The following is a 57,671-nucleotide window of genomic DNA, read 5'->3' on the forward strand; positions in this document are numbered from 1 at the left end:
TGTACTTAATTGCCGCAGGGACATTAAAAGTTCTTGCGCCGGTTTAGCATTGCTGTAATAAAAAATAAAGCCAAGGAGGAGAAGCATGAGTCGGATCGTAATGAAGTCATCCTATCTGGGCACGCTCGCAAGGCAGCTCGAACAGGTCTCGCAGCAGCTGCAACAGGTAGATTCTTCACTTCAGAGTGCTCTTTCGGGTGCAGTATGGCAGTCATCTAACCGTGAGGTCATTGTTGGGATGTACCAGTCCCATCAGCGGAATTTTCAGTCCGCAGCCGAGAGCATGCATCAGCTTTCACAATTTGTAAGAACAACCAGAGAACAATTCGAACAGAAGGACCAATCTGGGGGGACCTTCGGCCTCACCGGTTTTAACCCGATGGCTCCGCTCGATGGTTTGGGTAATATTATGGGAACGGTGACGGGTGCTGCTGCGGTGGCCAGTTTAGGTTATCGGGTGCATAACGGTTATAAGGTCACGCAGAATCTGGATCGAAGAAGCCCGCGTATGTTGGTACGAGACAGCTATAGTTCAGTACAAAATAATTCGATCGTTAACGGACGTCCGCGGAAGCATAAAATTTACTATTTAGAATCGATGGAGAAAGCGATCAAGAACGGAACAGCCTCTCCTAAAATCAAAGAGATCTATGCGATGGCTGATCCTTTATATGGAGCAAAAACAGCACTTAAAGACAAGCTTGGCTGGGCAAGTGTTGGTATAGATGTGTTTACGGACACGAAAGAAAATTTAGATAATCATGCTTCCTCTGACAAGATTGCCGGAGATGTTATCGGTAACGTCGTCGTTGGAGGAGCTACCACCGTAGGGGCGACACTCCTGACAGCTGCTATCATGCCTGCGGCAGCACCAGTGATTGCGGTAGGCGCTGTTGGATTTGGCGTCTCGGTGGGGCTGACCTATTTGGCGGAAGGAATTAAAATGGATATGGATCTTGATAAGGATGGGCAGGACGATTCTTTGAAAGATGTCGTTAAGCACGGTGCCAAAGAGGCTTGGTCGACAGTTTCGGGGTGGTTTAAATAGATGGAGAAGCGTAAGAGACACCAAACCGAAGACAAGACTTGGAAAGGAACCCATTACGATCGGAGGGCGTTTCAGAACTACCTCTCTATGTATCCGGTGAGTGGTATCAGGCTGAATGCAGGGATACTGGTTCTGTTTTTCCTTAATCTTTTTTTGATCATCCCGGTGATGAGCGTGCCGTATAAACCGATATATGCCTATATTCTATTTCCGCCGCTTGCTGTCATGAATGTATGGGCCCTGGCCCTAATTGCTGCCCCCCGAAAGCTTCAACTGAATTATGTTTTATTTAGAGGTGTGTTCGGTATCGTCTGTTCGCTCGGCTTCATGGTCGTAACCCAGAAATTTGCTTATGAAGGACTTGGATTTGAGACCCCTTGGTACGCTCTCGGATCATTTGCAGCTTATGGATTTGCTCTATATCAGTACATCCGCTCTCATATCCGGAAACTGGAGGTACCGCGTAAAAAGAGGGAAGAAGCATCTCGTATATCCATGGTGACATTGACCCTATTAACGGGTCTCGGATATTTGCTCGCTAATCTTTCCTTAATGTTTGTAAGTGAAGATACTGTAGCCATTGTACTTATGTGCGTATACTCGATGTTAGCCTTTGTCATGTTTCATTTTATCCTGGAGCTGCATCGTTATTATTGGCTTAAACAAACTCGCGGTAGCGCGTCTTCACCGGAAAAAGAAAAACATCCGCCTCAACACATTTAAAGGAGGTTTCCTACATTGAATGAATCTATAACACTTCTCCCCAATGGAACGATCGTTCGGTTGAAAGAAGGAAGCAAGAAGCTCGTTATTTATGGACGTAAGCAAATAATGATGACAGAGCCTCCCCGCTCGTTTGACTATATCGGCTGCTTGTATCCGGAAGGATATATTAATCCTGATTATACGTATGCTTTCAATCATGAGGATATTGAAGAGATCGTATTTAAGGGCTTTATCGATGAAGAGGAAGAACAGTTCTCGGCCCGGCTGAAGGAGTCATCCTAATGAAGTATAACTAATAATAAATCCATGGATCTCCGTATCGAACGGGAAATCCATGGATTTATTTGTTGATAGATCTTTTCTTCAGCGGGATTGATCTGCTTCGCGAAAGCGTGAGGCCGTCTGCTGAAGTTGCGTGCTTGTTTCCTGAAGTCCGTTCAGATAGGACTTTACAGAGGAAAGGCTCTCTTGAATGCGCTGGTAGAATTCCTTTTGCCGGTCGCCTTCCCACTGTCCTTCCGATTCATGAATCATGGTGTTCAACTGCTGAATAATAGTCTGTCCATTCTGGGAAGCTTGAGCAAACTCTTTGGAGAGCTGCTGCAGCTCCTCGGGGTGGAGATTAATTCGCTGATCCATTGTCACTACTCCTTTCCTTCAGGTTCAAATATCCATGTGCCTTGATTATATATGAGTTATAGCAGAATATAAATTTTTTAATTTTTAAAAGAAACGCTCTCTTGCAGATTCGCAAGAGAGCGGGGAAGGCTCGTGACAATAATGGATCTAAAAGAATTAGCCTCGAAGCAGTGATTCTGCTCCATCTACATATACTTCCGTACCGGATACGTGTGAAGCTTCATCAGAAGCAAGGAACAATACTAGATTTGCGACTTGTTCCGGCTTACCAGCTTCGCCAGCGAGTGGATGTCCACCTTCTGGATATTCAACAGGGATTTGAACTTCTTCCAAGTCTTCAGAGCGAGTCGTCTTACCATCAATTTCTGTGTCAATTGCGCCTGGGTGAACGGAATTCACACGGATTTTGTATCTCGCCAGCTCCAGTGCAGCCATTTTCATAAATGCAGCTTGCCCTGCTTTTGTTGAAGCATATGCGGAGAAACCAATGTTCGAGAAGACCCGGTTCCCGTTAATGGAACTGTTAATGATAATGCTGCCTCCGTTATCTTTCATATAAGGGATCGCATACTTAACGGTTGCAAATGTTCCGCGCATATTGATACACATGGTTTGATCCCAATCTTCGATTTCCATGGTTTCAATAGGAGAGAGTTTACCGTTTACACCTGCATTTGCAAAAATAATGTCGATGCGTCCTGCAAGTACAGCGACTTCTTTCAATGCGTTTTCCACCATCTCCGGCTTAGCGATATCGCATTCAACTACATCAGCCTGACCGCCGTTTTTCTCAATGATTTGTTTTGTCTCTTCCGCTTTTTCTACCGTACGGTCTAGTAAAAAAACACGAGCCCCTTCCTTAGCGAATCGAATGGCTGTTGCCTGACCGATACCGGAACCTCCTCCAGTTACTACTGCGAGCTTGTTTTCTAGACGTAGTGTCATTCTCTTTTCCTCCTTTAATGTAAAGAATCTATGTGAGTGCTGATCTAATGTGATTTCTTATGTACGGTAAATACCCCGAGGAGAGGAGTTTTGAATCAAAATCAAACAAATACAAAATCCCTGCATTCTCTTTACAAGAAAGAGCGTGCAGGGATTAGGGCTGTAATTCTTCTTCTGTAGATGAATTTACAAACAGGCATGTCTTATTTGAATTTCTTCCATTCCATTGAACTATTCTCGAGCAGGTGTTCAAAATCGTTATCCAATCGTTTTTGTTCTGCTTTTTTCTTTTCTTCTGCAATCCGTTTAGCCTCTTCTTGACGAGCAGCTTCGGCAGCTTTGAGCTCGGATGTTTGGGCTTTGAGCTTTCCGAGAACTTCTTCACTAAGTAAATCTTTTAGTGTGGCTGCACTTCCTTCATGAGCAGAAGACCGCTGTGCAGACTGTGAAGGTCTTGATCCATTCTTTTTCTTCACCATGACGATCCCTCCATTTCGTTGTGTAAAAAGTATAACAGGAATTTTAAAGTGTTGAAACTGATTCTTGGTTGAAATATACACCTTTTCTTCATGATTGAATAGTCTAAAACAGAGAACAAATGAATAGTTATAAGAAATAATGATAGCGCTTTCTTTAAAATAGTGTAAAATATAGAAACAAGAAAAGAAGACAGAGTATACAGCTTATTTTGAATACCGATACTACGACTAATTAAACAGTGAAGGGGTCGTTGCTATTGGAAGTGAATAATACACAGCTGCTAAAAGGGTTAATGTGGGGCATCATTCTCAGTATACCGCTCTGGATTTCGATTATGGGTTGGGTTCGTATCTTGCTTTAAAAATATATTTGTTTTTTGTGGAACACATACATGGCATGCAAAAAGACCGAAAAGCAGCATATCAATCCTGCCTTTCGGTCTTTTTATTATTGGATCTTTACAGGTTCCGGATAATCTACACCGAGCGTATCAACTGTTACTTTGGTCATAACAGGAGGTGTTACGGGCCGAGCTTTTTCTCCCGTTTTAAGACTTGCGATTTCATCAACCACATCCATACCTTCCGTCACTTTACCAAAACCAGCATAGATATTATCTAGATGCTCGGAATCGGCTTGTACAATAAAGAACTGTGAGCCTGCGGAATCTAAATCATTTGAACGAGCCATAGAAATGACGCCTCGAGTATGCAGTAAGTGATTCTTAACTCCGTTACTGGTGAATTCACCTTTGATACTATAGCCGGGGCCACCTGATCCTGTACCTTCCGGATCTCCGCCTTGAATCATAAAATTCGGAATCACACGATGAAAGATCGTACCGTCATAAAATCCGCTGTTAGCCAGCGAGATAAAATTGTTCACTGTATTAGGAGCAACTTCCGGATACAACTCTAAGACGATCTTTTTGCCGTTATCCAGTTCAATGGTTGCGACGGGATGAGAAGCATCTTCGTTTGGAATGCCTACGCCTCCGAATTCAAGCTCATCATTTTGCGCTTCATCTTGTCCACAACCAGCAAGGACAAGCAGAAGAGCGGAAACAATAAATAGAAGTTTAAAACCTTTAGATCTGACGAACATACAAGCTCCTCCTTGATTCATGTCGAATATGATTATCATACCCCAAAATAGGACAAACAGGAAAGAACCCTATCCAAATGGAAAGGGTCTTTTTCTCTCATTTTACTGTTTTAGGAACAAAACAGTACCAAAATGTGGGTATTAGTTTATACTATTTAAATGAATCTGTTTGATCAGGATTAGGATTGCCTACTCCATTAATCAGATCGGTTCCATGCATGGCATCGGGATCAGGGGATACCGGATCAATGGGGCTGTCTTTTGCAATCTCATCTGCATCGGGTACAGCAGCAAGATCAGGCTCGGAAGAGCGAAGAAGTTCCTCGTTAGAAATATTAGATTCTTCTTCCGCCGTATCATCTTCCAAAGAAACAGGACTGAGATCCTGCATTACCCCTTCTTGAGCTGTCTCTGCATCTGCTGGGTCCGTATCTTCGTCAAGACTAATCGTCTGTTCGGTATACGTATTCACATAATCCAGATCATCTTCTGGTATCATATCGATGTTTTCTGATTCTTGATTTAATGTTTTATATCGATCATAAGCAAAATCCGCTTCACTTGTTCTTGGTTTATTATCCATCACGAACTCTCCTTTTGGTTTGTTGTTATATACTGTCCTTTTAGAACATAGGGAATACATATTTTACGAGGAAATACAGTAGTCCAAAGAAAATAATGATGTAAGCCGCATACTTAATGAATGTGGATGCTACTAAACTAGAATCGGATTTTTTCTGAACTTCTCTTCGTTCAACCTCTACATTCCGATGTGAATCATTCATTTTCGTCTCCTCCTTATATTCTCATAACCTATGACGACAGTTCGTTCTTGCCCATTCTTAAACCTCTTTGAGGTAGCTTGAATCAGGGGAAGAACAGAGGAATGAAGTAAAGAGGAATATGTTTTAGAGAAAGGGAGAAGTCAATAATGGAGTGGTATACTTTTGGAAATATGTTAGAAACGATTCGAATTGGACAAAAAGCATCAACACCTGGTTTTTCAAGGACAGTCATCCGTACACCAAGCGGTTTATATTGGACTGGTGGCATATGGAATGGCAAAGTCGTAGAGATCAGGGATTATTTATTTTCAGACATTTGGACGATATATGAAGATGAAGAGAGTCTGGTATGGGAAGAGTACAGAGAACCTATGGAGCGTAAAATCATAGAAATGATTACAAACCAATATGAGGAAGAACGAGCACAAAGACTCGAAGAAAGAAGAGCAAAACCTACTCAGACCCTATGGAAAAATAAAGATGTATTCTAATCCTTTTAAGAAAAGGAATTCATCATACTAATTGAATTATTGAGGTGTGAATAATGAAGATTGTTCCTAGAGTATCGGCTGTTATCATCTTGTGTTTGCTATCGGTACTCTTCTTATTACCACCACCCGTCAGTCATGCAGCAGAGGAAGGCCAGCCCCGCAAATTGACATCATGGGAGATGGTTTGGCCCCAGAAATGGACAGATAATACGATGGATAAACTGGCTTCTGGAAGGTATGAGTGGACAACCATTCAGGCAGATTCCTCCATAGAACAACAGCTGACGACCTCGCCGCATACCGCTTGGATCAGAATAAAGCTGCCAGAGGATGTAGAAGACAATATGGCCATTTTTTTTGAACGTATCTATGGTCAGCAGATTAGAGTCTATAAAGAAGGACATATTTTGTATGAGCAAGGGACTCAGCATCAATTTAATAGAAACCCGTTATTGATACCCTTAAGTGATCAGGATGCCGGGGGAACGATTTATATCTGGACCCATAGTGATTATTTTAAAGTGGGTGTCGATCCGTCGATCTGGATCGGCTCTTCTGCCAACCTGAATAAGAAATATGTGGGGGATGGAATAGACGAATTGGTCCTCGGGAGTATGCTGCTCGTTTTGACATTAGTAATCACTGCATTCTCGGCGTTTATGTATAAATTAAAGTATAAGTTATGGGTTGGAATATCCGTTCTGATTGGGTGTTTAGGATTTACGTCTCGATGAATTCCAGTACAATCTATACGTTTTATCCGGATATGACGGAAGTGTTTTACTATTTCTTTTTGATCTGTTTTGCAATAGAACTGCCCGTGCTTGCCTACTGTTTTGAACAAATATTTACTTCCGATGAGGCCAATCGAATCATTCGTAAGCTGAAAAAGATTCTTATTGCTTATACCTTATTTTATATATTATGTACGCTGGTAAGTCTGCTATCTCCGGAGACTTACCCCTTTATGAAGTTTATAACAGGTCCTGTGTTTGGAGTAATTTATGTACTTGAACTCTTAGTCTTGTTATATGTGACGATCAAAGAGGCGATAAAAGGTGAACAGGGGGCAACTTTACTTTCCGTTGGATTCGGTATATTTGCACTCACAACGATAACAGAATGGATTTTATACTACTCCGTACCTTGGTATGAGTTAGAAATATCGAAATGGACCATTTTTATTTTCGTTTGCTCGATTTTGACGGTGAAAGGCCAGAGGTTGCTTGGGAAATATGAAGAAGTCGTGCGTTATACAGAGGAACTAGAGGCTTTTAGCAATGAACTACAGCGTTCTGAGAAAATCAAAATTATTAGTGAACTCGCTGCCTCGGTTGCTCATGAAGTACGAAACCCGCTACAGGTCACACGTGGGTTTTTGCAGCTGATGAGTAAGCAAGATGATGACAAGAATAAAAAATATGTAGGCATCGCACTAGAAGAACTGGACAGGGCATCGGACATTATCAATGATTTCTTAACTTTTGCGAAGCCTGAATTTGATCATATTGCACTTATTAATCTATCTGCAGAATTTAATCATATTGAAGGTGTACTCGTTCCAATGGCGAACCTCGAAGGAGGTGTAATCATTATGGATGTCCCAAGTAATTTATGGATCCGCGGTAACTCTTCCAAGTTCAAACAAGCCTTTATTAATATTATGAAGAATAGCATTGAGGCACTGCAAGGCTGCGGAGAAGTGAAGGTGAAAGCCTACAATAAAGGAACGGAAGTTGTGATTCATGTTCAAGATAATGGAGTAGGGATGAATCAAGAGGAACTTGTGAGACTCGGTGAGCCTTATTTTTCTAATAAAACAAAAGGAACAGGACTAGGAATGATGGTGACCTTCCGAATTATTGAAGCGATGGAGGGTACGATCGAATATAGCAGTGAAAAAGGAGTAGGAACGGAAGCGGTCATTCGCTTTCCTTCCGGAGTGTAGCAAGCCATCATCTACTTATTTTTCTTGCAATGGATAAAAAAGGGGTGTATTCGTCCACAATAACAAGGTGTAAGTAATGATAAGCACCAGGAAGGTGGACAATACAGATGAAGAAATATCTCGTTAGCATTGCATCTGCAGCATTGCTTGGATCCTTAATCATGGGGCAAGGCAGTTATGCAATGGCGCAGCCTGACGTTGTACGTACGGAGACTGAGAAGCAAAATACGGCGGACTGCGGACATACAGGTCATTACCTGTATTTTATGGAAGAGACGGCTAAGATATTAAAGATAGATACCAAAACGCTTGCGGTAGAGATGCAGCAAGGGAAAACAATTGCTGAGATTGCGAAAGCGAAAAACATAACAAGTCAGCAGCTTGAAGAGCAATTAAAACCAGCCGTGGAGAAGCGCGTCGATGAAGCAGTAAAAGCAGGCTGCTTGTCTAAAGATCAAGCGGTTTCGATGAAAGAATCAATAAGCGAAAGATTAAATAAAGTGATTCATACACCGATTAGTGAGCTGAAACAGAAACATGCTGACCACGGCAAAGGACAAAGTAAGATCAACCGAGAATCGATAGCTAAGTTTCTTGGAATCACAACAAGTCAGCTTGATCAGGAGCTAAAACAAGGGAAGTCCTTAGCGGAGATTGCTAAGACCAAAGGAATCAGTGAGAAACAGCTTATTGATCATTTGAAAGATGAATTGACACCAGATCTAACCAAGTTCATTCATCGTAAAATGAAAATGAATCCAAGACCTGGTCATGAAGCCTTGTCTCCTGAAAAAAGTTAAACAAGATTCTAATCTGTTTTATTGATATACACATAGAACGGCCTGTTCACCACTCCTTAGCCGGGGGAAGAACAGGCCGTTTTATTTTGGGGAGGCCCTAGAATTACATTCCTGGCTTGACAGTATCCGCTTCTGCAATTAGTATTTTTCCTTATACTGGACGGAACTGGATGTTGCTTGGAATATTGATGATAAAGACTTGCTGATTTTCTTCACGAGTCCGCCGTTTTTGTTCATCAATGATATTCACTCCGCTTCTGATCATTATATGGTGCTCATCTATCTAATAAGTTTAGTCGTATGGTTTGGGATGGGTTATCTGATTGATATTGTGATAAGTAAATTTGTAGATTTCATAGAATCTATGAAATAGAATGATGCACCGAAGTCTTTTCAGGAGTGGATGGTCTACACTAAAATGGGGAGTAGGAGGCGATATGGGATGTTTTACCGCAGAGTAGGGAGCAGCGGACTGAAGGTTAGTGAAATCAGTCTTGGAAGTTGGCTTACCTATGGAGGATACGTGGAACGGGAAAATGCCATTCTTGCGATCGAGGAAGCGTACGACCAAGGAGTCAATTTTTTTGACACAGCAAATGTATATGAACAAGGGGCTGCGGAGGAACTCATCGGACAAAGTTTGGCTCCTTATCCAAGGCATTCGTATGTTCTTGCTACTAAAATGTATTTCCCGATGGGAGAAGGACCCAATGACCAAGGATTATCTCGTAAGCATATTATGGAACAGGCGCATGCGAGTTTAAAACGTTTGGGGCTTAGCTATATTGATATCCTGTACTGCCATCGGTATGACCCAGAGACACCGCTGGAGGAGACTTTGCGTGCGCTGGATGATCTGGTTACGCAAGGTAAAATTTTATACATCGGTGTTAGCGAATGGACAGCAGCTCAAATGGCAGAAGCCCACGCAATCGCAAGCAAACATCTGCTGGACCGAATCATCGTTAATCAGCCCATGTATAATATGTTTGAACGATCCATTGAAGAAGAGATTATTCCATTTGGTGAGGAAAAGGGAATTGGACAAGTCGTTTTTTCACCCTTAGCTCAAGGTTTATTGACTGGGAAATATAACTCTGCTACAGAATTGCCTGAGAACAGCCGCGCGGCAAAGCTGGATTTTGTTCGTGAGGGGTTAACAGAAGATAAGATTACGAAAGTGAAGCAACTGAGCAGAATCGCTGAGGAGCTCGGGTTATCGATGTCCCAGCTGGCCATTGCCTGGATTTTAAGACAAAAGAATGTAGCTAGTGCGCTTGTCGGAGCAAGTCGCCCGCAGCAAGTTGCGGAGAATGTGAAAGCTTCCGGCATAAAGCTTTCAGCGGATGTACTGCAGCAGATTGAATATATACTTAGAACAGAGGATCATTAATCCGCAAGGAAAAGCCTCACTATAGTTATGCACAGGTGCATAACTATAGTGAGGCGTTCTCTATTTGTTTATTCTGTTAATGAATTGGTGGCGGGTGTCTTCATTCTAGGTTCTATTTTATCCTGCTTCGTGGTGGCTACTCTTCTCCGTCCAAGTCCCACCAAATAACGGGAGAATGGCAGGCGAGATAGTCCATAACTAATGATAAGAGAGAACACGGCCGTTAGTGCAAAAGTAAGCAAGGTGAATCCAAGATGGTAACCTGCCAGTTGAAGCGGTCTTGTAAAGAACGAAATCCAATAAATCACTAGTGCATGTACCAAATATCCGCCAAAGGAATAGCGACCAATCCATGTAAAGAGTTTATAGAATTTGCTCTTCGCAGATAGAAGATGCAAGATGCCGTAAATCAAAAACATTTGCGATAAGATGAGTACAAATGTCGTCGGTTTTAAATAAGTGGAGATATTTAAATTCATGATGTCTCCCGAACCTCGCAGCACATCATACGCAAGATACACAAAGAGAAGGATGGATAACAGGGCATTCCAAGGCAGTATTTTTACCATGACGCTTCGGAACCGATCAAGCATGAATGCGCAAACGGCGCCAAGAATGAAATAGAAGAGGTACATGACGAAAATACTAGTACGGTGGTTAAGCAAAGTCTGCCCTATTCCCGGTGCTAATGCCCACAGTCCCATACGATAATAAGAGAGATATAGTAGATAGGCATAGGCAATTCCGCTAATTAGCAAGATCGTTAAGACCATTCTGTTTTGTTTTTTGTACTCCATTCCTGCAAGTCTGCTTTTGACCTTAATTGCAATCCTGCGAAACAATGGAAACAGCAGATAGAACTGAAATACCATAATGATAAACCATAAGTGATATCCAGCTTGCGGTGTAAACAACTCTCTAACAAGACTCTTCCATGTTTCTGCATCCAGCCAATTGGTATACATCGTCAAACGAACCGATAGCCAGTATACCAAAGTCCATAGAATAAACGGCACATAAATATCCCCAAACCGTTTACGAATGAAAGACGGGTAGTGGAGTTTATGCTCGTTATTATAGAACAGAAGCACGGCGGATAGAAAAACGAAAGTCGGCGTTCCAAATCTTGTAAGATGGTATATAAACATAAGCATAATGGAATCCGCGGGGAGGATATCTGCCCGGTAAATATATTCTGCCAGGCTATGCTGCATAACAATTGCTAGAAAGGCGAGCCCCCTAAATGGGGTCAGTTCCTCAATTCTTGGTTTCTTCAGGGTAATAAACCTCCAATCTGGGCATAGCTAGTTGCCCATCTCCTTATTGTAACGAACAAATATTAAATTCATATGAAAAAGATCTACCTAGAGAGTTAATATTTGATATCGAGAATGCTCAGAAAAAAATAATAGTTACAAAAAAGTTAAAATCAACTTTAAACTTCTTATACTCTATGAATAAACGGTTTCAAAAGCACTAGTAATTGTTTCCACGATTAAAAACAGGTATAGATTATATAGGTATAAAGAACTATATGTAATAGTAATTTTGTTTTATCTTATTTTATTGATTTTTAAGGGGTTATTCGATTTTTACTGTAGAAACACCAGTTAATTTATGGATTATTTTTAAAATACATACTTTATTTTAATAGGTGTTAAGAACTATATTAACTAAAATGAATTTGTTACTAAAGTCTGATGATGAAGCTTGGATCCTCGCCTAAAATGGGACAAGTCAATGGTCACTGAAGCCATTAGAGTGACAAAAACTTATGACTTCCAGGAGGATTACGACATGAAGGTTACAAAAAAGATACTTACTGCATCCATTACGGCAGCCCTGTTACTTGGAACAGTGAACATGCCTGCTTTTGTAAATCAAGCTTACGCGGCAACTACAACAACATTAGAAGTGATTTACGGTGTTAATTTAAGAAAAGGCCCGAGTACTTCTTCTTCTGTTATTCGGATGCTTCAAAAGGGTGAAAAAGTTACACTAGTTAGTAAATACAGCTCAAGCTTTTGGAAAGTAAAAGATTCTAAAGGGAATACAGGTTATATTTCATCCTCATCTAAATATACAAAAACCGTTAGTGGATCATCTCAAAGTGGAAGCAGCAGTTCATCCAGCAGTGCAACCGTGGAGAAAGTCATTTCTGCCGGCATGAAATATCTAGGCACTCCATATAAGTATGGCGCAGACCGAAACAGCACGAAATATTTTGATTGTTCTTCTTTTGTACGACGTGCTTTCATGGATGGTGCGGATGTGACGCTCCCAACGGATTCTCGCAAACAAGCTACTTATGTAAAAAATAAAGGGAATACGAAGAGCAGCATCTCTAGTCTAAAACGCGGAGATCTGATGTTCTTTATGTCCTATAAAGGTTCAAGCGCGTCTTCTTACTCTGGGGTTAACAAAAGTAAAGAGACCGTGACTCATGTAGGTATTTACCTTGGAGATAATAAAGTGTTGCATACGTATTCCACTGACTCCGGCGGTGTTCGTGTCGATACGATTACAGGGAAGCACTGGCAATATCGTTTCCTATTCGGAGGAAGCGCACTATAACAATAAACCAAAAAGACAACTCTTCAAACAAAAAAAGAGTTGTCTTTTTATCTACTATTCTAGGTTCATTCATGATAGAGTCGCAAAATAATGTTTTGGTTGTAATTTCCGAATCCCTCACCATATAAGGTAAGCCCACCCACATGCTTGGCCTCTTCCGCGGTAGCAAGACGAAAAGTCCATTGATTTCGGTTCACAGGGATATCTGTGATGGTTACATCCGACAATCGCTGTCCATCAATGAAAGTACCCATAGGGGTGACTCTAATGATTTTTAATAGTCCATATTGGTTCACATCATCGAGCCACCAATCCGGTGTAAAAACACCCCGCCCATGACCTGAATCCCCAGGGCTTGTCCATATTCCCAGCTTCACACCATTTAGCGTAAAGCTGATATCAGACGGCCAGTTTGGATTCACACCTGGCGCTTCTGAGCCAATCTCGAATGAAAGTTCAATTTCGGTAAGTGAATGACCTTGCAAAACGTAATTTGGAATCTTGTATTCTACAAATCCTTTACCAAACCAGAGAATATGTGCATTCACTCGTTCGGGGTCAAGAAAGTAACGAGGGTCATCATATTGACCAATTACTTTTTCCGTAGTAGACAGCCCGCAAGTAGGGTGAACTTCACATTCTGTATAATGACCAATCGGGATGGATACTTCTTGATATTGACGAGAATTCTGCGCCTTTTGCGGCATCGTGATTTCAATCCAATCTACAGAAAGGGAATTGATTTTATGTGTGCCGCTATTTTTTCGAATCATCTTGGATTCCGTTATGCCGGCTTCCTCCAGTTTACGGACATGCATCGTAACGATGGCGCTACTTAGGTTTAATCTTGCTGCAAGCTCTTTGATATTGAGCGGCTGCTCAGCAAGTAATTTGATAATGGAAAGACGTACATTGCTAGCCAGAGCTTCATAGAGAGGAAGCCACTTTTCATCTGTATTTGCTCTTATCATTTGAATTCTCCCCTGAACGTTCGATAGTTAATATCAACTATTATAGAATTAGCTTCAATATAAATCCAATATTTTTCTAGAAAACAGGAAAAAGAAGGTTGATTTTATACTATAATTGGATTTAAATATAAAGTAAGCGATAACAATTTATAGTTGAATTAATTTTTATATTAATCTAAAGAGGTGAAAAGCGTTGGGAAACAAGGCAAAGATGGTTGTAGATAAAGATTTTACAATTGGTGAAGTAGACAAACGTATTTATGGATCATTTATTGAACATTTAGGTCGTGCTGTATACGGCGGGATTTATGAACCTGGGCATGAAACGGCGGACGAGTCTGGGTTCCGTGGAGATGTTCTTGGGTTAATTCAAGATCTTCAAGTACCGATTGTACGTTATCCAGGTGGAAATTTTGTATCCGGTTACAATTGGGAAGATAGTGTAGGACCCAAAGAGGAACGGAAACATAGACTGGAACTTGCTTGGAGAACAACAGAAACGAATGCTTTTGGATTTAATGAATTTGTGGATTGGGCGAAGAAAGCCAATACCGAGGTCATGATGGCTGTGAACTTAGGAACACGCGGGATTGATGCAGCACGCAATATTGTAGAGTACAGCAATCATAAATCAGGCTCATACTATAGTGACCTGCGTATTAAACACGGATACAAAGAGCCGCATAATGTAAAGACATGGTGTCTTGGCAATGAGATGGATGGACCGTGGCAGATTGGTCACAAAACTGCAGAGGAGTATGGCAGAATCGCCTTGGAATCTGCGAAAGTAATGAAACTGGTTGATCCTTCCATAGAGCTTGTTGCCTGCGGCAGTTCGAGCATTCATATGCCAACATTCCCTGAATGGGAAGCAACGGTACTTGACCATACGTATGATCATGTAGAGTATCTTTCTTTGCACCAATATTACGGAAATCGGGAGCAAGATTCAGCTCAGTTCCTCGCGCGTTCACTAGAAATGGATCAATTTATTGAAACGGTAACAGCAACTTGCGATTATATCAAAGCTAAAAAACGCAGTAAGAAAAAGATGTTCCTTTCTTTTGATGAATGGAATGTATGGTTCCACTCCAATGAAAATGACAGTAAGATCGAACCTTGGGGGGTTGCACCTCCTCAATTAGAAGATGTATATAACCATGAGGATGCGCTGCTTGTAGGCTGTATGCTGATTAGTTTGCTGAAACATGCAGATCGTGTAAAAATGGCATGTCTAGCGCAGCTCGTCAATGTCATTGCTCCGATCATGACAGAGAATGGCGGCGCTGCATGGAAACAAACCATCTATTATCCATATCTCCATACCTCCGTTTATGGCCGTGGTCAAGCGCTCGTTCCGCTGATTCAATCGCCTAAATATGATACGAAAGAAATTACGGATGTTCCTTACCTTGAGGCAATTGCGATACACAACGATGAGGCGGGAGAAGTCACGATCTTCGCTGTCAATCGTCATCTGGAGGAGTCGCTTCCTGTAGAGATAGATTTACGCAGTTTTGGTGACTGCCGTCTGATCGAACACACAGTACTCGAGTCAGACGATCTGAAAGCAGTAAATACCGCAGCCGAACCAAACCGAGTAGCTCCGCATACGAACGGGAATGCAGTCGTAGACGGAACGACCGTTACTTCACAGCTTGCTAAAGCCAGCTGGAACGTAATCAGACTCAAAGTGAGTGTATAAGAAGGACCATGAAGTTTATTCTTTATATTAAAAACCTCTGCTCCGAGGACTCTCTCGGGCAGAGGTTTTTCTAATCCACAGAATATATATAATCGTACCTCTAAGATTTATTTACATAGTGATGAATAGCATCCCTTAGAAATTGGGCAGCGCCAGTGCCTGCCTTATCCTCATAATAAGAAGTTAATCGCTCATCTGCTACATACATATCGGCAAGGTTTTGATATGCCTCTTCTGAAAATGTACTCCATGAGTACATCAGCCACTGTTGATGTTTCTGTACTACATGTTCTGCTTCTTCAGATGCGGGGCTGTTTGTCTCCATTGCTTTTTTCAATAAATCAATGATTTCGACTTCAAGAGTCTGCATCTGGTGATAATCTTGTTCACTCATTCCTCTGAATCTGGCGTTGCTCTCGTCGATCTCGCGGTCTCCATATTTTTCTCTGATTTCCGCACCAAATTTAGTTTCATTCTCCCGAATTCGCTCGGCTTTTAGACCTTCAAATTTCTCTTTGTCCTGCATCTTTCTTCCTCCTTCTTTACTTTCAATGGTGAGCTTCACCGTATGGAGCAATTGTTCAAGATGATCTCGTTTTTGAGTGAGTTTAGTATAATGTGTTTTCAAAGCAATCACTGGGTCAAAATCAGGATGTTCTAGAATCTTGTGAATTTCGTCCAGACTCACTTCCAGCTCGCGATAGAATAAGATTTGCTGAAGCCGGTCCACCTCTTTCTCTTCATAGATTCGATAGCCGGAAGAATTAATTCGGGCTGGCTGGAGCAGTCCAATCTGATCGTAGTATCTGAGTGTGCGGCCGCTGACCCCAGATAGCTCCGCCAATTGATGAACGGTATATTCCATGATGAATCCTCCTTCCAAATCTCATCCTAAACGTATACGTAACGTATAGGTCAATAACTAATTTTTAATAAAATTCAGTTCTAACAGCTATGTAAAATAAGCTCCGTAGTACTTCCGACCGGAAGCAGCTGCGAAGCTTATCTTTAATTCCGTATTTTGCTCAAGTATACAAATTAATTCTGTTTTTCATTCTTTTGTGCAGATGGTTGTTTTTCGAATACTTCAGCTGCTTCTTCTGCAGAAAACTCAGTATCGAAAGCTCCTGGTACAGGCAGTTTATTCAGCTTCGTATTGCTAACCTCTGCTTTGGTTGGTTCATTGCTTGATGATTTACGCATGGGAACACCTCCTTTATACGAACATCAACAGTATTTTTCCAAACATGGCTATTTTCTATACCACATTTGAACTGTGATCTAAGGATCGGAGGGGGAGATCAATTTATCGCTGGAAAGAAGGCGCTGCAAACTTGTCAATCATATCTCTCAGCTGTTTGCGAAGTGTGTGTTCCGTCGAATGCTCAATTTCAATAACAGGCTCTGACGTAGGATCAGGCTGAATATTATGAACGCTGTAGAAATGCTCTTCTACATTTAGCAGTAACAGCATCTGCTCTGGAGTTGGCATTTCTTCATCACCATAATGAAGAATGCTTAGATTATCTAGATTTTTCCCTGATAGTATGAAGGCAGAACTCCAGGCCCGGATCATTTGTTGTTCAGGTTCGGTTAGTGCCCATTCACTTAAAAGAGAGGGAACGTTCGTATCCGGCGAAATAGCGGTTAGTGTATTCCATCTAGACTCAGATAAACGGAGCTTAGCGGAATCAGCAGGGAGTAACCGCTCCTGACTGAGATAGAATCGATACAACTCTTCTTCCCATTCGGAAGGTTCCGTCCATGTAAACAGATGAATTCGCTGATTAACGGTGAGATGGTACAAGTATTGACCGCTCTGTTCTTCTTCTCCGGCATGAATTGTGAGCACTTTTTCTTGATCATTGCTAAGCGAATAGCCCCGGAGCATCCTGCGGCTTCTTGCAAAATGAATCAGCATTTCCAGCAAATCAGGCACGAATTCAATTTCCATTTCTTCCAAACTGACAATAAGTCCTTTAGAAAGAAGACTATGTGAGGCAGCCTGAAGGATCAGTTCCCATTCACGCTCTGATAATTCTCCGTACATCGGTTTCAGCAAGCCGGCAGCTACGTCCTCTGCTCCCATTGATGCGAGTGCAAAGCCAAACTCTTCTATGGATAACGTAATTAGTGGTTTGTCCATAAGTCCTCCTATAATCTGTTATGATGAAAAGCTCGGCAAAATGAGTGGATATGTAGGTTAGTTATCTTTATTTTATACTTGCCCCATTATGAACACGGCGAAGTAGTTTCAGTGTTCTTTTTAGTTCATCAGTACTTAGTACATGGTAGGTGTTGATATCCACATGTTCTTTATTTTTTAGCTTCAGTCGATAGAAAGGAGGGACTGATTGTACCCACTTGTTCATGGAAGAATCGTGAAGATCTATTTTCTGAATGGAATTCCAGGGAATGAGGGTCCCGTCATTCAGTACGATATTGTTTTGATCATAAGAGAACAAAGGTCTCTTAAAGAAGGTGAGGCTCAGTAGTCGAATGAGTTGGGGTCCAAAAAACCAAAAACCAATCAGCACACCACTGGCATAGTAAATGGCTTCAGCTATACCCAGGTTATCTTCAGTAAGGGCGTATACGAGCACAAAACAGCCAGAAATGAGAATGAGAGAAGCTGTTGCTTTCATAAAGGCGAATTTTTGCCGATAGGATATCGATTGCATAAGTCAACCTCCGGGTCTTTTGAGTTAACTTCGTATTCCGTATTATTTGAATAATTCACTAGCCCAGCGAATAGCCCCTTCTGCTGCACTAGCTATATGTTTACCGGCGAATGATCCCGCAGCACCGCCAACATAGGCGCCTACTGCCGTTCCTACAGGTCCAAATGCACTTCCGAGGGTTCCGCCAACGATGGCACCTGCGCCTGCTGCTGCTGATTTAATAACGACATTGGAGGCTGATACGGCAACGTCTGTTCCGGTAAGTGTTCCGCTCTTCATTTTTCCTACGGTTTTGACACCTTCATCAAAAATATTAAGTCCAACATTAATAGGGAAGAGCTTTTTGCTGATCATCTTTGGAATCGCTGAAATCTTCATACCATATTGACCTTTTGGTACTCCAGCTACCACATTACGAGTCCACGCCGAAAAACTGTTTGCTTTACTAAAACCGAGCCCGACTTTCCCCATTTTCAGGTTTCCAGCCCATTTATCAAATCCCTTCAGTCCTTTCATGACAAGCCCAGGCTGACGAAATTGTTTATCTATTCTGCGTGCCATATTTCTTAGGAATGAATCGGGTCCTTTTCCGTTTACCCATTTCGCGTTATGGATGACTACACGGTTTGGATTATTTTTGTGTCGTTTAAATTCAACGGTCTTTGTTAAAACGAGTGAGCTCGCCAGTCCGCTGTATAATGCAGTCCCGGCCAAGGCTAGGTTTCCACGTAAGCCATTAACTGAATTCCATGTATTCGAGCCGTTGTCAAATGCATCCGAAAGGGTCTCTTTCGTTTTTTCTTGCCATGCGTCTTTACTGTTACCTTCTGTCCTAATTCCGGTATCTTGTGAACCATCCGCTTCCGCAAATTTGACGGAGATGGAATGAAGTTCGGTGCCGATCGAAGATACTCTAGAAGTAAATGTATCCATCTGGGTACGAGCAGTCTGGAAGTCCTGATAAAACCGTTCCTGGGTTATGCCTGACCACTGGCTTTGCAGGGAGAGAATATTCGCGTTCAGACTCGCCACCATACTTTTACTTTTCTCGGATGCTTGCGTAAATTGTTTGGAGATTTCGAGAATACGTTCTGGGGGGACCACAATTCTTGTCACTAACCATTCACCTCATCATAAATATTGAACAGAAGAAGGACACCATCAATATATGGTACATTTACCCAATAATTCTAATGTTAGAATCATCCGGTTAGCAACTAAAAATGGATGATTTTGCACAAAACAGGTCTTTAGGAAGAACTGTGATATGAGCCCAAGGTTCCACATACTTTCATTTATAAGAAAAACAGCCCCAAAAGCAGGGTAGCTTCTGAGGCATCTTTTTACTATTTGCGTACTCACGTACGAATGAAGCAGAGTTTAGCCGGCATCATTTCGTGTTTTCTCCTCTAACCCAAATATCATTTCACGTCCCGCTTCAAGTGCATGTTGATATAAATCTTCATACGTTCCTCTCAGCTCCATTAGTTCTTGATGGGTGCCGGATTCCACGATTCGGCCTTCTTGCATGACAAGAATACGATCCGCATGCATGATGGTAGATAATCGGTGAGCGATGACTATGGTAGTCCGCCCGGCAGCTACAGAAGAGAGGGCATTTTGGACTAATTGTTCCGTATGTGAATCTAGATTCGCTGTGGCTTCATCCAGAATGAGAATTCGCGGCTGGAACACGACAATACGAGCAAAAGAAATCAGTTGCCGTTCTCCCGCCGATAACCCGCTGCCTCTTTCAGATAGATGCGTATCATATCCATCTGCTAAACGGCGAATCATGGAATCCGCCCCTACAAATCTGCAGGCTTCCATAACTTGCTCTCTGGGCACATCTTCTCGGAATAGCCGAATGTTATCAATGATTGAGCCGGAGAAGAGAAAAGGGTCCTGCTGAATTAGCCCAACAATACGGTGTAACGTTTCTTGCGGCAGTTTACGAATATCTACACCGTCAATCTCAATACTGCCCTGATTCACATCATAGAATCGATTCAGCAGACTAATGACCGTACTTTTGCCCGCACCGGTAGTTCCTACAATTCCAATCATCTCACCCGCATGAACAGTCAGATTCAGGTTATGAATGATAGGCTGATCCTCAAGATAACCAAAAGAGACATCGTTAAAATCAATTCGTCCGTTCACATCATCTGTCGTTAGAGTGGCGGCCTCATTAGTATCCGGTTCTTTCACTCCGGGATTTGTGCTGAGTATCGCCCAGATCCGTTCCATCGAGACCGTAGTGGATTGGAATGTATTCCACTGCATCGTAATTTGGTTGATTGGCTGAAAGAATTGACGGATATAACTGATAAATGCATAGAGTACGCCGACTTCCAGTGAGGAACCGAGGACAGCTTTACCGCCTAACCAGATCATAAGTACAAGAGCAATATTCCCTAAAATATCAAAGGTTCGGTTGAAAATGACGTTAGACCGAATCTGTCTTACATTGGCCGAAAAGTAGTGTCCATTTTGTTCGTTAAATTGTTTCATTTGTTCCTTTTCCTGATGATAAACTTGAATGAGAAACATGCCGGATAAGTTCTCCGCAATAAAGGAAACCAGTCTCGACAAGCGGGTTCTTGCTTGCTGATAGGTTTCGCGCAGATATTTGCGGAACAAGACAGCCACAAGGGCAATGAACGGAAGAACTGCGACAGAATATAGAGCAAGTGTAACGTCCAATTGGAACATAAAAACAATAATCATCACGAGCATCATACCGTCTCGTATAAGACTCAGCAGTACCTGTGTGAAGAAAGAACTGATTGTTTCTGTATCACTCGACACATTGGTGACGAGGCTTCCGCTATGTTTGCGATCAAAAAAGGACATCGACATCTTCGTAATATGAGTAAACAGATCTTTACGAAGTGCAGCTACAATGTTCTGTCCTGCATACTGCAGCAGATTATTTTGAATATAAGTGAATATAAAACTAATGACCGACAAGACAAGATAGACCAGTGCAATTTGAATGAGAAAAGTAAGTCCTGTTCGGCCCAGTGCTAAATGGTCATCGATGGCCACCTTAATGAGATACGGCTGTGAAAGTTCGGCAGCAATCCCAAGTAAGGAACAGAAAAAGATGAGAACAAAAGTAAAACGATGCGGCCTGCCATATCGTAATATGGAGCGGAATGCACTTGTATTTTGTTTTTTATCTTCATCCAAATCCATTTGGGTATGGGGTTGTTTATCTCTTATGATCGTATCAGACATGATGCAATCCCTCCTCCTGAATACGGGCAAGAGAAGCGTACCTGCCTTCAAGGTTCATCAGTTCTTGATGCGTACCTTGCTCCATAATTCGTCCTTCCTCAAGAACGACAATCACGTCCGCATGTTTCACCGCACTGATCCGGTGCGAGATGATCAAGGTCGTTTTCTGTTTACGATCTTTTTTTAATTGGTTTAGAATACCGGTTTCAGTCACGGCATCTACCGCGCTCATGCTGTCATCCAGAATAAGCAAAGGTGAATTCTTCATCAGTCCTCTGGCGAGACTTGTACGCTGCCTTTGCCCGCCTGACAAGGTGACTCCTCGTTCACCGAGTGGTGTTTCAAACGACTTAGGGAACTGAACGATGTTATCGAAGATCATCGCCTGCTTGGCGGGTTCTTCCACCTGACTAATCGTAGCCGTTCGATTGCTGAATGCGATATTGTCACGAATCGTTGTGCTGAACAAAAAACCGTCTTGAGGTACGTAGGCTAATTTTGAACGCAAACTTTCAAGTGTCAGACTGCGTACATCTGAACCGCTGACCTTGATTGTGCCGACAGGAGGTTCATAGATGCGGAGCAGTAATTTTACGAGTGTGCTTTTCCCGCTGCCCGTTCGTCCCACGATTCCGACCGTTTTTCCTGATGGTATGACCAGATTGATATCCTTCAGAGCGAATTCTTTACTACCTGGATACTTGAAGGATAGCCCTTGAATATGAATGTCTTCTACCTGCTTCAGTGGTTTGGCATCGGCCGTCTCGCGTACATCGGGAATTTCAGCGAGCAGACTGTTGACACGCTCAAGAGAAGCACCGGACCGCTGCATCATATTAATCACATTACCGATCTGCTGAAGCGGGCCCATAATCATACGCAAGTACAGGGTGAGAGCTACAAAACTACCAAGACTGATCGTGTTCTGAATCGTCATGTATCCGCCTACCACAATAGATACAACAAGGGAGAATGCGCCTAACAGAGGAAGCAGTGCCTGAAAAAGGGACGAGAGACGTACCAACTTAAGTTGTTTATCCCTTATTGCATCTACAGAGGAACCAAAACGGGAACGAGAGATTTCTTCCGTAGCAAACGTTTTGGTAACGCGAATCCCGCCAAGTTGTTCTTCCGCTGATTCTGTCATGGATGCAAGCGCTTCCTGAACAGCTTTTGACCTTTTGCGGATACGTGGTCCAAAGTACACTACTAGAAAAGGAATGGCTAGCAGAGGACCTACGCTGATCGCGATGAGCGTAAAGGGAATGCCGCTAATCATCATCATCACTACACAAGACACTAGCAAGAATACCGCATTGGTTGTCTGATTGATCCCGTTAGATATTGCTTCTCTGACGGAAGTAACGTCATTCATTACATAGCTGAGAAGCTTGCCTGTACCTTGTTTTGCAAAATATTTTTCACTAAGCTCTGAAAATTTACCGAAAAGCTTCTGCCGGGTAATGAACTCGAATCTTCTGCCGAGCCGCATAATCATAAACTGGCCGAGTCCGAATAAAGCATTGTAAGAAATCGCTATAATCAATAGTTGCAGACTGAAGTGGATGATTTTATCCATGGTGAGCGTTTGTTTTTGCAGTTCATCTGTAAATTGTCCTACTACACGAGGGAGCAGGGCCTGATCCACATTGGAGATAATGATTAGCAGAATGGCACTAAGGTAGGAAAGCCAGTGGGACTGCACATAGTTACGAAGTAAACTTCGATCATTCACGGATCACTCATCTCCTTAATTCGTGTTTGCGGACACAAAAGGGCAGGACGCTGGTTGTTAAAAAAGCGTCGTGCCCTTTCTAATGTATGTACTATACTGAACATTATAATCTTATTTTTAAGTAAATTCGTTTTATTGTCAAACCATTTCGTGGTCAAAAAACAGCTTTTATTAAACTACACTTTAGCGTAAAAAAAGAATGTGATGAGATTTCTCGCCATTGGGGAATATATAAGTAGTCTTGCAGAATAAATCATTGCCATGAAACATATTTCAGAACTTTCTCGTTTAGAGAGTAGAACATATACGTGAAGAAAATGAAGAATCATAGATAATGGAGGTAGGTTACGATGAAACGTTTAACCGTTAAAACTTCAGTTGTAGCTTTAAGTTTGTCCTTTGCTCTTGGAGGAATGTCTGCTTTTGCTTTTGATGATGTTACATCAGATACACAGGTACAGATACTTCAAGCGCTTCGCGATCAAGGGATTGTGAACGGAATGACTTCGAACAAGTTCAACCCTGCCGGTGCTCTAACAGAGGCTCAAGGAATTCAGATGATTGTGAATGCATTTGATCTGAGCGCAGGAAACGAAAAGACGGAGCCAGGGAACCCGAAATGGTATCACGAAGCGTATGATGCAGCTAGAGCGGAGGGCTTGTCTTTACCGGCAATGGCAGACGCAGACGAGGCTCTTACCAGAGAAGTATTTGCTGATCTCTTATTGGAAGGTATGAACACTACAGGAGACTATCCTGTTATCTTACTCTACAACCATATAAAAGATGAACAAGAGATCAAACCCGAATATATTTCCTCGATTCAGAACTTACTGAATATGAAGGTGATTAGACTTGATGAGAAGGAACAATTTAGGCCCCGTGATACGCTCACTCGAATGGAGGCGGCAGAGATGGTCTATGGAGCAAGGGAGTTCATTGATCGACATAGAAATGGCGGTGCTTCAGATGAAACACCGGGAACGGTGCCAGGAAGCGGTCAGCAGGCAATGATACCCGAGGTCTCTTCCCAAACGATAGACGAGAAGACGGTAAAAGTGAAAATAAGTCTGGAGCTGCCTAATCCCGGGTATGGTCTTGAGATTAAAGATGTCGAACTTAGCAAGAATGGCAAAGCGATCATCAAGTATGAGATTATACAACCTGATCCTAACAAAATGTATCCGCAGGTAATCACAGAGAGGACTGCGGAGACCAATATCCCTTCAGGATATACACCGGAAGTGGCGCCTTTTTCATAACGCTCCGGTATTCCATCTGACTGTTTCGTTGTTTTGCTTCGCAAAGCCAAAGGCACTGTCGAACGCTGCGGAATTCCATCTGACTGTTTCGTTGTTTTGCTTTGCAAAGCCAAAGGCACTGTCAGATGGAATACCTTCGCTAGTAGTTTGTATAATGTAAAAAAGAAGCACGGATGTGATAAACTGTCCTTTACAAGGGGTTTATGAAATCCGGTGCTTCTTTTTTTGTTACTATAGAAATTATAGGCGAAAATAAAGGAACATAAGGTAAGGAAGAGAAATAAAAAAATAAAGGTGATCAAATATGATACTACATAAAGGTGAAGTGCTTTTTCGGCAGGGGGATATGACTCCTCTTTACCATCTCAAATCAGGTATGCTCAAAATCATTAGAATCCAGGAGGATGGCGGAGCATTTCTTGTTAATATTATCGTTCCCGGAGAGATGTTTCCTCATCATAGTTTAATTAGTCCCGGTCCTAGTTTTGGCTCAGCCTTAGCTTTATCTACTTGTGAAATCGAAGTGATTCCGGCAGCAGAGTGGTATCACTCATTGGCAGTACAACCTGAGAAATACCGGGAGGTAGCTCTAAAGCTTCAAGAGAAACTTCGTATGATGCAGCAGCGAATCGATCAAGTAACCGAAACTGAACCTGCCGAGCGTCTGCGCAAACTCCGTTCATGGATGGAAACGTATATTGCACCTGAAAAAATGACCGATCTCCTAACCCAAGCAGAAATTGGTCAGTTGATCGGTCTTCGCAGAGAGACGGTGAACCGCCTCTTACGTTCAGGTGAATTTAATTAAGATAGGCAAGTAGTTATAGTGCTTCTTTTGGTCCGAAGAACTCATAATGCAGATCTTCTTCTCGAACACCCCAGCTAGTCAAGCTGTCCCGAATACTCTTCATAAAGGAGAGCGGACCGCAGAAATAGAAATGTGCATCCGTTGTAGGTACAATCTCTTGCAGCCAAACCAGATCAATTCGTCCTGTTTTACTGAAACCCGTATCTTCAGGGAGCGGGTTACTGTAGCAGAAGTGGGTAGTCACTTGTTCGTTAGTGGCTTCGAGTTGTTTCACTTCGGAACCCATTGCATGTACTTTTCCATTATGAGCTGCATGAATAAAGGTTACTTTTCGATTTGGCTGTTGCTTCACAGCAGTATTCACCATACTCATTAGCGGGGTAACCCCGATCCCTCCTCCAATAAAGACGACAGGTCGATCATCAGTAAGTTCCATACGGAATTCACCAGCAGGAGCAGACAGGAGAAGTTTGTCTCCTTCTTTGATCTCGTTATGCAGGTAAGAAGACACTTTACCTTCTGGTGTATTCAAAGCTCCGTCTTCCCGTTTTACACTAATGCGATAGTAAGGTTCGTGTGGTGCAGCGGACAAGCTGTACTGACGAATCTGCGTGTAGGTTTCTCCAGGAACCTGAACTTTTACACTCACATATTGACCTGGCGTAAAGGAAGCAATTGCTCCTCCATCCGATGGAATAAGATAGAAAGAACGGATGAGTTCATTTTCTTCCACGATTTTGCTCACGGTAAATGGACGGAATCCAGTCCAGCCTCCTTGTTGGCCTTCTGCCTCCTCATACATTTCTTTCTCAATATTGATAAACACACTTGCGATGACTCCATATGCGTTATTCCAAGAATGAATGATTTCATCTGTTGCTGCATCACCAAGCACTTCTTTAATGGCAATGAGTAAATATTTCCCTACAATTGGGTAATGTTCAGGTAGTATACCTAGACTGCGGTGTTTTTGAGCAACTTCTTTTACTGCAGGAAGAACGGCTTCCAGTTGATCTATATGTTTGGCTGCTGCATAGATCATGTTAGCAAGAGCCGCTTGTTGCTTGCCTTTTTTCTGATTCGCGTGGTTGAAAATGTTCAATAATTCAGGATGATGCTCAAATAACATTTTATAAAAGCATGTGGTGATGTCTTTTCCGTGTACTTCAAGAACGGGTACAGTTGATTTAATAATGGAAATATCATGGCTGCTTAACATATGTAAACCCTCTTTTCTTACTGCTTTATTATTCATATCTTCAGTATAAAAGAGGGAGTACGTTTAAATAGTGATTCAGATCACAAATTTTATGAACAGATTGCATCCTTTATTCATTGACATTCGTATAGAGGTGAAGAGTAAGAACCATCTGAAGAGGAGCAGGATTGACAAATGAGTATAGAATCGAAGAAACTTCTGCAAGCAGAACTCGTTCTAATCGAGAAGTGGGAGAAGGAACAGAAGGATATTTTTTTCTGGGAAAAGCTAGGGCGGTTACCCTTCGCTATGTTGGACAAGCTTACGCCGAAGATCATTAGAGATAAACTCGGAGTGCTTTTAAATGAACTCGGGGCCTTTTTGCAAAATGGCGGTCGATTCCTTGTGAATAAAAGGACTGTTTTGAAGCACATTCATAAATTTCGAAGTGAGGAAGAGCTAACGGAACGAATAGGAATAAAGAAAAAAGGGCTACAAGTTAAAAAAATGTTTACTCAAGTATCGTCTGCTGCTTTGGCAGCTGCCGGAAAGTTTCGCGCTGAGGAAGAAAAGGATGTTGCCACTTTACCTGAGGATGCACCTGAGCTTGCAATAGAGGATATTGCGAAACTCCCTATTGCAGTTATGGATCAAGCTGCAGATGACATTATCCAAGGACGGATCAAGTTTGCGGCGGCAAGCGGAGCAGCTACGGGAGTAGGCGGGATTGTAACCATGGCGGCGGACCTCCCGCTCGTCTTAGGAACTTCCTTAAAAACGTTACAGGAGATCGCCATCTGCTATGGATATGACCCCGAGGAGACCATGGAGCGAGTATTTATCGTAAAATGTCTTCAATTTTCTTCAGCCGATATAGTAGGTAAAAAAGCCATTATTGAAGAGCTGAGCCATTTTGATGAGGAACATACCAATGCCGAAGTCATTTCACAGCTGCAAGGATGGCGGGAGGTTGTAACTGCCTATCGTGAAAACTATGGATGGAAACAGTTGTTTCAGATGATCCCGATTGCTGGCATTATTTTTGGGTCCATCAGTAATAAAGGTGCGCTTACCGACGTTTCCGAAGCAGGAAAGATGCTCTATAAAAAACGCCGGTTATTAAAAAAAATAGATGAGGTAGTGGAGCTTTAAGAGCTGTAGATAGTGCCTGAATGCTAAGTTTTCGGATTGGGAATGAACTGATAAAACAGGATAAGATAAGAGATCTTTTACGCTAACTGGGCTCCAAGTTTATATATTTTCTGAAGCCATTCTTGCCTTTGTTGCTCTGTGGACATTTTCATCGGACTAATTTCGGTTACTTTTACGGTTTTAACTCCGCAGTAGCCAAGAATCCCTTGCTTCATGACCCGATGTCCTGCATTTCCATAGATGAATCGATAATACCAGGGCGGCGTATCCATCGTTACGATGAGATGAGCGGTTTTGCCTTTCAAAAGTTTTTCCCACAGAAGGCTATCCGGTTTATGTTGATAAGCAAATCCAGGTAGTAAAGTGCGGTCAAAGAATCCTTTTAGAATCGCAGGCACAGACCCCCACCAGAGCGGGTATACGAAAATAAGGTGATCAGCATCTTTGATCATTTGTTGTGCTTTTAGAAGGTCTGGTTCAAGTTCTGTTCGTTTGCGATATCCGTGTTGTAGATTGGGATTAAACTGGAGCTGGCTCAGGTCTATGAGATTAATCTTCACAGGATGTTTAGATACTCCTTCTAGATAGGAGTTGGCGAGTCCTTTGCAAAAGCTTTCTTCATCAGGGTGTCCCATTATGAGGGTAATGGTTTTAATCTCATTTTTCTTTTTCATGATTCCTCCAAGAATGAATTGTATTTATGTCTGAATCTGCATGTGTTGGTCTAATCATAACGGGGTGAGCGGAAGTAACCTATGATGAATGACGCAGATTTACTGATCGATTCCGCATTGAATCAGGAAAAAGGTCGGAACGGGAGGAGGAAAGATATGAAAGGTGTGAAAGATATAAAGCACTACGAAACATCCGTTACTATGCTGTATACCTTGGTGAAGACGTTATCGTATAAAGGGCACGACGTAGAAGTATTTCTCAGCAGTCACGGATTACAATCTGGCCTGTTAAAACAGCCAGGGGCCCGAATTGCAGCCAAACAGCATATGGAGCTGATGAATGCAGCTGCGCTTCTCCTGGCGGATGAATTTTTTGGATTACACCAGGGTAGAAGAATGGAAATGGCAGACCTTGGAGCCGTAGGTTATGTAATGATGCACTCTGGTACGCTTGGAGAGGCGATTGCCGCATATCAGAGATATCATATTATTGCTTGCAGCGGTTATGGAATTGTAATGGAAGAAGCAGGGGAAAAGGTGATTCTTCGCTTATCTTTGGAGGGGCTTCAAGGGAATGTCTCCCGTCACTGTACCGAGGATATGATCGGTTCACTCGTACATATGTTATCAAGGCTAAGCGGCATACCGACCAAGCTGCATACCGTCTCCTTCACTCATGCACCGCCTGACTCGGGAGATTTCACACCATATATAGAAGTGCTTGGTACCCTTCCTGATTTTGAAGCTGCTGCTAATGAAATTCGGTTTGATCGCTCTGTACTTGATTATCCGGTGATGTATGCAAATGGGGAGCTCGTTGCTTGGTTTGAACAGCAGGCGGAAGAAGTGAGAAAGAAGCTTACGGAGGGACAACAGTTCACAGATGAGGTTATGCACTTTTTAATTGATCAGCTGCGCAGCCATATACCGACTTTGAAAGAGACCGCAGCTGCTTTTCATATGGGAGTACGAACATTTCAAGGAAAACTACAGCTTGAGAAAACGAGCTATACGCAGGTTTTGGCTTCCGTTCGCAAAGAGCTTGCTCTGCGGTACTTAGGCAAAGAAGGATATTCTATTTCAGATATCGCTTATATGCTTCACTTTTCAGAAGAGAGTGCTTTCCATCACGCATTCAAACACTGGACGGGAAATACACCTGGACAATATCGAGTTTTGAGAGAGAAAATGTAACTTTTCGCGCATCTAATCGTCTGTTTGTATTAGAAGTGAATTTTTAGATGGGAGGACAGCTACAATGGAGAACAATGGTGGAAAAGATGTGTTATATCTTTTGATCTTCGTCGTGATTAGTTTCTTTGCCGTAATTATTATGTTTCCTTACGGACTTGCTTTGATTATGGGTATTTTTCTAGCCTTCTTATATAAAATCGTGTCGCTCTTAATAGAGATCAGAAATAGATTGGAACCAAAAGTGAAGCGAACAGAGGATACGCTGGAGTAGAAATTAAAAAACGCCGGGAAGGGCAAACCTTCGCGGCGTTTATTATTATGCAGTGCGATCCGTCCAAGTGGCCAGTTTCTTGTCTGATGGAAGCAGAAAAGTTAAGAATCCCAGCAGCGGCATAAAGCTGCACACCTGCATAACCGGGCTAATTCCTGCGGCATCAATCCAGTTCCCCAGCACAAGCGCACCAAGCCCGCCGAGTCCAAAAGCCAGGCCCGTAACCATGCCGGATACGGTTCCGATTTTACCTGGTACCAGCATTTGGGCATAGACTACAGTGATCGAAAAGCTGGATAACATAATGAAGCCGATAATCGACAAAAGTACACCCGTCCAGAAGAGATTGGCATACGGGAGTATTAGGGACAGTGGTGCAGCAAAAGCCATGGAAGCAAAGATCATATTTCGTTTTCCAAAACGATCAGCAAGCGGTCCTCCAAAGAAAGTTCCGAGCGCACCCGCTCCAAGGAACAGGAAGATATAGATCTGTGCATCTTGAGTAGACAGCGAGAAGGTATCTTTCAGGAAAAAGGCATAGTAACTTCCGATGGAAGATACATACCAAGAACGAACGAATACTAAGATAATTAGAATGAAAAAGGCATACATGATGTTCTTTTTCACCGCAGGATTCATGATTCCATCTGCTGCTTTCTTTCTAGCATATCCTCCGCTTTTCAGCGTTTGACCGTACCATCTGGCGATAAAAATCTGGACCGCAATCCCTACCGCAGCTAGAGCTGCAAAACCGAGGGAACCCATCAGTCCGAAGGGGATAAACACCCATCTAGTGAGGAGAGGAGCAAGAGATTGTCCTGCATTGCCGCCTACTTGAAAAATAGACTGGGCTAATCCCCGGCGATTTCCTGCAGCCATATGAGAGACTTTAGAACCTTCTGGATGAAAAGCGGCCGATCCAAGGCCCACGAGAATAACGGACATCATAATGGCCATGTAACTGTCGGCAAAGGCAAGAAAGATCATACCTGAGCAAGTGAAACCCATGCCAATTGGCAGGAGGGCGGGAGTAGGTCTTTTATCGGAGAAATAACCGACAACGGGCTGCATAATGGATGCTGTTATATTTAGTGCAAAAGCAATCCAGCCCATCTGGCTGTAACTGATTCCCATGGAGTCTTGCAGTACAGGGAAGATAGCGGGAATAACCGACTGAACCGAATCATTAAGCAAATGAACGAGTCCGATCGCAATCAGAATCCGGTAGATTGTCTGTGAACCGGCATCAGGACGAGGAAGCGGCCGGGAAGCGGAACCGGTCTTCGTCAGTGAATTGAGTGACATGTAAGGTCTCCTTTTCCTATGTAATTCGTAACAACGTAATCGTTAATTAACCGAAACAGGTAGATCTTTACATCATATGACATCATTTACTTAGTAAGCAATCCCTATATTGGAGTTACAAAAAAAGAGGCGCCTCACTTCGTAGTGAAACGGCCTCTTATACTGGGTTACTTGGAATCTCGAAGGATTAGCGGTTATCAATATTCTCAGGATACATATCGTGTTGGAACAAACGCTGAGTAGCGAGCTCCTCATATTTCGTACCTGGACGACCATAGTTACAGTAAGGGTCAATAGAGATTCCACCTCTTGGCGTAAATTTGCCCCATACTTCAATGTAACGCGGGTCCATAAGTTTAATGAGATCATTCATAATGATGTTAACCACATCTTCATGGAAATCTCCGTGGTTACGGAAACTGAATAAATACAGTTTGAGTGACTTACTTTCTACCATTTTAATATCAGGAATGTAGCTGATGTGGATGGTTGCAAAGTCAGGCTGCCCAGTAATCGGGCATAAGCTTGTAAATTCTGGAGTGTTGAATTTAACAAAGTAATCCCGGTAAGGATGTTTGTTATCGAAAGTTTCCAAAATGCTTGGATCATATTCAAAATTATATTTTGTCCCCTGGTTACCCAGTAGTGTAATATCTTGTAGTTCATCGGATTGACGTCCAGCCATGTTCATATCTCCTTCGTACATCTTCTTATTATTTATTTATTATATTTATACGCCGCGTTTATTTCCCCATACCAGCGTATGGAGCTGCGGCAAGACACGTACATCATTCATATCAGAGAGATCCATTGTTTGATCAATGAGCCACTCATAACGGTGGAGAAGGGAGGAAGCAAGATTCTCTGTATCTCCCGTACCTACATCTGGATTCCCTGTCTGCAAATACATTGCAACACCTGGATAACGACGATGAACTTCTCTCGCATACGCAAGATCTTGCTCATCAAAGATAACGACTTTTAGACTGTAGGCTTTATCTCCCGTTCGATCAGCCAAACGGTTCACCATCTCATCTAAGGTATCCCAGTTTGTGTTCATACCAGAGCTTGGAGGTTTTGGTGAGATCGTCACTTCATTAATATCCATAAGCCAATCCTGCCAGCGGGAACCTTGAGTCTCTACTGCTGTGCGGATTCCGCGTTCCTCAAGCAGTTCTACAAGGGAACCAATCTGAGGTAAGATCGCAGGGTTACCGCCAGAGATCGTGACATGTGAGAATCGGTCGCCCCCGATAGAAGTAAGCTCTTGCCAGATCTCTTCTTTACTCAATTGACGAATTTGATCTTTCGCACTGCCATCCCATGTAAAAGCAGAATCACACCAAGAACAGCGATAGTCACAACCCGCAGTACGTACAAACATCGTTTTCTGACCGATGACCATGCCTTCTCCTTGAACAGTAGGTCCGAAGATTTCAAGCACAGGAATAGGACGAGGGTTACTCATCAATCATCCACTCCCGTCTTACTTCTGCATAACTGGTTGGAGTCTCGTAGAGCCGCACAAATTCAGTACGTCCACTTTCAATTTGGGAGCAGTAGGGCTCACTTTGCAGAGCCGCTTCCATCTGTTCATAAATCCACACGACCATATTCTCTGCGGTAGTGTTCATTGGCGGTAAGGTTTCGTTCAAATATTGATGATCGAGATAACCTTCAATCTGAGTTTTCCAGATTTCTTTTACATCGCCAAAATCGACGGTGAGTCCTGTCTCACCAGGAATCCCGCTAATACCAAATACAACTTTATAGGTATGGCCATGCAAGTTTTTGCATTTGCCTTCATAGCAGTGCAGGTGGTGCGAAGCATCAAAAGTAAATTCCTTGCTGACAAGGACCCGTTTACGGTGATAGCGTAGCTGCTCTTTTTGAATATCTTCTCCGATGCGCTGCAGCCGATCTACGATCCGAAAAGTACCGGGCTGTGGTCTCATTGCTGTTCACCGCCTGTAATAGTAGAAGAAATGTTTTGATTGCGTTCAGCAGTATATTCGTCAAGGCCAGCTTTCCGAAGTTTACATGCAGGGCATTCGCCGCAGCCATCGCCCATAACCCCGTTATAGCAAGTAAGTGTACGCTCACGTACAAATTCAAAGGCTCCGAGTTCATCCGCCATTGCCCAAGTTTCTGCTTTGTTCAGCCACATGAGAGGGGTATGAAGAACAAAATCATAATCCATCGCCAGGTTTAATGTGACATTCAGTGATTTTACGAATACGTCACGGCAGTCTGGGTATCCGCTAAAATCAGTTTCGCATACACCGGTAATAATGTGACGTGCTCCTTTTTGTTTGGCAAGGACAGCCGCAAAGCTTAGGAACAAGTGATTTCTTCCATCAACGAACGTGCTTGGCAGTTCGCCTTCTTCTTGTGAAATATCAATATCACTGCGAGTGAGGGCATTTGGTGCCAATTGATTGAGCAGGCTCATATCGAGAACCGTTTGCTGCACACCTAGTTCACGAGCGATATCAGCAGCCACTTCAATCTCTTGTTTATGGCGCTGTCCATAATCAAAAGTAACAACTTCCACTTCTGCAAAGTGTTTTTTTGCCCAGAACAGGCAAGTCGTGCTATCTTGTCCGCCGCTGAATACGACGATTGCTTTTTCATTATTGAACATAAAAAAACCTCTCTATCTTCTAGGATTAGTAAACACGAACGGATCGCGTTTCATCAGCGGAAGAAAAGAGAAGTTCCTTACTCGATCAACAAAAAACAGGCCACTACCAAAATTGGAGGGCACTTATATAGATTGACAAGGCATCATTTACGAACACGAAAATGAGCAATCGGCCACTTTATGAAAATAAAGTTGCTGACTGCACAGGGAGGTAAATAAGCCTGCATATTAGACAATCTGTATAGTTTTTTATAGAGGGAGTTCGCGAACCTCTCCCATGGAAATCGGATATCCCGCATGATGATCCATGGATTTTATATTTGTAGTTGTCGTTAGTTCTTATCGTACTCGTAGTATTATAGCAGAAAATACGCACAATAGAAGACCTTTTACTTAATCAATACGTTTCCAAAAGGTAACACTTCACGCAAAATCCGTTTAAAAAGACCCTCGTCATTGTTAATATCACTCTCAAGTTTCCGATTTTCACGGCCAGCCTGAAACAAGACGGTACCTTGACCGGTCATCTTCCAGTGATAGTTCATATGCTGACTCGCGAGATGATTTCCGTACACGGTGAGTTCCAGTTTTGCATTTTCCGGATAGGCAATGACACTGCCCGCATCCACATACAGAGGGGCAGTGGGATGAAGTTCTTGTTCACAGACTTGACCTTGCGTGAGAATACCGATCACTCCGTGACCCGAAAATTTCATCTTTATTGCATCTCTTGTGATCAGCATATTTTTGACCTTAAGAATTCTAGTCTGCATTTGAATGCCTTCGCTATAGAAGAATAAATGCCGGAAATCGTAGAGCAGATCGCTTTTCTCTTCAAGTTTGATCGATTTCATGCTGAAACCGGGGGGCAGTGCAGTGACAAACTGGCATGGACCGCTAATCTCGGATTGAATGAGTTTATGTTTACGGTACATTCCGCTAATATTCATGAGCCGATCATTTCTGCCCGTACCGGACCCGCGGTAAGCGACAATCTGCTGCGGATGAAGCACATGGATCTTGTCCCCTTCCGTTAAAGAGAAAGTGACAGCTTGCCCAGTAACCGTAGAAGCTTCGTGTCCTTGAGAAATTTGCATCTTTTATTTTATTCCTTTCTATAAAAAGAAACTTAGTTTTAAAAATTACATTCTCGAATGTTTTTGCATACGATAACGAATGATACGGACAAGCACGAAGTAGAAAACGATAAGACAAATGGCTGTAATCACCGTCGTCATTATTCTTTTTTGTGTCTTCGTTCGTTGTTCTTCTGCTTTTTGCAGCTGATTTACCATGGAAGAAAGGTTTTCATTTTGCTCCATGAGATGCTGATTTTGTGCCATTAATTGTTCATTATGAGCCTGGAATGATTGTATATTTTCTTTGGCACTGTTTAGTTCTGTCATCGTCTGTTCATAGCTTTCTTGTAATTTATTTACTTCCTCTGGTAGATTCGTAAACTGTTCATATCCGTTATATACATTTTCCCAGAATCCGGCCTGAGCCCGTTGATCTGAATACATGAGAAGTAGACTGTACATGGCTAGTGTCATCAGTACAAGCTGCCACTTTTTTTTCATAAATCCACCACCTTATATATCCTATTAACCTAAAATAAAGAAAGAATAATAGGGAATCCTGCTATTCTATACGATGATTTGTTTTTTATTGTTTCATATATTCCCTTTTTTGTGGATAAAGGAATCAATTTCATAACCCCTTTAGTTGCTTTAATGAGGATGATATATAGATCAAAACGGTTCTATTTGTCTATCTATTAGTTACATATTTATCGTTTTAATGAGTTATGAAATTGATTTAAAGAATGTATCAAAAACAAAAAAATTATGTTTAGACGTACTTCGGATAGGTTAATTAGAAGGAAAAGGTCTTATTCGGGAAAACAATGAACTGTGGTTGTAATATATATAAGGAGGAAATAAAGAAATGGAAAGCAGAGTAGATAAAAAAGTGTATAAAACAATTCGAGTTACGGTGAATGGAAAACCAGTTGGAAAAGCATTAGTAATGGACGGGATCACTTATGCTCCCATTAATAAAAATAAAAGAACCGTAGGAATGAAACGTCGTTAATACTACTGCCTCATCGTGAGCAACACGGATAGGAAAGAGCGATCAGATCGGAAACGGGTATATGATTCAAGATCCCCCGTGTTCGGTTTTTTATTATGAGAAAAGATACAGTTAAGGAACACAGATCTGTGAGATTTGTGTTTTTTTGTCATAAATAGTCGAAAATTAACGAATAGGTGGTGTAAAGACACAAAAATTTGCAACTATTTGTATAAGAACATATGTTCCCTGACAATCAGTTGTCTTTTTATCCTGTTAGTATTTAAGTAAAGCAACTGAGGGGAGAGATTTTAGTGAGTTCATCTTTGGATGTGTTTTATACTTGGAACCGCGAAGCTATTCCCGTTTCCGGCGAAAATTCACTGTTTTTGCTGATTGAATGGCGCAGTGGACCACTGGCCAAGAGACAACTGAAGACACAGCCTAAACTGTTATTCCGTGAAGTGGAATTGTTAATTAAACCTGAGAAGGACATGCATATTAAAGCGGTTCATGGTGTGAGGGCAAAAGAATCCGACGCCGGATGGGTAATTGGTCTTGGTAACGCGTATAAAGGGAAAACAAAATCTTTCTTACTCGAATTTGATGTAAGTTCTCAATCTCCCGGGAAGAAACCGGCATGTTCCGCCTATTGGAGTGCATTAAAGACAAAGCAGGAACAACGTGTTTTACTGCGCAGAGAACAAATTAATTTGCTTGTTTCTACACATTTCGGGGTAATTGGAAGAGAACCAGACCCAAGAGTGCAGAAATATGCAATACTAAGTCAATCGACAGTAATAATGAAACAGAGCCTCAGAGCATTTGAAAGAGGCAGAAGTGAAGAAGGAAAAGAAATTATAAAAAGACATACGGATGGCTTGTTGATTTTAGCTACGAGAACGGGCGATTTAGATTATTACCGAGAGGCTCAAATTCTGAGTCGTTTATGCCTTTATTATGAGCAGACTCATGAGAAATCCTGTTATGATACGGTTGATGTGGAAGAAGATCAGAGTCTCGCTTTTCGTGTGTCTTATGGCAAGGATTACTATGATAAAGAAGCAAAATAAGCAGCAAGATTGCTGTTTAAGTATGGAGTATTCAGCACTGATCAGATCACATCTAGGTTGATAACAGAATGTACATAATGAAAACAAGAAAAATAACCGATATAAGTCTAAAGGACTATAAAATTTGTGAAGTCATCTTAGTTCTTTTTAACTACAGTGTTGTTATAGGGGGCATCGCATGACAGAGCGACTTATACGATTGATGCGTATTATTACCTTGGTACAAGCAAAACCCGGAATTTTAGCAAGAGAATTAGCAGAACGTTGCGAGACATCAGAGCGTACAATTTACCGAGATATGGATGCACTTAGTGCAATGCATATCCCGGTTGTAAATATGGGGCATGGACGTGGATATCAGTTTATCAGTAGGTTTGCACTCTATCCCCTGAATTGGTCAGAAGAAGAAACAGAAGCTTTTGCAAAACTGGCAGATATCATGGATGAAGTTAAGCCGTCATTGCCTTGTGCTTTTGAAAGTGCCTATGAGAAGGTTATGGCCGTAAGTCTAAAGAAAAAAACAGAACGAGTCGAATGGGCTGAACAATTTGCCGAAGTGATTCGGCTTGGAAAAGCTGAGAAACACTGGCTGGATGAAAGGGACAATAAAATCATTGTCAGTATCATACAAGCTTCATTGTCACAGAATACAATCCAGGCTGTCTATGATTCGCCGATCGTGGGCGTTGAAGGGTTTGTTAATATAGAGCAATCAGAACTAAAACTAAGGATCGATCCGTATCATTTAGTACCAAAGGGACATCATTTTTATGTAATCGGATATTGTCACAATACCGAGAGAGTAGAGTCTTTTCGTATGAGCTGTTTTCTAGAAGCAGAGATCATGCCTCAGACCTTTCGTAGAGAACTTTATGCACAAAACATCTCCATGAAAGACACATTTTCTGTTAATCCAGGGGTGGAACGAACCTTATTTAAAGTGAGGTTTACTGCGGAAGCCGTGGAGAAGATGAAACGAAGTGAATTCATGATAAAGCCTAAGTATATCCATGAACCGGATGGGAATATGATACTTGAAGTCATAGTAAACAACAGTGGGGAATTTATGGATTGGCTTCTGCCTTATGGTCCTGCTGCCGAAATTCTCGAGCCCCCGTATTACCGAAATCAATTACGAGAGAGGCTCAAGACTTGGCTTTGTTCCTATCAAGATGAGTAACCAGTGCAGTGCTAGGAGTCAGATGGCCCAAGCAATTTGGCAAGATCTCCAAAGGGATTATGTTTATCATCATCTCCGCTCGAATATACAAGTTTGGATTTCGTTCCTTCTTCGTCAGCGGCACTGTTCTCCGCAAGTTTTAAATGTTCAAAGTGATGAATAAATATTCTCGCTGTATTGATGGCATCGTCAAGAGCGCGATGCTGGGTGCCGTCAAATGGAATACCACACATCGTAAGGGCCTGACTTAGTCCAAGCTGTCGTGAACCGCCTTCTTTACGAAGCGCCCTTGAGATTTGTTTTTGGATGTCATTATGGTTCCTGATCCAATCCACCTTCACCTGGTGGGTACGGCAATGGGATAAAAATTTACTCTTGTCGTCTGGTCCCCAGGAACAGAGAAAATAGGTATCTGGCAACCATTCGATAAATTGCTGAACGGCTTCGGGGAATAGAGGAGCTGCATCAATATCTTTCTGCGTAATACCGGTGAATTGGATCGTATCTGTGGATAAAACGGACTTATTGGAAGGTCGTACATAGGTATGAAATGAATCAACAACCCCTAGGTTTCCTTTATCATCAATCGGGGAAACTTTCACCGCTCCGATGTCAATAATCTCGGAAGAATACCGAGTGCTTCGGCTTACCGTAAATTCAAGATCGTAGATAATGTAATTCATCAGAAGTAACTCCTTTCTCTATTTATTTTGAATTTATCTAGGCTTATTTTAAGATTATCAGATCTATTGTACTATATTACTTGTTAGAAGTTAGAGTGTCAGCGTATTTTCTATCAGTTTCTTGGCAAGTATACTAGATATCTAGTTTTATAAGACTTGTGTAAACGAACTTGTATATACGAAGTGATTGACTTTTATGCTATGTTCCATTAATCTTTTTGAAAATGTGAACAGCGATGATCAAGGCCATAGTATAGGACGACAACAAATTTCATTAGAGAATGAGATCCGGCAGGCTGAAAGGTCTCTGAAATTTGAACTTATACTCCTACCTTGGAGCTGCAAGTGAATCTGGAGAAGATTTGACTTGCCGGGTTAGGCACGTTATGCCGTAGAGAAGATCATTCATTTGTAGCGTGCCACGTTAGACTGGGCAACAGTTTACGTATTATACTGCAGAGGAATGAACTTAAATAAGGGTGGTACCACGACATTTTCGTCCCTTGACGAAAGTGTCTTTTTTTATTTTATATCCGATAGGGGGAGGAGACAATCATGCGTCAGAGTCAATTGTTTATTCCAACACTAAGAGAAGCGCCAGCGGAGGCAGAAGCGCGAAGTCACCAAATTTTGCTGAGGTCAGGTATGATTCGGCAAACGGCATCCGGTATCTACAGTCTTTTACCGTTAGGCAGAAGGGTCCTTCATAAAATAGAGCGAATTGTTCGAGAAGAAATGGATGCCATTATGGCTCAGGAAACGCTGCTTCCTTCTCTACAACCGATCGAGCTATGGGAAGAATCAGGCCGAAATCGTGATTATGGACCAGAGCTAATGAGATTATCTGATCGCCATGACAGGTCCTTTGCCCTTGGACCTACTCACGAAGAAGTGATTACCGCACTGATCCGTGATGAAGTTCATAGTTACCGTCAGCTGCCACTTACGCTATATCAGATCAGCACGAAGTATCGGGATGAACGAAGACCTCGTTTTGGTTTACTGCGTGGCCGCGAGTTTCTTATGAAAGATGCGTATTCTTTTTCCGCTAATTGGGAGGAGCTTGATCGAGTATACGAAGATATGGTCCAGGCATATACACGAATCTTTACTCGGGTAGGACTTCACTTCACGAAAGTGGAAGCAGATGCAGGGACGATTGGAGGAAGTGGCGAAACGCACGAATTTATGGCGCTCGCAGACATTGGTGAAGATACAATTGTAACTTGTACCGCTTGTGATTATGCAGCTAATCTGGAGAAGGCGATCTATAAAACCGATACAGCTGCCGAAGGGACTAAACCGTTTACGCAGGGGACAGAATCTCAGAAGCTAAAAGTTCATACCCCAGATACGAAGACCATTCAGCAAGTTGCTTCTTATCTAAATCTAGAACCGCAGAACATAATTAAGACTCTGTTGTATGAGGCAGATGGGGTTCCTGTTGCTGTACTGATTCGTGGAGATCAAGAGGTAAATGAGATTAAACTGCAACATGCACTTAAGGTGGAGCAACTGGAGTTGTTAGATCAAGAACAATACAAGCATCTACAGCTTCCCGTGGGATATCTTGGACCTTATGATCTTTCGATGAAAGTCATAGCTGACTATGCTGTTATTGCAATGAGACATGCGGTAACCGGAGCAAACGAACCAGATCATCACTATATTCAGGTACAGCCTGGGCAAGATTTCACTTGGGATATAGCAGCCGATATTAGGAATGCTGTAGTAGGCGATTTATGTTCTTCTTGTGGTTCTGCACTTACGTTCGATCGCGGAATTGAAGTGGGGCATGTATTTAAACTGGGTACAAAATATAGTGATGCGATGGGCGCTACCTTCCTTAATCAGACAGGGACTCCACAAAAACCGATTATGGGCTGTTATGGTATTGGGATTTCTCGGTTGCTTGGAACAATTGCGGAGCAATACGCAGCAGACCTTAAGATGAGCTGGCCGGTCGCGGTTGCTCCCTACCATGTACATCTCATTCCGATTTCTGTGAAAGATGAGGTACAGATGGCACTCGTACAAGAACTTGAAAGTTCGCTGACTGCCCTTGGCGTGGAGGTACTCGTAGATGATCGAAATGAGCGTCCGGGCGTAAAGTTCAAAGACGCTGATCTAATGGGACTGCCAATGCGAGTTATTGTAGGAAAAAATGCAGCAGACAGACAAGTCGAGTGCAGTTGGCCAGCGAATTCTCAAGATGCAGAGAATACAGAACCGTCTAGTTCTGAGCGTATGTCTGTGGAAGAAGTGCTTGAGATAGCAAAAATGCATATTTTCCGAAAGTAGACTAGTCAAAATGATTAATATACTATATTCTATTAAAAAAGACTTTGACCTCAGCATATAACGATTTGTCCTAAAGCATAGGGCCTTGATTTCAATCAAGGCCCTTTTTTGTGTCTTTATAGGGTTGTTGTGTAAATATAGCGGGTATTTCTGAACTGTTTTTCTGTTTTAAGTGCTGAGAGATAGGATAAAGGAGGTTCTAAGATATCAGGAAAAATATGTATACATATACGTTAAAAGGTAAGTGTTGCAGACCGATAAAAAGAATAAGGAAATAAATACAATCCAAAGTATAAAAATTAGATGATAGGAGATTAAAAGACATGAAAAAATTAATTTTGTCGATTATGTTAGGATCTTTGGTCTTTGCTTCGTCACCAGTTGGTCATGTTGAAGGCGCGGGTGCTACTCCCGTAGAAGTACTATTAAATACAAAGAAAATGAGTTTTCCTGATGCGAAACCTTTTCAGGACTCTCAAGGAAGTGTAATGGTTCCGATTCGGTTTGTATCTGAAGCGTTAGGTGCTAAGGTGAGTTACAGCAAAAGCGGGAAGACGACCGTGGTTGGTGTTACTGATAAAGATCATACAGTGAAAATGACGGTGGGACAAACAACCGCTTTGATTGATGGGAAAAAGAAAAGTTATGGTACCAAAATTATATTGAAACAAAATCGGACCTTTGTCCCTTTACGATTGGTGAGTGAAGGGTTAGGGCAGAAAGTGGAATGGGATAAGGTAGGGCGCTGGGTTTGGATTGGAGAAAAGAATTTTAGAAGTACGGATGATAAGGAATTTAAGTTGACCTCCATTGCAAGTTTCAAGGCATATACTAGGACATCTTTTTTATTTGAGGACATCTCTGGAACCAAGTTCAAAGGGGTGAAAATACTTAAGGAGAGTGATCTTCCAATTCAGATTGGCGATGGTGCAGTTATTTACTCAATAGACCAAGCAACTAGAAAGTTAAGCGGTATGAAAACTATTGCTATCAGACATTCGGTAAAGACTGTCCCAATTGCATTCTTAGTAAAAAATGATGATGCCAAATATAGAAGGGCTGTTGAGAATGCCTTAACAAACAATGGGGATAAAACAGCTACTAACTATTATCCAATTGTAGATGAATCCGATAAATTCCGTTCAGATGGTTATGATGAAAATTACACGGCGTGGAAGAATTTCAAAGTGAATCAAGCTGACTATATTCTTTTTGATACCAGTAATACCAAAGATTACGCTGTTGCTCTCATAAATCCATTTAAGTAGGAGGATAAAGAGAGTATGAATCATATGAAAAAATGGATTAGTGGATTGATGAGTTTGATATTTGTTTTATCAGCAGTTGTATTCATTCATCCTTCCGAAGCAAAAGCTATAGGTATGAGTAGACTTTTTCAAGATCCTTCTGATAAGAATGTTTATTATTTTGTTGGGATGGTGTATTTCGAGGTATGGAAAAAGGCAGATGGAAGCTGGACCAATGAAAAAAACCAAATACTTGGTCAGAAGTAGATGGTGGAGATTATGAATTCACTTTTTCCACCACCCGAAAAGTTAAGAGTGTTAATGCCGAGCAATTTAAATACGATTGGAAATACGCAGATGAAACTTTTGATATATCTAGAAAAGACGAGCTATTAGATAGAGAGAAAATAGAATATATTAGATCTACTTCAAGTAAAGCATATACAATTAGTAAAAGTAATGTTAAAGGGATTGGAACTAATTCTGTAGTCCTTGACGTATTTGTAAATTCAGGTTATTTAGATGCAACGATACCAATAAACCGAAAAAAGGAAGAGCATGATAAGGGAACATATTTTGATCCAAATGTAGAAGGATGGAGATATTACTTCCCAACCCTTTTCCGAATCGAACTAGAACCTGAAGAAGGCCAAGCAATCATAAAACATTACACTACCACGGGTAAGTCTCTTGATGGAGTGTCTGGTTTCATGAATCGTGAAGAGAAGATCGAGAAAGATAAGGCTTATAACTTTCCTCATACTACAGGGACAGCAGATTATCCATACATAGGTTATAAGAAAAGTACAGTTACTTCACCAAGTGGAGGTGACATCCTACCAGGTGATCCTCCTCAATTCACTTATGATGCTAGTTTTCCGATCTATTACGTGAATTTTTATTATGAATCAAAAAAAGATCCGCCACCGCCAACGCCCTCTGATCCAAGTGGAGGTGGGGCCTGCACCTACAATATAAATCCACCATCTCAAGTGGCTTCACCTGTATCATCTTTCATGGATCCAGGCGCACAAGGACATATCCTTGCAGATAACAACTCGAATAGAAGACAGTTTGATGCAACTCTCGGTATTCCGACCTCGGAGAATCTCTATGCGAATACGTGGGCTATGAACTATTTATATCAACATACTTTTGGTCAGCAGAAAGGGAAAGTCACATACACCTGTAATGTAGAAGCTACTTACGTATTAAAGTGGAAGGAAAAACAACCGGACAAAGTAGATGAAAAAGGGAATAAAACGCCGCAACCTGATATTGATAAGACAGATACGGAAGTGAAAAGCTATCCTTTTTCTTTTACACGAGACTACTCTTACTGGAAGATTAATAATCTTGAAGTCTATCAGATCAATGAAGCAACGATGAGTAACTATGCTTTGCCTAGCGGAAACATAACCCTACGCCCCAAAGGGTACAGTCCTCCTATTATTAATATGGAGCATGCTGAAGATGTAGAGGTGCATGTTATGCCGAAAGAAACAGGCGATATTCGTTTTACACCGGAAGTCGTCGATAAAGGCGGATATTCTAAGCCCTCTGTTCCTGATGATACATCGAAAATAAAGGCCTTAGCTGAAGGGCAAACTAAACCTCCTGATGTGAAAAATGATGCCCTTAAGTTTTCTTATGGCGGCAGTACTACCACAGTAATGGATGGAAGCACGGTCTCACAGAATGGGCCTACTCCCTCGAAAATACCGAATCCATCTAAGATTGGATCGTACAAGGAAACGGGAGAACAGGTGCTTTTCCAGGATCGGTTACTGATCAGCCGTTCTTTAACGAACAAAGCCCATACCTCCTCTTCTGGAAGCATCAAGTATGGCTTACTGCCTACTAACATAGGCGGCAGTGGAGATAAAACTTATCCGGTAGCTCCAATCAATAGCGTTACTGTTCATACCCCTGTGGTTAATTACTCTTCCGTAACGGATGACCAGGAGCATAATCAAAAGACAAAACCGAATTCGGCTCGGGCAGCTTTTATCCTAGATCGACCATTTAAGGTACGAATCCCAACAGAGGGACAGCATGTCAGTTATCCTGGATATGGAGATCGTGATTATGCGAAGTATGTGAGAAGTAAGGAAGTTTATTTTCCCTTTGATGTATACAGCGGGGATCAGCGTACTTTCTATCCCAAGAACACTTGGATTTCTGTCCCAGTAACTCAGCTCGAAATGGAATTTTTCCTGCCGGTATGGGTAGACGAAGAGGACTATACGGTATTATTCCGTACGATTGCTGAGAACGCACCAGCCGATTTTAGCCATCAGCCGGATGCCAATACGAACCTTTCACATCATGTTGCCACAGATTCGGCAGAAGTTGAAGTCATTGGACGATTATATGATTTTCACATTACAGACATAGCAGATTACGAGTGGGAGAATGTATTCCGTAGTAGTCTAGGAAGTTACGCACCCTCTGGTTTTAGCTACTGGACAGGACTCAAAGGGATAGACGGAGCAGCGCGAGGAAATAAACTGCCTTATATCCTGCCTGTGAGACCAGGGAGTCATCCGATTGAGAGTTACGCGAATGTAGCGGTGAACACAGGTTATCATTTCAAGTTTGATCTAAAGACCAAAGGCAATATGTTCTCGTCCACCGATGGAATACGAATTACACCTACCTTTTATTATGTGGCTGAGGATGGAACGGAGAAACAAGAAGTGGATCTGTATTACAGCAAAGGTAACAAACATTTTATACGGATTGGTTCGGAGCAAGATGAAGAGAAAAGACTCGTCGTGCTAAATACACGTTTGCGGAACGTACCCCTTACGGAAATGGTGGATACGGCAGCTTATCGTTATGCAAAAGAATTATCTGATGCGGAACGTCACCAGACTTCAAAAGACGTCTACACAGCCCAGTATGTAACACAAGCTGCGAAAACTCCTTCTTGGGCAGGGCGCTATTCCTGGATGTTACTATCCCGTGATTTGCGTACGTTCATGGGTCCAAAAGATAAATTGCCTGAAGGCGTTGATCCGTATCGGGCTAGTGCCTCGATCCAGCATTGGTATGGTGAATACAGCTTACCAGCAGATGTCGTTGCGGTGAAGAAAGGAACTTCACTAGAGAAGTATGCAAGAGCTGAAATGCTGGATGACCAATCCGATGTACTGCTGAAAAATGGGTATATCATTGTTAATTTTAATATGGAAAGTATTCAGAATGGAGACACGGCGAATCCTCACTTGCAATACATTCATTCCCCGCTGATGAATCAGTGGAGGTTAGAAGGATATGATCGTGGATTTGTTACGCCTAAAGGGTATTCATTTTCATCATTGGATGGAGATGTGCTGTATTACAACAGTGACCTATCTAGCCGAGACGACTTCTCTTCGGAGGCTCCTCATTAAGTGGAGGAGAGAGAGTCGCATCTTACTTTCAAAAACAAACACCAAAAAGGCCCTGCAAATGCAGGGCCTTTTTGAGCATGCTGTTCAAATTTTTAACGCTCTTATGATATTTTTCGCCTTACTTATGTGGGTACCATTCATTATCTTGCTACAAACTATTACTAATAGACTACTTTTTTGTTTAAAACTTACATATGGGTTTGCCTACGAGCTACATAATCGCGACTTCTTAACTATATTATCGGTTATATGGCGAAAATATTAATAGAATAGAGAGAATATTTTAGAAAAAATATGGTACAAGCATGACTTTTGATCTATATTTTGACATTAAGACGCAACTGGGAGCTTTAAAGTCTGACCTGGATAGATCCAATGTGCATTTGTAAGCTTATTGAGTTGTTGAAGGGTTTGCCAAGTCGTGTTGTATTTAATGGAAATGGAATACAAAGTGTCTCCTGATTTTACAACATATACGGAAGGTTTTTCCGTAACCGGTTTAGAAGGTTTACTTGGCTTTTCGGGTTTAACAGGAACCTCAGTAACTGGTTTTTCTTCTGTTGGCGGAGCAACAACCGGTGCTGTTCCTTCCGAAATCCGACCATCGGTAGTAACGGTTCCTTTCCCTAACTTTTGCAAATGAGTAATTAACGCTTCATCCAGAGAACCGTACAATCCTGCTTGGCTATATTTCTTGAACATATCGTACTCATCGCCGCCGATGGACGTGAAATCATTGGTTGCTAGGGAATAGGTTGCTTCTGGATCAATTGCTTTTCCGCCAACCATCACGGAATGAACGCGATTACCCGCATCTTTTGAAGGATCAATCTTAAAAGTAAAGCCGGAGATTTGCGGGAATCCGCCGCTTGCTTCTGGATAGCTTTTTACCCCGTTTTCGAGTGCTGCAATGAGGTCTTCGCCTGTAACGTTCAGTGTAACAATCTGGTTACCAAAAGGAAGAACAGTAATGACTTCGCCTTTGGTTACTTCACCTTTTTCAATTGAAGCACGAATACCGCCGCCGTTCGTTAAGGCTACATCCGCACCAGATACATCACGAAGGGCATCTGCAATGAGGTCTCCTAGATTGGTTTCGCCTGTACGTACTTTCTCACGAGCACCTTCCAGATCGGTCGCGATATTTGCTACCACTTCGTCAAGGATCGGTGCTTGTTCTTTGGTGATGGAACCGACTAGAGCTGCTACTTTTTCATTGGGAGCAATTCCTGCCGCTTCTTTTTCGTCAATAAGGGAGGCTTTTTTCTTAACCACGTCGCCGCCGTCAACCCATAGATCTACGACCCCAACATATTTAGTGTATTCACCGGCACTGGCAATTAATGTCCCATTATCCGCCACAATGCCATCTTCGAGTGTGGTATGGCTATGACCATCAATATAAACATCAATGCCATCCACTTCATCTACCACATCAAATGTATTATCTGTATCCGAATCATCCTGCCCGATATGAGCGAGTGCAACGATAACATCTACTTTGTTACGAAGTTCATCTACGTATTTCTGCATTTCATCTGATGGATCCGTGAACTCAATGCCTTCTACGTTTTTCGGATTTGTCTTATAAGCAGTCTCCGGCGTAGTAAGAGCAATAATTCCAAGCTTCACACCATCTACTTCTTTTATTATATAGGGATCAAAAAGTCCTGTGCTGTCCTTTTTCTTCACATTGGCACTAATCATAGGGAAATTCAAATCTTTACTGAGCTTCACTAGATGCTCCCAGCCGTAATTAAATTCATGGTTACCGGGAACGATGGCATCATAGCCCATCTCATTCATGACTTTCACAATGCTTTCCCCGTTAACGAGCGTAGCGAAGGTTGTTCCATGAATCGCGTCACCGCCATCCAGTAGAAGAGTGTTTGGGTTATCCTTGCGATACTTGTCTGCAATTCCTGCTACTTTGGCGTATCCCATGTTTGGAGAATCTTCTACCGCCCTCGCATGTGTATCATTTGTATGCAGGATGGTGATGTGAGTTCCTTTTTGCTCAGGTGCGGTAACCGAGCCTAGTGTTACTGCCGCTGCATTAGCAAAACCCACTGAACTGAAAAATAATGCGGAAACTGCAATCGCTGACCATGCCTTTTTCCATTTATACATATAAGTTTCAACCCTCCCAATTTATATCTCAAGCACATTTTACCAAATAACGATCAAAAATAGTTTATTTTTTTACTCGTTTTTTTGAATGGATGGAAGGTTGCACCATTGAAGGTATGAAGTAGAATATATATATAGTATGGTCTATTTTGAATACGAATTAACGTAAAACCCTTATTTTCATGGAAGGAGGAATGATCAATGATTAGAGGATTGTTTGAAACACATCTCAATGTACTGGATCTGACACGATCTGCTGCATTTTATGAAGACCAGATTGGACTGGAACTCGCTCATACCGATAGCCGGGGTGCCCGGTTTTACTGGATTGGCGGAAAAGGAAATGCCATGCTTGGTTTGTGGAAGAAGGAGCCGCATGAAATTTTCAGGCAACACTTTGCTTTTGAGGTACCGCTGTCTGAATTTACAAAGACGATAGACACTCTCACTCAAAAAGGAGTGCTTCTGGGTAATTTTGTCGGTGACAAGACTGGCAGACCTTATGTTTTTGGCTGGATGCCTGCTGTCTCTATGTATGCAGAAGATCCGGACGGTCATTCAATCGAGTGGCTGTCCATGCTTCCAGGAGAAGCGAGACCAGAACTTGGCGTGATTCCATGGGAAGACTGGGATAAATTATAGTTTTAGAACGTGTATGAAAAACGCTCATGAATACACATGGGATGAGATCAAATAAATAAGAGCACGCGTCCCTTTTTTTGAGACGGGTGTTTTTTTAATATAAACGTTAAGGCTGTGGTAGTTCTGCCATAAGACAGTATTTCTCCAAGTTACTCCCTACCAAGAAAAACCACTTATAAGATTAACTTATATAATAGAAGAAACACGGATTTTTTCAAGAAATAAAAGATGGTTTTTAGTGATAAAGTTGAAAAATTAAAAATATCTATGAAAATCTTCCGTAAGGGATAGACGAGTGCAAATGATTTGAGTAGAGTGAGTAAAAAGAAAAGATAAAACGTGGATTGGATGCCCTGAAATAACGGAGGAAATCATATGGACAAATTACGTGAACACAGACAATATGCAGAGATAGATAAACTTGAAGGTTCGCGGGCTACTTACGAAAGAGACTATTCCCGCTTAATTCATTCACCGACGTTTCGCCGGTTACAGGGAAAATCCCAGGTATTCGGTGCAGGTACAGGTGACTACTATCGCACAAGGCTTACTCATTCGCTTGAGGTGGCGCAGATTGCAAGGGAAGCAGCTCGAAGTCTGCTCCGGAAATATCCTGATGCGGAGCTTGGCAGGGCAGATAACCCAGGGCTCGTCATTGACCCGGAAGTAGTAGAATGTGCTTCTATTGCTCATGATTTCGGACACCCCCCCTTTGGACATAAAGGAGAAGAAGTTCTCGATAGTATTTTAACGAACCTAGTTCAGGAGAAAACACAGTCCATTGTGGATGGAAATGGAACAGGCAAGGCATCACCAAACCAAGTGCATAAAGTAACCGGGGCCATGCGCAGAAAATATGAACATTTTGAAGGGAACGCCCATAATTTTCGGTTGATGATGTTCCTTGAAAAGCGTGAGAATATAGACGGATTAAATCTGTCGGATGCGGTGCTTCTCGGAGTTAATAAATACCCTTATCCCGGTATAGAGAACAAAAAAGGGATGTACCAACATGAGTGGCAATACATCAGTGAAATTCGCAGCGAGTGGAAAATTCCGAAAGGACAAAAAACACTAGAAGCCCAGCTTATGGACCTCTGTGATGATATTGCTTACTCTGCTCATGATCTAGAAGATGGAATTAAGGCAGGGAAAATCGAAGTTCATGAACATTTTTTGCATGACCCGCACATTAAACGGCTTATTGTTGATAAGATCATGACGCTCGATGATGCATTCTGGTTGGGGTGGACGAAAGAAGCCATTGAACCAAAGGTAGAAGAGGTACTGAGTAGTTTCCTGCGAATTTGGGAAGAAAAGATACCTGGCTGTGACCATGATTTTTCTCGTACCCGCCGGGAAGTAAAAGCATATTGGGTGAGCTTATTTGTTAGTTCCTTGGGGATTATTGATACCGGAGACTGGAAAAAAGTGACCTTCGTTAAGGAAGGAAAAGAGGATCTTGATATGCTCCGTACGGTGAGTGTGCTGAAAAGTTTTGCTTGGGTAACGATGATCAAAGATCTTAGAGTTCAGCGTCTGCAAAAAAGAAGTGAATGGATTCTCCGGCGCTTATGGTATGCATTTAACGATCCTTCTACTTCAAAATCGATCATTCCATCGGACTGGCTGCAAAGGTATGAGAAAGACCAGGCTCGTCCGAATCCAATATGGACCTGGGAACACATGATTATAGACTATATCGCGGGGATGACGGATGCCTTCGCTGAGAAAATATACAATGAATTATATGGTCTAAAAGTCGGCTCAATCTATGACCTGGATTAAATAATATTAAAAAACACTATTCATAGAGATATACTTGGTGTATATTGGATACAACCTCCATTTATGAAAAATTGAGGAATGAACTAAATATCGTGGAAACAGGTGTACGGTGCTATATGTAGCCGTACTTAATAGGGAAGACCGGTGAGATACCGGCGCGGTCCCGCCACTGTAACAGAGATGTAGCTTGCACTATGCCACTGGTTCATGAGATGAACTGGGAAGGCGCATAGCTTACGTATCTTCCTCTGGAGCCAGGAGACCTGCCTGTTTTGACAACACTGCTGTACCTACGGGAGATAGGAAGGTGTTAAGATGGCTACCTGTCTGATCAAGAACAAGGGGCGTCTTTACCCTAGGTAAGTAAGGAAACAGCAACGTTTTTACGTTACAAATGTAGACATCCGAGTTCTGCATTTCGTAAATAAAGACGGAAGAGTTCTCTAGGTGAAGACGTCCCTTTTTGCCATTCGTAACCCAACCGAAGATGAAACAAGTTATTCATATTATACCTATACGGAGGTAAGGAAATGAGTCAATGGATCAGTAGTAATCTAGGGTATCCGAGAATTGGTGCCAATCGTGAATGGAAGAAAGCACTAGAATCTTTTTGGGCAGGGAAAGTAAGTGAATCTGATTTTCTTGCAGAATTAAAAGGAATTCGCCTTGGCCATTTGCGACTGCAACAAGAGAAAGGAATCGATCTTATTCCAGTAGGCGATTTCTCACTTTATGATCATGTCCTTGATACAAGTACAATGTTTGGCATTGTTCCGAAGCGTTATGGGTACGAAGGTGGAGAGGTATCTTTGGATACTTATTACGCAATGGCTCGCGGTAACGATCAGGCAGCCGCATCCGAAATGACAAAATGGTTTAATACCAATTATCACTACATCGTTCCTGAACTCGCTGATGCGAATCCGTCACTAACGGTGAATCGTCCACTTGCCGCTTATTTGGAAGCAAAACAGGAACTTGGCATTGAAGGAAAACCAGTTCTTCTAGGACTTTATACTTTTCTTAAATTATCAAAAGGGTATGCAAACGATGAACTTCCTTCCCTTGTAGAACGTTTCCTTCCACTGTATTGTGAAGTGCTTTCCGAACTACAGCAGGCGGGAGTAGAATGGGTACAAATCGATGAGCCTAGCCTTGTTACCGATATTCCAGCAGAAGATTGGAAACAGATTGAGCGTATTTATGAAGAACTGAATAAGGTAGCACCTCAGCTTAAGATCATTTTGCAGACGTATTTCGAAGCAGTTGGAGATTATGAGAAAGTTGTGAGTCTGCCTGTTCAAGGTATTGGTCTAGATCTTGTTCACGGTGGCGAAGCGAATCTTGTACATATTCGTGAGCTTGGATTCCCGGAGAGCAAAGTTCTCGCTGCAGGTCTGATCGATGGTCGGAATATATGGAGAAGTGATCTGACGGAGCGCATTCAGGTGATAAAAGAGCTCGGTAAGATCGTATCCCCAGATCGATTGATCATTCAACCATCCAGCAGTTTGCTTCATACACCGGTATCTCTTGCAAAAGAGGATGCACTGCTACCTGTTCTGCGTAATTCGTTAGCTTTTGCAGAAGAGAAATTGGATGAAATTCAGCTGTTGGTGAAATGGGCGGCAGAAGATGAGAATGTCATTCAAGAAGCTTTGGCTGAGAACCGCAAGGCACTCACTGAACTGAAAACATCCGTATTCCGCAGTAACGGTACGGTAAGAGAAGCTGTAAATAATCTGGTTGAGTCTTCCTTCGTGAGAAAATCTGATTTCTCAGCAAGACATGCTGCTCAGCAGAAGAGATTTAATCTTCCTATTCTTCCTACAACGACAATCGGCAGTTTCCCACAAACCGCTGAAGTTCGTAAGGCGAGAAGACAATGGAGAAATGGGCAACTGGACAATCAGCAGTATGAAGCTTTTGTAGATGAGCAAACGAAAGAATGGATCGACATTCAAGAAGAACTAGGCCTTGATGTACTGGTTCATGGTGAATTTGAGCGGACAGACATGGTTGAATTCTTCGGAGAAAAATTGGGTGGATTTGCCTTTACAGCAGGAGGCTGGGTTCAGTCGTATGGTTCCCGCTGTGTGAAGCCGCCGATTATTTTTGGAGATGTTGTATATCAAGAGCCAATGACACTGAGAGAAACGGTATACGCTCAGTCCCTTACGAAAAAACCGGTAAAAGGGATGTTAACAGGACCAGTAACGATTCTGAATTGGTCGTTCGTTCGTACAGATATTCCGCGCAGTGAAGTTGCTTACCAGATTGGACTTGCACTTCGTGAAGAAGTTGAAGCACTAGAGTCTGCTGGCATTGAGATGATTCAAGTGGATGAGCCGGCACTTCGTGAAGGACTTCCGCTGAAAAAAGCCGATCATGAATCTTACCTGACAGATTCGGTAAAAGCATTTAAATTATCAACTTCATCCGTTAACGATACAACGCAGATCCATACGCATATGTGTTATTGCGAGTTCCATGATGTCATTGATTCAATCGAGGCGATGGACGCGGATGTTATTTCTCTGGAAACTTCCCGTAGCCACGGAGAATTAATTGAGAACTTTAAAACACAGACGTATGACAAGGGTATTGGTCTTGGCGTTTACGATATTCACAGCCCTCGTGTCCCTTCCGTAGAAGAAATGAAAGACGTTGTCGTTTCTGCACTGGATGTGCTTGATCCTGAACTGTTCTGGATTAACCCGGATTGTGGTCTTAAAACAAGAGGGAAAGAAGAAACAGTAGCAGCTCTTCGAAACATGGTGGCAGCTGCTGGAGAAGCACGGAACAAAATTCAAGTCCCTTCCTTATAAAAAATGATCTCGGCCGTTTTGTCTCACCGATAGTGGTGAGGCAGACGGCTTTTTTTATGCTTTGATGTTTCTCCTTCTTTTGGTGAAATTTGATTTTGTAGAAATGAGGTTGCTATACTGGATAAATTATAATTGTTATTTTTTAACGGGGTAGGATGCTAAGCAGAATATAGATAAACCAGGGAGTTGAGTATATATGAACCACCTCGGTTCTACATCATTGAAATTAGGAATTTTAGACCTCGTTCCCAAATTAATGGGCGTATCCGCCGAAGAGGCACTTCGACAGTCAGTTCATCTCGCGATAAAAGGAGAAGAGTGGGGATATACAAGATACTGGACCTCAGAACATCATAATCTTCCCGATACCGAATCTGCGAGTCCGGAAGTGCTGTTATCTCACATTGGTGCAAAAACCAATCGAATTAAACTCGGATCAGGAGCCGTATTGCTTCCTTATCATCATCCGATACGGGTAGCAGAGAATTATCATATGCTGGCTTCACTCTATCCCGGACGTATTGAGCTGGGTATCGGACGCGCTCCAGGAGGATCGGCACATTTATCAATGGCTCTTGCCGGAAATTATTTAGAGAAAGTAGCCAAATATCCTGAACTCATTAAACAGCTTCAAGATTTGCTTCACGGCAGATATAGCTTTGACGGGGAGCCGATTGTGGCTAAGCCAGTACCGGAGATTGCTCCTAGTCTGTGGCTGCTAGGGACCAATGTGAAAAGCGCGGAATACGCGGCTCAGTTTGGAACGGGTTATGTATTCGGTCAGTTTATGAGTGAACAGGATGCTACTGAGATGCTGCAAAAGTATAGAGAGCAGTTTATCCCCTCAGAGAATCTAGCAAAACCAATGGCGAGTATTGCAGTCAATGTGATCTGTGCTCCTTCTGCAGATGAAGCTCATTCCTGGAAAGAGGAAGCAATTATTTTGCACCGGAAAGCAACGGGCGGGATTGCAGAAGAACCTTCGTATCCTGTCATTATCGGAAATCCCAAACAGGTCAAAGAGGAGCTGCATGCGCTTGCCCAAGAAACAGGGTGTGACGAGATCCTAATCTTTACCCGTGTGGCATCCTATGAACAACGTCTATTATCCTATGGTTTATTAGGGGAAGAAATGAACAAAGGGTAATAGATATTCACTCTCTTCCTATATTATTGATCTTAAATTTAAAAGATAGATAATTGTACTTTTGCTATAGAGCAAATCTCTTTTTTATTACATAGAATAGAGTAATAAGGAAGGGAGTGAAGTGTATGCCAACATTCGATAGTATTAGTGTAACGGGAGATGCAGCAATTAATGGTCATCTTCAGGTGCTTGGGGGTACAACTTTACAAGATTTGAATACCCAAAACCAAACGATTCAGCAGGGCCTTAATGTGAATGGCAGCCAAACCATTGCCGGACATCTGCAGGTAAATGGGAGTGCAACCGTTTTGCAACATTTGGGTGCAGGACAAAGCCTAAGTGCGAATGAGAATGTGGTAGCTGGTTCCAAGCTCATGTCTTTAGGGGTTCCCGCCGTCCCGCCCGTCAGTGCCGCTCCAAGTGGTGTTAATTTCTATAATGCAACGAACAGCGGTCAGCCTGGTTTGGTACTGAAAGGAACAGACGGGAATAACTATGTCCTATTTATTGACGTGTCTTCCGGTACACCAACCATCGGTATTCATCGAGTTTAAAAATTTAAGCTGAGAGATTTTGTGTTTCACCTCTTTTTTAGGTGCTTTGCGTGTGCCTCCATGTAATCTTCGTGACGTGTAACAGCTTCTTGAACGGCCTCCAAATATGAAAAATGATGCTTCTTATCTGGTTCCAGATAAGTCCCCTCCGCCCATTCATTCCAAGCATTGATAAAAAGAAACTCAGATTGATATATAGAAGCAGCCCGGTTCATCTGTTTCGTTAAATAATAGCTGAATTTCTCGGGAGTAGACCCGATACAGCTTTGTCCACGGGCTCCAATTCGTGGGGTGTTATCCCAATTAACATAGGCACCTGGGAAAATCGTTTCACCGCTTCGATGCGGAGATCGGCCTAGTATCATTTCCCATACTCCGTCATAGTCAAATACGAGATGGTCCCCATCCTTGGTTTTAATATAACTCCAAAGATTTGCACTATACCCATGAGCAAACGTATAATGCGGTTCAAATTCTATACTTGCTTCAAAACCAGACTGCGGGGGAATCTCAAATCCCCCTAATGTTCTTGCGAAATAGATGCCTTCGAGACCACTTCTTAGGGCTAGTTGATTCCAAAACCGAAGCATTTCTTCACAGCGCGGAATCGCACCTGGACGATAGATAACAAATAAAGGTTTATTCTGAATCCGAATATATCGAGGGTCTTGAAATGCAGTCAGAAGTTCATCAAAATGTTCGGCCCAGTCCTTTTCATCTCCATAATCTTGGGGCATGAGGATTTCATTATTTCCGCCATCCCATTTACGTGTCCAAGGTTCATTAGCCCAAGAGAGACAGAAAGGAAAATCCGGTTCCCCCGATTTCAGTACAGACTGGAACGGCTTTTCGAGCAGACGCTTTCCCTTAAACCAGTAATGATAGTAGCAAAACCCGTATATGCCATGGGACCTGGCAGCATCTGCCTGCCATTTTCGAATCGAAGCATCCATTAAGTTATAATACAAATCTTTTAGCGGTTCTTTCGGCTGAGCATGTTTCTTATATAATGGTTTGTTTTTTCGCGTATTGGTCCATTCGGTGAATCCCTCTCCCCACCATGCATCGTTTTCATCAATCTGATGGAATTGAGGAAGAAAATAAGCGATCAGTTTCATATGGTACTCATCTCCTTTCCCTCTATCTAAATGTTCATATAAAGAGGTAAAGCCCCCTTTTAAAATACATAAATCACTGGCCCTCAAGAAGGGTATTCGTAAAATCCATGATCAGATGAAAAAAGGAATAGTCATACTCGCTTCGCACCAAAGCTCTGGAGCTGATTTTTCTTTTTTCCTCTGGATGTTCCCTATAGTACGTTACATGCGAGCTAAGTTCTTCAGGACAATGAAAAGAAACAAAGTCTTCTCCTGTTTTCATATAGATATCCAGATTAAAATCATGTTCTGCAAGCAAAAAGCCACCGCATGCCGCTATATCCAGTCGTCTTCGGTCATTCTCACCAAAATTTATGATGATGTCTGCTCCGTTGTAGAGCTGTTTAAGATCATGACTTGTTTCCGGTATCCAAGGTTCTACACCGGGAATGTCTCCCCAGTTATTGCCTATGGCGAGTATGCGCCCATCCGGAGTACTTCTATGAATGGCATCAAGATAGGGGGCTAAACGGGGTTCGTAATCTCCAAGAAGGAGCAGATCGGACTGTATATGTGCAGGTGCTTTTTCAGGAGCGAATAACTCAGGGTCAGAACCAAAGGGTAAGTAGATCACCTTTGAGTTCGTTGATTTTTGATACATGGGAATATGATTTGGATTCTGTGTAATAACGTAATCCCAGACTAGAGAATCATGAGACGTATTTAGGTAGGGAATAGGATCATGCATATCATTTAACCAAAGGACTGTCTTAAGGTCTTTAAGGTAAGTAAGCTGATGGGTAAGAGGCAGGTCTGTTCGATTTCCGACGACAAGGAGTATATCTGGTTGATATAGTGTTATTGCATTAATTAAGTTATCCTCAACCTTCAGCGGAAGTACCTCTTTAAAAAGCATACGTAAAGATTGCCTGAACCGGATCTCTGTTGAAGGTAACCCTGCATCGTTTTCCCAAAGTAACAGAAGTCGTAGTTTCTTAGCATCACGAATAGAAAGGGATGGTTTATTAGAGGGAGTAAGGGAATTAGCCGAGCTACGATTCTCAGGAAGAGGATGGTCCACCTGCACACCTAGATTAGGAATCTTCTGCGGAAAAGAGAGGACTTTAGAAGCTGTAGTTGTAGTTACCTTTGCTGTTTTTCGCTTTTTGGTGACAGCACGTTTTGTTCTGGGTGCAGCTGTTTTTTTATGCAAAGAAGATACCGACTTTTCATTTTTTTTCATGACTGGTTTCGTTCCTTTGTATTTCGCATTTTAAGGTAGTTTATGATGAATGACCGCTATGTTTCATGACACAAACCCAAAATAAGTGAAAAAGGTGATTATTTAGGCTAATTATATAGTGAGTAACTCACATTTTCACCTTCACATACCGACATATTAGAAAGAAGTTAATTAATCAAGGAGCTTTATCACAAAAAAACTCATAAAGAGAAGTGTGTTAGAGGCTTTCGGTAGGGGGAGAACCATTGTTTAAGATGAAAACAATAGGGCAGCGAATTACTTTTGTAATGGTAATGCTGTTAATCTATGTGATTGTGATTGGATTTGTTTCCATATTACAGACCAAGTCTATGGAGACCAATGCGAAGGATATTACTCAAAGAGTAATGCCTGCTATGAACCAAATCAGTAATGTCACATTCGCTGCCGAGCATATTCAGAAACTGAGTTATGATTATTACTTGGCAGAGGATGAGGCGAAGAGAAAAGCAATTGGAGAGGAACGATTACA

General features: G+C 42.1%; 57 protein-coding genes and 2 riboswitches (2 of these 59 cut by a window edge). Of the genes, 29 read left to right on the forward strand and 28 right to left on the reverse strand.

What is annotated here, in order from left to right:
* The 4 genes in view from ACWPWY_RS00295 to ACWPWY_RS00310 are tightly spaced (at most 38 nt apart) and all read left to right on the forward strand, a layout consistent with a single transcriptional unit that may run on beyond the window.
* Nucleotides 1-47: the 3' end of a hypothetical protein gene (locus ACWPWY_RS00295; protein WP_454189872.1), read on the forward strand. It extends 766 nt beyond the left edge of the window; 47 of the gene's 813 nt are visible here — the last part of the coding sequence; its start codon lies beyond the left edge, outside the window; its stop codon occupies nt 45-47.
* Between the two features lie 38 nt (nt 48-85).
* Complete coding sequence (locus ACWPWY_RS00300; RefSeq protein ID WP_454189873.1) at nt 86-1,048, forward strand: WXG100 family type VII secretion target; 963 nt, start codon at nt 86-88, stop codon at nt 1,046-1,048.
* On the forward strand, nt 1,049-1,771 hold the full coding sequence (locus ACWPWY_RS00305) for a hypothetical protein (protein ID WP_454189874.1): 723 nt from the start codon (nt 1,049-1,051) through the stop codon (nt 1,769-1,771).
* A 15-nt stretch (nt 1,772-1,786) separates the two neighbouring features.
* Nucleotides 1,787-2,056, forward strand: a complete 270-nt coding sequence (locus tag ACWPWY_RS00310) for a DUF4176 domain-containing protein (protein ID WP_454189875.1) — start codon at nt 1,787-1,789, stop codon at nt 2,054-2,056.
* 81 nt (nt 2,057-2,137) lie between these two features.
* On the opposite strand, the gene ACWPWY_RS00315 is transcribed toward ACWPWY_RS00310, so the two are convergent.
* The 6 genes from ACWPWY_RS00315 to ACWPWY_RS00340 all read right to left on the reverse strand — a co-directional run bounded on the left by ACWPWY_RS00315 (nt 2,138) and on the right by ACWPWY_RS00340 (nt 5,727).
* Nucleotides 2,138-2,413 carry a WXG100 family type VII secretion target gene (locus tag ACWPWY_RS00315; RefSeq protein ID WP_454192744.1) on the reverse strand — a complete coding sequence of 92 codons (276 nt, stop codon included), beginning with the start codon at nt 2,411-2,413 and terminating at the stop codon, nt 2,138-2,140.
* 156 nt (nt 2,414-2,569) lie between these two features.
* Nucleotides 2,570-3,358, reverse strand: a complete 789-nt coding sequence (locus ACWPWY_RS00320) for an SDR family oxidoreductase (RefSeq protein ID WP_454189876.1) — start codon at nt 3,356-3,358, stop codon at nt 2,570-2,572.
* A gap of 203 nt (nt 3,359-3,561) precedes the next feature.
* Nucleotides 3,562-3,837 carry a YqkE family protein gene (locus ACWPWY_RS00325; protein ID WP_454189877.1) on the reverse strand — a complete coding sequence of 92 codons (276 nt, stop codon included), beginning with the start codon at nt 3,835-3,837 and terminating at the stop codon, nt 3,562-3,564.
* Between the two features lie 448 nt (nt 3,838-4,285).
* Complete coding sequence (locus ACWPWY_RS00330; RefSeq protein ID WP_454189878.1) at nt 4,286-4,942, reverse strand: peptidylprolyl isomerase; 657 nt, start codon at nt 4,940-4,942, stop codon at nt 4,286-4,288.
* Nucleotides 4,943-5,093: 151 nt separating this feature from the next.
* Nucleotides 5,094-5,525: a hypothetical protein gene (locus ACWPWY_RS00335; protein WP_454189879.1), complete on the reverse strand. Its 432-nt coding sequence runs from the start codon at nt 5,523-5,525 to the stop codon at nt 5,094-5,096.
* Nucleotides 5,526-5,565: 40 nt separating this feature from the next.
* Complete coding sequence (locus ACWPWY_RS00340) at nt 5,566-5,727, reverse strand: hypothetical protein (protein ID WP_454189880.1); 162 nt, start codon at nt 5,725-5,727, stop codon at nt 5,566-5,568.
* Nucleotides 5,728-5,873: 146 nt separating this feature from the next.
* On the opposite strand from ACWPWY_RS00340, the gene ACWPWY_RS00345 reads away from it, so the two are divergent.
* The 5 genes from ACWPWY_RS00345 (at nt 5,874) to ACWPWY_RS00365 (ending at nt 10,359) form a co-directional block, all read left to right on the forward strand.
* Nucleotides 5,874-6,218 carry a hypothetical protein gene (locus tag ACWPWY_RS00345; RefSeq protein WP_454189881.1) on the forward strand — a complete coding sequence of 115 codons (345 nt, stop codon included), beginning with the start codon at nt 5,874-5,876 and terminating at the stop codon, nt 6,216-6,218.
* A gap of 53 nt (nt 6,219-6,271) precedes the next feature.
* A complete protein-coding gene (locus tag ACWPWY_RS00350; protein WP_454189882.1) occupies nt 6,272-6,952 on the forward strand; it encodes a hypothetical protein in 681 nt (226 codons plus the stop codon).
* Entirely contained in the window at nt 6,949-8,166 is a 1,218-nt protein-coding gene (locus ACWPWY_RS00355) for an ATP-binding protein (RefSeq protein WP_454189883.1), read from the forward strand. The genes ACWPWY_RS00350 and ACWPWY_RS00355 overlap by 4 nt, the downstream gene beginning before the upstream one ends.
* A 107-nt stretch (nt 8,167-8,273) precedes the next feature.
* Nucleotides 8,274-8,966 (forward strand): hypothetical protein, encoded by a 693-nt coding sequence (locus ACWPWY_RS00360; RefSeq protein ID WP_454189884.1) that lies wholly within the window; start codon nt 8,274-8,276, stop codon nt 8,964-8,966.
* Between the two features lie 442 nt (nt 8,967-9,408).
* Nucleotides 9,409-10,359: an aldo/keto reductase family protein gene (locus tag ACWPWY_RS00365; RefSeq protein WP_454189885.1), complete on the forward strand. Its 951-nt coding sequence runs from the start codon at nt 9,409-9,411 to the stop codon at nt 10,357-10,359.
* Between the two features lie 68 nt (nt 10,360-10,427).
* On the opposite strand, the gene ACWPWY_RS00370 is transcribed toward ACWPWY_RS00365, so the two are convergent.
* The gene (locus ACWPWY_RS00370; protein WP_454192745.1) at nt 10,428-11,642 is read right to left on the reverse strand and encodes an acyltransferase; all 1,215 of its coding nucleotides are present in this window, start codon (nt 11,640-11,642) and stop codon (nt 10,428-10,430) included.
* A 514-nt stretch (nt 11,643-12,156) separates the two neighbouring features.
* On the opposite strand from ACWPWY_RS00370, the gene ACWPWY_RS00375 reads away from it, so the two are divergent.
* Nucleotides 12,157-12,933, forward strand: a complete 777-nt coding sequence (locus ACWPWY_RS00375; RefSeq protein ID WP_454189886.1) for a C40 family peptidase — start codon at nt 12,157-12,159, stop codon at nt 12,931-12,933.
* Nucleotides 12,934-12,998: 65 nt separating this feature from the next.
* On the opposite strand, the gene ACWPWY_RS00380 is transcribed toward ACWPWY_RS00375, so the two are convergent.
* Complete coding sequence (locus tag ACWPWY_RS00380; protein WP_454189887.1) at nt 12,999-13,904, reverse strand: ArsR/SmtB family transcription factor; 906 nt, start codon at nt 13,902-13,904, stop codon at nt 12,999-13,001.
* A gap of 211 nt (nt 13,905-14,115) precedes the next feature.
* On the opposite strand from ACWPWY_RS00380, the gene arfA reads away from it, so the two are divergent.
* A complete protein-coding gene (arfA, locus tag ACWPWY_RS00385; RefSeq protein ID WP_454192746.1) occupies nt 14,116-15,609 on the forward strand; it encodes an arabinosylfuranosidase ArfA in 1,494 nt (497 codons plus the stop codon).
* 100 nt (nt 15,610-15,709) lie between these two features.
* On the opposite strand, the gene ACWPWY_RS00390 is transcribed toward arfA, so the two are convergent.
* From ACWPWY_RS00390 to ACWPWY_RS00420, 7 genes are all read right to left on the reverse strand, one after another.
* Complete coding sequence (locus ACWPWY_RS00390) at nt 15,710-16,474, reverse strand: MerR family transcriptional regulator (protein WP_454189888.1); 765 nt, start codon at nt 16,472-16,474, stop codon at nt 15,710-15,712.
* A 173-nt stretch (nt 16,475-16,647) separates the two neighbouring features.
* On the reverse strand, nt 16,648-16,812 hold the full coding sequence (locus ACWPWY_RS00395; RefSeq protein ID WP_191803848.1) for a hypothetical protein: 165 nt from the start codon (nt 16,810-16,812) through the stop codon (nt 16,648-16,650).
* A gap of 103 nt (nt 16,813-16,915) precedes the next feature.
* Nucleotides 16,916-17,755 carry a hypothetical protein gene (locus ACWPWY_RS00400; protein ID WP_454189889.1) on the reverse strand — a complete coding sequence of 280 codons (840 nt, stop codon included), beginning with the start codon at nt 17,753-17,755 and terminating at the stop codon, nt 16,916-16,918.
* Nucleotides 17,756-17,822: 67 nt separating this feature from the next.
* The gene (locus tag ACWPWY_RS00405) at nt 17,823-18,290 is read right to left on the reverse strand and encodes a hypothetical protein (RefSeq protein ID WP_454189890.1); all 468 of its coding nucleotides are present in this window, start codon (nt 18,288-18,290) and stop codon (nt 17,823-17,825) included.
* Between the two features lie 42 nt (nt 18,291-18,332).
* A complete protein-coding gene (locus ACWPWY_RS00410) occupies nt 18,333-19,406 on the reverse strand; it encodes a WXG100 family type VII secretion target (RefSeq protein WP_454189891.1) in 1,074 nt (357 codons plus the stop codon).
* Nucleotides 19,407-19,670: 264 nt separating this feature from the next.
* Entirely contained in the window at nt 19,671-21,533 is a 1,863-nt protein-coding gene (locus ACWPWY_RS00415; protein ID WP_454189892.1) for an ABC transporter ATP-binding protein, read from the reverse strand.
* Nucleotides 21,526-23,268 carry an ABC transporter ATP-binding protein gene (locus ACWPWY_RS00420; RefSeq protein ID WP_454189893.1) on the reverse strand — a complete coding sequence of 581 codons (1,743 nt, stop codon included), beginning with the start codon at nt 23,266-23,268 and terminating at the stop codon, nt 21,526-21,528. The genes ACWPWY_RS00415 and ACWPWY_RS00420 overlap by 8 nt, the downstream gene beginning before the upstream one ends.
* A gap of 350 nt (nt 23,269-23,618) precedes the next feature.
* On the opposite strand from ACWPWY_RS00420, the gene ACWPWY_RS00425 reads away from it, so the two are divergent.
* Together ACWPWY_RS00425 and ACWPWY_RS00430 are read left to right on the forward strand one after the other, a co-directional pair.
* A complete protein-coding gene (locus ACWPWY_RS00425; protein WP_454189894.1) occupies nt 23,619-24,530 on the forward strand; it encodes an S-layer homology domain-containing protein in 912 nt (303 codons plus the stop codon).
* A gap of 304 nt (nt 24,531-24,834) precedes the next feature.
* Complete coding sequence (locus tag ACWPWY_RS00430; RefSeq protein WP_454189895.1) at nt 24,835-25,338, forward strand: Crp/Fnr family transcriptional regulator; 504 nt, start codon at nt 24,835-24,837, stop codon at nt 25,336-25,338.
* 13 nt (nt 25,339-25,351) lie between these two features.
* Here ACWPWY_RS00430 and hmpA read toward each other — a convergent pair whose 3' ends face one another.
* Nucleotides 25,352-26,557, reverse strand: a complete 1,206-nt coding sequence (gene hmpA / locus ACWPWY_RS00435) for an NO-inducible flavohemoprotein (RefSeq protein WP_454189896.1) — start codon at nt 26,555-26,557, stop codon at nt 25,352-25,354.
* A 174-nt stretch (nt 26,558-26,731) separates the two neighbouring features.
* Here hmpA and ACWPWY_RS00440 point away from each other — a divergent pair, with 174 nt between their 5' ends.
* Nucleotides 26,732-27,688: an EcsC family protein gene (locus tag ACWPWY_RS00440; RefSeq protein ID WP_454189897.1), complete on the forward strand. Its 957-nt coding sequence runs from the start codon at nt 26,732-26,734 to the stop codon at nt 27,686-27,688.
* Between the two features lie 77 nt (nt 27,689-27,765).
* Here ACWPWY_RS00440 and ACWPWY_RS00445 read toward each other — a convergent pair whose 3' ends face one another.
* The gene (locus ACWPWY_RS00445) at nt 27,766-28,362 is read right to left on the reverse strand and encodes an NAD(P)H-dependent oxidoreductase (protein WP_454189898.1); all 597 of its coding nucleotides are present in this window, start codon (nt 28,360-28,362) and stop codon (nt 27,766-27,768) included.
* 156 nt (nt 28,363-28,518) lie between these two features.
* On the opposite strand from ACWPWY_RS00445, the gene ACWPWY_RS00450 reads away from it, so the two are divergent.
* Both ACWPWY_RS00450 and ACWPWY_RS00455 read left to right on the forward strand, forming a co-directional pair.
* Nucleotides 28,519-29,556, forward strand: coding sequence for an AraC family transcriptional regulator (locus ACWPWY_RS00450; RefSeq protein WP_454189899.1), 1,038 nt, complete (start codon nt 28,519-28,521; stop codon nt 29,554-29,556).
* A gap of 64 nt (nt 29,557-29,620) precedes the next feature.
* Nucleotides 29,621-29,827 (forward strand): hypothetical protein, encoded by a 207-nt coding sequence (locus ACWPWY_RS00455; RefSeq protein WP_454189900.1) that lies wholly within the window; start codon nt 29,621-29,623, stop codon nt 29,825-29,827.
* Nucleotides 29,828-29,872: 45 nt separating this feature from the next.
* Here ACWPWY_RS00455 and ACWPWY_RS00460 read toward each other — a convergent pair whose 3' ends face one another.
* From ACWPWY_RS00460 to ACWPWY_RS00490, 7 genes are all read right to left on the reverse strand, one after another.
* Nucleotides 29,873-31,132, reverse strand: a complete 1,260-nt coding sequence (locus ACWPWY_RS00460) for an MFS transporter (RefSeq protein ID WP_454189901.1) — start codon at nt 31,130-31,132, stop codon at nt 29,873-29,875.
* Between the two features lie 187 nt (nt 31,133-31,319).
* Nucleotides 31,320-31,817, reverse strand: coding sequence for a preQ(1) synthase (gene queF / locus ACWPWY_RS00465; RefSeq protein WP_454189902.1), 498 nt, complete (start codon nt 31,815-31,817; stop codon nt 31,320-31,322).
* A gap of 45 nt (nt 31,818-31,862) precedes the next feature.
* A complete protein-coding gene (gene queE / locus ACWPWY_RS00470) occupies nt 31,863-32,600 on the reverse strand; it encodes a 7-carboxy-7-deazaguanine synthase QueE (protein WP_454189903.1) in 738 nt (245 codons plus the stop codon).
* Nucleotides 32,593-33,087, reverse strand: a complete 495-nt coding sequence (gene queD, locus ACWPWY_RS00475) for a 6-carboxytetrahydropterin synthase QueD (protein ID WP_454189904.1) — start codon at nt 33,085-33,087, stop codon at nt 32,593-32,595. Before queD ends, queE begins: the two co-directional genes overlap by 8 nt.
* Complete coding sequence (queC, locus tag ACWPWY_RS00480) at nt 33,084-33,776, reverse strand: 7-cyano-7-deazaguanine synthase QueC (protein ID WP_454189905.1); 693 nt, start codon at nt 33,774-33,776, stop codon at nt 33,084-33,086. Before queC ends, queD begins: the two co-directional genes overlap by 4 nt.
* 235 nt (nt 33,777-34,011) lie before the next feature.
* A riboswitch (PreQ1 riboswitch) is annotated at nt 34,012-34,055 on the reverse strand.
* A 110-nt stretch (nt 34,056-34,165) separates the two neighbouring features.
* A complete protein-coding gene (locus tag ACWPWY_RS00485; protein ID WP_454189906.1) occupies nt 34,166-34,873 on the reverse strand; it encodes an AIM24 family protein in 708 nt (235 codons plus the stop codon).
* A gap of 45 nt (nt 34,874-34,918) precedes the next feature.
* The gene (locus ACWPWY_RS00490) at nt 34,919-35,356 is read right to left on the reverse strand and encodes a hypothetical protein (RefSeq protein ID WP_454189907.1); all 438 of its coding nucleotides are present in this window, start codon (nt 35,354-35,356) and stop codon (nt 34,919-34,921) included.
* Between the two features lie 367 nt (nt 35,357-35,723).
* Here ACWPWY_RS00490 and ACWPWY_RS00495 point away from each other — a divergent pair, with 367 nt between their 5' ends.
* The 3 genes from ACWPWY_RS00495 to ACWPWY_RS00505 all read left to right on the forward strand — a co-directional run bounded on the left by ACWPWY_RS00495 (nt 35,724) and on the right by ACWPWY_RS00505 (nt 38,102).
* The gene (locus ACWPWY_RS00495) at nt 35,724-35,870 is read left to right on the forward strand and encodes a hypothetical protein (RefSeq protein ID WP_454189908.1); all 147 of its coding nucleotides are present in this window, start codon (nt 35,724-35,726) and stop codon (nt 35,868-35,870) included.
* Between the two features lie 293 nt (nt 35,871-36,163).
* Nucleotides 36,164-36,922 (forward strand): hypothetical protein, encoded by a 759-nt coding sequence (locus tag ACWPWY_RS00500; RefSeq protein WP_454189909.1) that lies wholly within the window; start codon nt 36,164-36,166, stop codon nt 36,920-36,922.
* 178 nt (nt 36,923-37,100) lie between these two features.
* The gene (locus ACWPWY_RS00505; RefSeq protein WP_454189910.1) at nt 37,101-38,102 is read left to right on the forward strand and encodes a helix-turn-helix transcriptional regulator; all 1,002 of its coding nucleotides are present in this window, start codon (nt 37,101-37,103) and stop codon (nt 38,100-38,102) included.
* Nucleotides 38,103-38,113: 11 nt separating this feature from the next.
* Here the strand turns inward: ACWPWY_RS00505 and ACWPWY_RS00510 are convergent, their stop codons facing one another.
* The gene (locus tag ACWPWY_RS00510) at nt 38,114-38,785 is read right to left on the reverse strand and encodes an exonuclease domain-containing protein (protein WP_454189911.1); all 672 of its coding nucleotides are present in this window, start codon (nt 38,783-38,785) and stop codon (nt 38,114-38,116) included.
* A gap of 555 nt (nt 38,786-39,340) precedes the next feature.
* Here ACWPWY_RS00510 and ACWPWY_RS00515 point away from each other — a divergent pair.
* The 4 genes from ACWPWY_RS00515 to ACWPWY_RS00530 all read left to right on the forward strand — a co-directional run bounded on the left by ACWPWY_RS00515 (nt 39,341) and on the right by ACWPWY_RS00530 (nt 45,731).
* Complete coding sequence (locus ACWPWY_RS00515) at nt 39,341-41,086, forward strand: proline--tRNA ligase (protein WP_454189912.1); 1,746 nt, start codon at nt 39,341-39,343, stop codon at nt 41,084-41,086.
* 323 nt (nt 41,087-41,409) lie between these two features.
* The gene (locus ACWPWY_RS00520) at nt 41,410-42,354 is read left to right on the forward strand and encodes a stalk domain-containing protein (protein WP_454189913.1); all 945 of its coding nucleotides are present in this window, start codon (nt 41,410-41,412) and stop codon (nt 42,352-42,354) included.
* 15 nt (nt 42,355-42,369) lie between these two features.
* Nucleotides 42,370-42,600, forward strand: a complete 231-nt coding sequence (locus tag ACWPWY_RS00525) for a hypothetical protein (protein ID WP_454189914.1) — start codon at nt 42,370-42,372, stop codon at nt 42,598-42,600.
* Between the two features lie 443 nt (nt 42,601-43,043).
* A complete protein-coding gene (locus ACWPWY_RS00530) occupies nt 43,044-45,731 on the forward strand; it encodes a DUF5704 domain-containing protein (protein ID WP_454189915.1) in 2,688 nt (895 codons plus the stop codon).
* Nucleotides 45,732-46,061: 330 nt separating this feature from the next.
* Here ACWPWY_RS00530 and ACWPWY_RS00535 read toward each other — a convergent pair whose 3' ends face one another.
* On the reverse strand, nt 46,062-47,861 hold the full coding sequence (locus tag ACWPWY_RS00535; protein ID WP_454189916.1) for a 5'-nucleotidase C-terminal domain-containing protein: 1,800 nt from the start codon (nt 47,859-47,861) through the stop codon (nt 46,062-46,064).
* Between the two features lie 201 nt (nt 47,862-48,062).
* On the opposite strand from ACWPWY_RS00535, the gene ACWPWY_RS00540 reads away from it, so the two are divergent.
* The 5 genes from ACWPWY_RS00540 to ACWPWY_RS00560 all read left to right on the forward strand — a co-directional run bounded on the left by ACWPWY_RS00540 (nt 48,063) and on the right by ACWPWY_RS00560 (nt 54,820).
* Nucleotides 48,063-48,503: a VOC family protein gene (locus ACWPWY_RS00540; protein WP_454189917.1), complete on the forward strand. Its 441-nt coding sequence runs from the start codon at nt 48,063-48,065 to the stop codon at nt 48,501-48,503.
* A gap of 375 nt (nt 48,504-48,878) precedes the next feature.
* Nucleotides 48,879-50,291 carry a deoxyguanosinetriphosphate triphosphohydrolase family protein gene (locus ACWPWY_RS00545; protein ID WP_454189918.1) on the forward strand — a complete coding sequence of 471 codons (1,413 nt, stop codon included), beginning with the start codon at nt 48,879-48,881 and terminating at the stop codon, nt 50,289-50,291.
* Between the two features lie 83 nt (nt 50,292-50,374).
* Nucleotides 50,375-50,576, forward strand: a riboswitch (cobalamin riboswitch).
* A gap of 245 nt (nt 50,577-50,821) precedes the next feature.
* Nucleotides 50,822-53,119, forward strand: coding sequence for a 5-methyltetrahydropteroyltriglutamate--homocysteine S-methyltransferase (metE, locus tag ACWPWY_RS00550; protein WP_454189919.1), 2,298 nt, complete (start codon nt 50,822-50,824; stop codon nt 53,117-53,119).
* Nucleotides 53,120-53,315: 196 nt separating this feature from the next.
* Nucleotides 53,316-54,266: an MsnO8 family LLM class oxidoreductase gene (locus ACWPWY_RS00555; protein WP_454189920.1), complete on the forward strand. Its 951-nt coding sequence runs from the start codon at nt 53,316-53,318 to the stop codon at nt 54,264-54,266.
* 125 nt (nt 54,267-54,391) lie between these two features.
* Nucleotides 54,392-54,820: a hypothetical protein gene (locus ACWPWY_RS00560; protein ID WP_191797075.1), complete on the forward strand. Its 429-nt coding sequence runs from the start codon at nt 54,392-54,394 to the stop codon at nt 54,818-54,820.
* Nucleotides 54,821-54,846: 26 nt separating this feature from the next.
* Here ACWPWY_RS00560 and ACWPWY_RS00565 read toward each other — a convergent pair whose 3' ends face one another.
* On the reverse strand, nt 54,847-55,938 hold the full coding sequence (locus ACWPWY_RS00565) for a glycosyltransferase WbsX family protein (protein ID WP_454189921.1): 1,092 nt from the start codon (nt 55,936-55,938) through the stop codon (nt 54,847-54,849).
* 73 nt (nt 55,939-56,011) lie between these two features.
* Nucleotides 56,012-57,160 carry a glycosyltransferase family protein gene (locus ACWPWY_RS00570; RefSeq protein WP_454189922.1) on the reverse strand — a complete coding sequence of 383 codons (1,149 nt, stop codon included), beginning with the start codon at nt 57,158-57,160 and terminating at the stop codon, nt 56,012-56,014.
* Nucleotides 57,161-57,414: 254 nt separating this feature from the next.
* Between ACWPWY_RS00570 and ACWPWY_RS00575 the strand changes: the two genes are divergently transcribed.
* Nucleotides 57,415-57,671: the 5' end (the start) of a methyl-accepting chemotaxis protein gene (locus ACWPWY_RS00575; protein ID WP_454192747.1), read on the forward strand. Its footprint extends 1,441 nt past the window's final position; only the first 257 of its 1,698 coding nucleotides appear in the window; it begins with the start codon at nt 57,415-57,417; the stop codon falls past the right edge of the window.

The organism is Paenibacillus sp. Marseille-Q7038 (assembly GCF_965111595.1).

Coding starts and splice junctions, on each gene's coding strand:
- ACWPWY_RS00300 (WP_454189873.1), top strand. CDS start 86: ATGAGTCGGATCGTAATGAAGTCATCCTATCTGGGCACGCTCGCAAGG.
- ACWPWY_RS00305 (WP_454189874.1), top strand. CDS start 1,049: ATGGAGAAGCGTAAGAGACACCAAACCGAAGACAAGACTTGGAAAGGA.
- ACWPWY_RS00315 (WP_454192744.1), bottom strand. CDS start 2,413: ATGGATCAGCGAATTAATCTCCACCCCGAGGAGCTGCAGCAGCTCTCC.
- ACWPWY_RS00320 (WP_454189876.1), bottom strand. CDS start 3,358: ATGACACTACGTCTAGAAAACAAGCTCGCAGTAGTAACTGGAGGAGGT.
- ACWPWY_RS00325 (WP_454189877.1), bottom strand. CDS start 3,837: ATGGTGAAGAAAAAGAATGGATCAAGACCTTCACAGTCTGCACAGCGG.
- ACWPWY_RS00330 (WP_454189878.1), bottom strand. CDS start 4,942: ATGTTCGTCAGATCTAAAGGTTTTAAACTTCTATTTATTGTTTCCGCT.
- ACWPWY_RS00335 (WP_454189879.1), bottom strand. CDS start 5,525: ATGGATAATAAACCAAGAACAAGTGAAGCGGATTTTGCTTATGATCGA.
- ACWPWY_RS00340 (WP_454189880.1), bottom strand. CDS start 5,727: ATGAATGATTCACATCGGAATGTAGAGGTTGAACGAAGAGAAGTTCAG.
- ACWPWY_RS00345 (WP_454189881.1), top strand. CDS start 5,874: ATGGAGTGGTATACTTTTGGAAATATGTTAGAAACGATTCGAATTGGA.
- ACWPWY_RS00350 (WP_454189882.1), top strand. CDS start 6,272: ATGAAGATTGTTCCTAGAGTATCGGCTGTTATCATCTTGTGTTTGCTA.
- ACWPWY_RS00355 (WP_454189883.1), top strand. CDS start 6,949: ATGAATTCCAGTACAATCTATACGTTTTATCCGGATATGACGGAAGTG.
- ACWPWY_RS00360 (WP_454189884.1), top strand. CDS start 8,274: ATGAAGAAATATCTCGTTAGCATTGCATCTGCAGCATTGCTTGGATCC.
- ACWPWY_RS00365 (WP_454189885.1), top strand. CDS start 9,409: ATGTTTTACCGCAGAGTAGGGAGCAGCGGACTGAAGGTTAGTGAAATC.
- ACWPWY_RS00375 (WP_454189886.1), top strand. CDS start 12,157: ATGAAGGTTACAAAAAAGATACTTACTGCATCCATTACGGCAGCCCTG.
- ACWPWY_RS00380 (WP_454189887.1), bottom strand. CDS start 13,904: ATGATAAGAGCAAATACAGATGAAAAGTGGCTTCCTCTCTATGAAGCT.
- arfA (WP_454192746.1), top strand. CDS start 14,116: ATGGTTGTAGATAAAGATTTTACAATTGGTGAAGTAGACAAACGTATT.
- ACWPWY_RS00390 (WP_454189888.1), bottom strand. CDS start 16,474: ATGGAATATACCGTTCATCAATTGGCGGAGCTATCTGGGGTCAGCGGC.
- ACWPWY_RS00395 (WP_191803848.1), bottom strand. CDS start 16,812: ATGCGTAAATCATCAAGCAATGAACCAACCAAAGCAGAGGTTAGCAAT.
- ACWPWY_RS00400 (WP_454189889.1), bottom strand. CDS start 17,755: ATGGACAAACCACTAATTACGTTATCCATAGAAGAGTTTGGCTTTGCA.
- ACWPWY_RS00405 (WP_454189890.1), bottom strand. CDS start 18,290: ATGCAATCGATATCCTATCGGCAAAAATTCGCCTTTATGAAAGCAACA.
- ACWPWY_RS00415 (WP_454189892.1), bottom strand. CDS start 21,533: ATGTCTGATACGATCATAAGAGATAAACAACCCCATACCCAAATGGAT.
- ACWPWY_RS00425 (WP_454189894.1), top strand. CDS start 23,619: ATGAAACGTTTAACCGTTAAAACTTCAGTTGTAGCTTTAAGTTTGTCC.
- ACWPWY_RS00430 (WP_454189895.1), top strand. CDS start 24,835: ATGATACTACATAAAGGTGAAGTGCTTTTTCGGCAGGGGGATATGACT.
- hmpA (WP_454189896.1), bottom strand. CDS start 26,557: ATGTTAAGCAGCCATGATATTTCCATTATTAAATCAACTGTACCCGTT.
- ACWPWY_RS00440 (WP_454189897.1), top strand. CDS start 26,732: ATGAGTATAGAATCGAAGAAACTTCTGCAAGCAGAACTCGTTCTAATC.
- ACWPWY_RS00445 (WP_454189898.1), bottom strand. CDS start 28,362: ATGAAAAAGAAAAATGAGATTAAAACCATTACCCTCATAATGGGACAC.
- ACWPWY_RS00450 (WP_454189899.1), top strand. CDS start 28,519: ATGAAAGGTGTGAAAGATATAAAGCACTACGAAACATCCGTTACTATG.
- ACWPWY_RS00455 (WP_454189900.1), top strand. CDS start 29,621: ATGGAGAACAATGGTGGAAAAGATGTGTTATATCTTTTGATCTTCGTC.
- ACWPWY_RS00460 (WP_454189901.1), bottom strand. CDS start 31,132: ATGTCACTCAATTCACTGACGAAGACCGGTTCCGCTTCCCGGCCGCTT.
- queF (WP_454189902.1), bottom strand. CDS start 31,817: ATGGCTGGACGTCAATCCGATGAACTACAAGATATTACACTACTGGGT.
- queE (WP_454189903.1), bottom strand. CDS start 32,600: ATGAGTAACCCTCGTCCTATTCCTGTGCTTGAAATCTTCGGACCTACT.
- queD (WP_454189904.1), bottom strand. CDS start 33,087: ATGAGACCACAGCCCGGTACTTTTCGGATCGTAGATCGGCTGCAGCGC.
- queC (WP_454189905.1), bottom strand. CDS start 33,776: ATGTTCAATAATGAAAAAGCAATCGTCGTATTCAGCGGCGGACAAGAT.
- ACWPWY_RS00485 (WP_454189906.1), bottom strand. CDS start 34,873: ATGCAAATTTCTCAAGGACACGAAGCTTCTACGGTTACTGGGCAAGCT.
- ACWPWY_RS00490 (WP_454189907.1), bottom strand. CDS start 35,356: ATGAAAAAAAAGTGGCAGCTTGTACTGATGACACTAGCCATGTACAGT.
- ACWPWY_RS00495 (WP_454189908.1), top strand. CDS start 35,724: ATGGAAAGCAGAGTAGATAAAAAAGTGTATAAAACAATTCGAGTTACG.
- ACWPWY_RS00505 (WP_454189910.1), top strand. CDS start 37,101: ATGACAGAGCGACTTATACGATTGATGCGTATTATTACCTTGGTACAA.
- ACWPWY_RS00510 (WP_454189911.1), bottom strand. CDS start 38,785: ATGAATTACATTATCTACGATCTTGAATTTACGGTAAGCCGAAGCACT.
- ACWPWY_RS00515 (WP_454189912.1), top strand. CDS start 39,341: ATGCGTCAGAGTCAATTGTTTATTCCAACACTAAGAGAAGCGCCAGCG.
- ACWPWY_RS00520 (WP_454189913.1), top strand. CDS start 41,410: ATGAAAAAATTAATTTTGTCGATTATGTTAGGATCTTTGGTCTTTGCT.
- ACWPWY_RS00525 (WP_454189914.1), top strand. CDS start 42,370: ATGAATCATATGAAAAAATGGATTAGTGGATTGATGAGTTTGATATTT.
- ACWPWY_RS00530 (WP_454189915.1), top strand. CDS start 43,044: ATGAATCGTGAAGAGAAGATCGAGAAAGATAAGGCTTATAACTTTCCT.
- ACWPWY_RS00535 (WP_454189916.1), bottom strand. CDS start 47,861: ATGTATAAATGGAAAAAGGCATGGTCAGCGATTGCAGTTTCCGCATTA.
- ACWPWY_RS00540 (WP_454189917.1), top strand. CDS start 48,063: ATGATTAGAGGATTGTTTGAAACACATCTCAATGTACTGGATCTGACA.
- ACWPWY_RS00545 (WP_454189918.1), top strand. CDS start 48,879: ATGGACAAATTACGTGAACACAGACAATATGCAGAGATAGATAAACTT.
- metE (WP_454189919.1), top strand. CDS start 50,822: ATGAGTCAATGGATCAGTAGTAATCTAGGGTATCCGAGAATTGGTGCC.
- ACWPWY_RS00555 (WP_454189920.1), top strand. CDS start 53,316: ATGAACCACCTCGGTTCTACATCATTGAAATTAGGAATTTTAGACCTC.
- ACWPWY_RS00560 (WP_191797075.1), top strand. CDS start 54,392: ATGCCAACATTCGATAGTATTAGTGTAACGGGAGATGCAGCAATTAAT.
- ACWPWY_RS00565 (WP_454189921.1), bottom strand. CDS start 55,938: ATGAAACTGATCGCTTATTTTCTTCCTCAATTCCATCAGATTGATGAA.
- ACWPWY_RS00570 (WP_454189922.1), bottom strand. CDS start 57,160: ATGAAAAAAAATGAAAAGTCGGTATCTTCTTTGCATAAAAAAACAGCT.